This is a genomic window from Halalkalibacter oceani (genome assembly GCF_023715605.1).
GTDB classification, from domain to species: domain Bacteria; phylum Bacillota; class Bacilli; order Bacillales; family Bacillaceae_D; genus Halalkalibacter; species Halalkalibacter oceani.
In genome coordinates, this window is record NZ_JAMBOL010000018.1 from 1 (window position 1) to 55,277 (window position 55,277).

A 55,277-nucleotide genomic window follows, 5' to 3' on the forward strand; every position below is an offset into this window, starting at 1 on the left:
TATCAAGTAGATTTGTAAAATGAAGGGGGAGCAAAGGATTGCTTCCTCTTCATTTTGGACAGTGAATCCGTCAGTTTTAGGACAATTAGCGCCGTCAAGATCCAGACATTGTAGAACGTCATTAACAACCTGATTTGCAACGGCTACGGACAGGTTGAGATTGTTAATCTATTTGCTTATAGATCGAAAGAGCAAAATGGATTGATTAATAGAGATGATAAACTGGAAAAGGACAACCTGGAATATGTAAGGCAGGCTTTAAGAGGGTCTGAGCTTATAATAGTTGGTTGGGGAAGAGATGCTGACGGAAAAGCAAAATATAGAGACGCCCTTGACTCTGTAAAACGAGAACTACTGCCCTTTAAAGACCGAGTAAAATGTTTTCGAGACAAGAAAGGAAATGTTAACTGTCATTTAAGTGTAGGATACAGTGATGAGTGGAGCTAGGTGAGCTATCCATTTGGGTAAGGGAAAGGGCTGAGCGCTGGTTGGCTTAGTCTTTATAGAATTGAAAGTCCTGTAGAACTTCTTAATGGCCTTGAACAGCTCCCACTGAAATCTTTTTTTGAAGTGAAATCTCAGAGGAAAAATAATCGTAGAGCGTTTGGTTAAGAACAAAAAATGAAATCGATTAGCTGATCTAGAAAGACTAATTATTCAAATTGATAAGACTATCACTAAAGAAGAACAAAACAACGCAGATGCCGAAAATATAATTGTTATTCAGGATGGCAAAGCAGCGTTTACGTTAAATATAGAAAATGATCATTATGGAATTATTAAGATAAATTAATGTGTTTAAATTATTTGTTGACTTGAAGGAAATACCACCAACGATCAATTCGTTGGTGGTATTTCTCTTAAGCTTAGTTCCATTGCCGTTTCTAAAAAATGCAATTATCCTCTATTACTCAAACTGGGCTTGGGTTAGCATTTGGCCGTCTTGGATGATGATGATGTCAACGGCGTGATCTGGGTATTTTTCTTTGATTAGTTCCGCATATGTTTCTGCGACTTCTTCAGGTGACAGTTCCTGCTCGTCGTTGATTTCAATGTCAGCATTAATTCTGTTGGCTGATCCTTCTTCTACTTGCACCATGACATCAACAATTCCCGGCTGCGAGGCAATTTCCTCCTGAAGCTCTTCTTCCGCTCCGAGGCTGAGAGAAGGTTCTTCTTCTGAAGTAGCAGGGTCCTGTTCTTCTTCAGAGGCAGCGTCTTCAGGCTGACCTTCTTCCTCTGGCTGATCCTGAACTTCTTCCTGTGGCTCGTCCTGCGGTTGCTCTTCAACTTCACCGTTATTTGAGCATGCGCTTAAGCCTAGGCTGATCGCTAATGCGGCAATGACATATCTCTTTTTCATAATTTGTACCCCCATTTATGATATAGCACTTGCTACTCTAGCTTACATTTATTTCAATCGCAAGTAAAGCTGTTGCGGGATTGTTACATATTTATGGACACTTATTTCAATTTTTGTTTAGGGAGTAGATTGTGGGGCGAACATTATTGAAAATGTCCACTGGCTTTACCCCTTAGTGTCTATGTTATAAAAGAGTCACTATTACATAGAACTTCCATTTCACGTCAACAATTTGTCACTTATCTGGCTGGAAAGTATGATAAAATAATATCAGTAGCGTTAAATTTTACCGTTGATGACATAGAACCTGAAAGCACAGACATGGCGATGAAACGAACGTAAGGGAAGGGGAAGGTTTTGTTGAAGAAAAGTGCGACAGTCGGATTAGCGTTTTTGTTGGCCACATCAAGTATAGCACCAGTGGCTTTCGCGGATGAGGCTTCTGATGAAGTCCTGGAAGAAGAAGTAAGTGAAGATGTACAAGAAGGGGAAAAAGCAGAGGAAGGCAGTGAGGAAGAGGAAATCGAACTGGTTACCAGCCTTTCTCTTGAGCAGGCTCTTGAACGGGCGCTTGAGGACAATTCTTCTTTAATGCTCTTAAACTATCAGCTTGAAATTCTCGAAAATCAGGAAGGCAACACGAACCTTGATTATCGTGATCTTGAAAAGGATATTGAAGACTTGGAGGATGCGTTAGACAATTTAATGGAGCGTCGTCGCAATCTTGATCCTTTTGACCCGAGTTACATAGGTGAGCGCATAGGTCTTGGGCAGGAATGGAACGCGATGAACGACCAGCTTGAGATGCTTGAGGATACAATTGAGCAGCTGGAAGACGCGCTTGAACAGCTTCGTTCCGGTCAAGTGACGCTTGTGTATAACCAGGATGAAGCAAGAGAAAGCATTAAAATGGCAACGGCGATGACGTTTACCCAGCTGTTAATGACCGAAGAGCAGCTTGAGCTGCAACGAAAGTCAATTGACGTATTGGAGACAGAGATCGCCAATCTTGATCGTCAGCGTGAGCTTGGTTTGATTTCGTTCAACGAGTTTAATACAGAAGCGCGTGAGCTGAGAATCCAGAAGTCTGATCTTGAGCAGGAAGAAAAGAAATATCATCATGATCTGGCTGAGTTTGCGCTCGACTTAGGGCTTGTCTATCATCCTGACTTCTCGCTTGAGCCGATTGAGCTTTCCAGCTCTGCCTTACCAGAGCAGGAAACCGATACGAATGAGTTGATCGAAAATTCATTCCAGTATAAAGCTCAGCTTGAGGCGATTGAAATGGCAAAATATGAGCGTGAGCGCGTATATGACGATGAGGACTCATCCTCTTATCAGAAAAACGAAGCCGACTTGAATGTGAAGGTCGAAGAGGAGAATTTGGCGCAATTGAAGCTGAATGCCGAAGCGGCCATCCGTCAGCTCTACTTCGATATCGAGGACAGCTATCAGGCGATTCAGGACGCGCAGCGAGATCTGGACTATGCCCGCTATGACTACAATATGTTAGAGCGCCGCTATCAGCTCGGGCTGATGTCAAAGGCGACGTTTGAACAGGCGGCCATTCAAATTGATCAAGCCGAGCTTGCTCACGAAATGGCGAAGTATTCCTACTTCCTTGTCACCCAACAACTTAAAGCCCTTGAAGCCGGCGTTCTGCCGCAGCAAGGACAATCATAAGAAGCATAAGCGCATAGCGAAAGAAGCACCAGTGGGGATGGCCCTGTTGGTGCTTTTTTTGACGGAGAAATGATTCGGTGGAAAGGAATTATCAATTGGGGGGATGTTAGTGCATCCAAAACATTACTCCATAGCTTGTTTATTATGAACGTATTAAAAGAGGAGAATTTGATCCTATCATTAACTTACATCAATTAGGAAAGACATTAATTGCATATCGCATTTACCTTGGAATGAGTCAACAAGACTTAGCAGAGCGATTAGGGGTATCCCCTTCTCAAGTATCAAGAGATGAGCGAAATGAATACTATGGGGCCAGGTTAGAAAGGCTTTAGCAAGTAATGGAAGCCATGAAGATGGTTTCAAAAACAGAAATTCATTCAGGTGATTTGGTATTAGCATAACAATCGGGAGGTGTGCTTAGGAACAGAGAAATGTAGTTATTGATCTATCCAGAGCGTTTAAGGAAGCAGGAAGCTGTACGGCGGCAATTAGGAGGTTCATTGATTATCGTGGATCGTTTTCACTGTATGTGTTGGGCATTTGGTCAAGTGAAAAGAAGGGAATGGGTAATCCGCCTTTTGCTTTACCGGAAGGAATGGATCTTAAATTGGTTTGAAGGGAGGGTGAAAGCATGAGTAAGAGACCGTTTGAACTCTGGCTGATTTGGCAAAATGTTGAGACACGCCAGCGTTATCATGTAGGAAGGTTGCTTCATGAAGATGGCGCCTATACATTTTCCTACGAGAAGGAAGGATATAGAAGAAAGCTGAAAGAAGCGATGGACAATGGGTATCGACCTCACTTAGCATTCCCGGATACAAATAAGACGTATACTTCCAACACACTTTTTGGGCCGTTTGCGCGACGGTTACCAGACCGTCGAAGACCTGACTACCTATCAGTACTCCAGGATTTAGGTCTTTCAACGGAGTGCACGGAAATGGATGTGTTGCGGGCGACAGGCGGCATTTTAGCGACAGATTCCTATGAATTTGTTTCGCCGATTATTGTGGAACATAACAACTTTGTTTTAGACTTCTTTGTAGCAGGTTGGCGTTATTATCAGGGAGATCAGGTGATTGACCAGCTTCAAATCGATGATAGGGTAGAATTTTCTTTAGACCCTGAAAACCCTCATGATCATAAAGCAGTCGTAGTCATGTCGGTCAACGGAGAGAAGTTAGGCTTCATCCCTGCTTTTTACAGTGGATGGATGTTTGAGATCATGGAGCAGAACTGCAGCTATCAGGCAAAAGTGGAGGCTATTCATCCACAAGCGGTTGCTCATCGTAAAGTCTGCATTTCCATCACTGGGGAAGTGAATCAATTCGTTAATATCCAGAAAGTGCTGGATGATAAAGAGGAATTACGGGTAGTGATGTGCTGAAGGAATTGAACGGATGTAGGGCGAAATTAGGACGCATGTTGTTTGTCGATGAGTTGAAAGCTTATAAAATGATCCTCTTCTTGCAGAGGGTCTTTTTTTGTTACAAAGAGTGTAAATCGAGGGGAACTGATCGAGGAGGCGAATGGTTCTATTTCTGTTTCAAAAGGTACCAGTCTCGACAGCTTTGTTCCGTATTTTATGGTATAATTTTTACAAAGGTATACGAAGAGGTATTTTAATATGGAACCAATAACATGGTTAAAACCGAAAAATGATTTTATTTTTAAGCTTATTTTTGGAAGTGACAGGAAGAAGTCCAAAGCACTTTTATTATCGCTTTTAAATGATTTCTTACAAGTACCAGATGGGAAAAGTTTTGGGGCCGTGGAAATAGTAAATCCTTTTACCGACAAACAAAATGTAAATGACAAGTTATCTGTTTTTGACATAAAAGCAAAAATTAGTGGATATGGTTATGCCAACGTGGAAATACAATTAACCAATCAAAAAAATATTCACAAGCGATCCCTCTATTACGGAGCAAAATTATATGAAGAACAGTTAGGCAAGGGAGATGACTATTATCAATTAACAAAAGTGACGACCATCAATTTATTGGATTTTGAGTTTTTTACATCGGATGCCTATTATAATTGTTATCGTTTGATGGAAGAGAAAACGGGTGAACCATTTCCGGATTTAATGCAATTACATTTTATCGAAATGCCTAAATTTGTTCGACAGCAGCAAGAACGATCGATCCCAAAGAATGATCGAATGGCAAAGTGGTTACACTTTTTAACAAATGAAGATGATATGAGGTGGGCAAAAATGGCAAAACAAGACCCGATGCTTGAAATGGCAGTAGATATATTGAAGCAGGCAAGCCTGGATCCAGAAACAAGAATGCAGTACGAAGCGAGGGAAAAAGCCTTAAAAGATATTGCTTCCATTCGCGGAGACAGCAAACGTGAAGGCAAATATGAAGGCAAACTTGAGATTGCGAAAAAGATGATTAAAAAAGGGATGGCGCTTGAGTTGATTGCAGAAATGACGGAACTTCCGCTTGAAGAAGTGGAAACATTGAAAAACAAACTAACGTAATTCATTGGCCGGAATGTCTGTCAGTGAGCAAGCGTCATAACCGAAATAGGCACCTAACGAGTGGAGACGCCACTCTTTAGGTGTTTTTTATGTTAAAAAACACCCTTCTCCGGCAACAATAACTAAGATGAAACGTAATGGCGTTTGTGATCGTAGAATTCGTATAGAGGATATTCGAAAGGAGTGCTTACAATGAATCGGTATTTGACAGTGACGACTTCGCTCATGCTGGCGGGGCTTCTCGTGGCATGCGGCGGTGAGGAAGAGGGCAGCCCACAACCTATAGAAGAGGAACCAGTCGAAGATCAGGCGGAGGCGGTCGCGCCGGAGCAATTCGCGGAGCGCTATTTGGCTGGGGAGTTTGAGCGGCTGCACAGTCAGACGAGCGCTGAATTTCAGGCGCAGGTGCCGTTGCAGGAGTTTGTTCAGTTAGGCGAGACATTTATTGAAGGAGTCGAGGAATTTCAGCTCGTATCGGAAATTCCTGTGATGGGATATGAGGAGTACCAATGGATCAGTGATAATGGCGATAAAGGAATCCGCGCTTATTTCGCTGAAGATTGGACGATTGAAGGTCTTCAGGTAATGCCGCTCAGCTCGCACCCGGAGACGGATGAACAGTATACGGAAGGCACATACCGGATGCCGATTACCGGCAGCTGGCTGACGTTTTGGGGTGGAACGAATCAACTGGTGAACTACCATTATCCGGTGGAAAGCCAGCGCTATGCCTACGATCTTGTTGTCGTTGAAAATGGCTCGACTTTCGAAGGCGAAGCAACAAATAATGAAAGCTATCACGCCTTCGGCAAGGAAGTCGTCGCCCCGGCTGCGGGGACGGTCGTCTCTGTTGAAAATGGCATTGCCGACAACACGCCGGGTATCGAGACAAACGAGCAGGAGCCGCTCGGCAATCATGTGATCATAGACCATCACAATGGTGAGTACAGTGTTCTTGCCCATTTTCAGCAGGGAAGTCTTCAGGTGAGCGAGGGCGATCAGGTCGAGGCTGGTCAGCTGCTCGGATTATGTGGCAATTCCGGCAACTCAAGTGAGCCTCATATTCACTTCCACGTCGCCGACAGTGCCGAGTGGGAAGAGGCGGCCTCTATCCGGATTACGTTTGAGGACGGAGTCGAACCGGTGCGCGGTGAAGAGGCAACAGGGTTTGAATAGGTGTTCGTTGGACAGGGAATGGTGGGGGAGAGGAACCTCCTGTTTTGTTAAATGTGGGTCAAGGCATGTATAAGCATTGACGGTATTTTCAGTTAACAAGTATGATAAAATAAAAAGAAAAGGATGTACGGAAAATGGGGAAACGAGCCGATGTTGCCTATGCCAATTATGACATTATTTTTCGCAGCATGACTGAGCAGTTTCGAGAAAAAGCCTTAGATTTTTATGGTATCAACACCGCTCCCATTGTGAGAGTTGTGCCAACTGATTTGCCGATCATTACCGTCAATGATCGCCGAATGGACTTTATGTTTTTGTTAAAGGATGACACGTATTTGCATTTAGAATTTCAGACCGTATTTTCTGAGAAAGAGCTAGACCGTTTTCTGCAATATGATGTGAGTGCTTATGAGAAATACAAGAAGCCAATTCAAACAGTTGTCATTTATGGCGCGGATGTCGATCATGCAACTGAAGTAAAAAAATATGGCTCCGTGACATATGAGACGAAGGCGGTTTTCATGAAGGATTATGACGGGGACCAGATCATCTTAGATCTCTGGACAAAGATTGAAAACGGAGAGGAATTGACCGATGTCGATGAGCTGAACCTTATTTTTCTCCCATTGATGAAAAGCATTGTAGACCGCTCGGAACGGGCGATTGAAACCGTGGAATTAGCTAAGAGAATAAAGAATCAAAATCAGCAAGTAAAGCTCATGTCAACGATTATTGCGATTAGCGACAAGTTCATTGACGAGGAATACGTTGAAAAACTAATGGAGGTGGCGAGTATGGCAAGGGTGTTGCGCATGGCGGAGGAACGTGGCCGTATCTCAGAGAGCCAAAATGCAATAAAGTATTATTTGGATTCACGCTTTGGTCTGGAAGCAAAAAGTATGAAAAAAGAGGTTGAACAACTTATGGATTTAGAGTTGTTACATCATTTGCTCCAACGTCTTTACCGGGCAGAGACTCGCAAGGAAATGACTACCCTTATTCAAGAGGCATTAGAAAAGCAGGAGAGATGGTCTCAGTCGGCCGAGTAAACTTTTTGTCGGGGAAGAACCTTGTACTGTGGAAGCTTGATGTAGTAAACATGCTTCAGATTGATCAGGAAAGAATGAAAAAATGGGCCGGTGAGAGGGATGAAATGGTCAGACGTTAGAAAATTATATCCAAATCAATTTGTGAAGTTAAAAGTTTTATCGTCTCATATTAAAAACGGTCAAGAATTTATTGAAGATATAGCAGTAATCAAGCCTGTCTCTGATGAAACAGCAACAAGTGAATTGTTAAAATCAAAAGGTGATGAGTTAGTTTACCACACTGCTAATAAGAAGATCGTACTCGAAGTGCGTCAAGATGTAGGCTTGAGGAGATTGGACTATCATGAAAATCAAGCATAAATATGGGCTGCTTTTAGTGGATATTGCTTTAACATGGAATGAAAAAAATAAAGTGATAGAGAATATGGTTGTCGATACTGGGGCTGCTAGAACCCTTATTTTCAAGGTGCAGTTGAAGTATCGGTCTTCATGTTGACTTACATTGGGATTGGAGGAAAAGAGCACGCCATTAGGAAGCGAGTAGATCAAATTCAAATCAGTGATTGCACGATTAAACACGTTGAGATAGATTTTAATGATTTTGGATATGAAGATATAAATGGATTGCTTGGACTAGATTTGTTAATGGAAGCTGGCTTTACAATTGATTTGTTACATCTTGAAATGGAGAGGAAAGCCTAAAGCGATCTGACAAGAGCCGGAGAAAGAAAAAAGGGGAGAAATCATGAAACGCATTGTTATTGGTGGCTTTGTCCTTCTTGGGGGCTTATTAATTACATTAACCATTTTGTTAGCGGGTACGATTTACGCTATGGAAATAACAGCTTGGTCAGGGAAATCTAAATTATGGCATGCTATTTTTGGAGCGCCACAGTACGGAGATGAACCTGTACAATCCTTATTTTTAGGTTTTCCGTTTGTGATAGGAATTTTGTTAACCGTTGGAGGGTTAATCATTTTAGGGCAGGAATATTATAAAACATGTAAGAATTAAGGCATAGAAAACCTTAGCCAATGACTTTTTCAAGAAGCTTCTGCTTTTAGTTGATGAAAAATAAATCGCAATTCGCCGAAACAAGTTTTTCTGAAGGCGCAGCAAAGGAGGACTCCTCCATCTTTTGCTGCGCTTTTTTCGTTTTTTCATAAAGACAGGATCTTGCCAAAACAGAGGAAGCCTGCTACAGTATAAATGACTACAGAACTAATTTAGGATTTAAGTCACTTTTGAAAGGAGGGCTGCTGCACATGGATGCGAAGCGGGAGGCGATTTTGAAGGCTGCGGAAGAGACGTTTTCGACCTTTGGCTATAAAGGAACCTCGGTTGATAAAATTGCGAAGTTTGCCAAGGTAGGAAAGGGAACGATTTATAACTACTTTGAGACGAAGGAGGATATTCTGCTTGAAATTATAAATGTCATTATCCGGGAGATGAAGGAGAAAGCGGATGAGGTTATTCAGCCTGAGCTTCCGGTGTTTATCAATTTTCATAACGCAATATCGGAGATTCTTAATTATCGGGAAGTTCACGCGTTGCTGCGGACGATGGCAAAGGAGATTGACTGGACCGGCTCGCCACTCGTTGCTAACGCCTTGAAAAAAATTGAGACGGAAGCGATTCAATATTTGGCCAGCTTGCTGCAACAGGCGATCAAAGCGAATAAAATCGAGCCTTGTGAGACGGAGATGACGGCGTTTCTCATTTTCAAATTGTACATTGCTGTTGTGACGGAATGGGCGCCGCAGCACAGCTTATCGGACGATCAGTTGGCCGGTATTCTTGAGAACAGTATTATGAACGGGTTAATTACAGAGAGACAGGCGGAGGAGAACCAATGAACAAAGGAAGAATCATCACGATTGCGGTTTTTGTACTGTTGATTTCGGGAAGTATTTTCGCTCTTTCGGCGACGAAGGCGGGCAGCCAGTTTGTCAGCGGGGCGGAATCGATGCAAACGGCCTATGTCGAGGCGAAGCAGGCCAACGCCGGCTTTAAAATGGCAGGACGCGTCGTTGAACTGCTCGTGGAAGAAGGGGAAACCGTTGAACAAGGGCAGGTCATTGCCAGACTGGAAAGCTCTGAGCTGGAAAGCCAGGTTGAGCAGGCGAGAGCGGCTGTCAAAGTCCAGGAAGGAAAACTCGCCGAAGCACGCGCGGCTGTTGGCCTGGCTGAAGGAAAAATCAATGAGTCGTCCGAAGCTGTTAATGCGGCGAAGGCGAAGCAATCTCAAGCCTCTTCTGCGGTAACATTAACCGCTGAAAGCGTCGAGCAGCAAATCAAGGAGGCCGAGGCTGCCTTGAAGGCGGCGGAGGCGAAGCTGGCGGCGGTGAAAAGCGGTCCGCGTCCCGAGGAACAGGCGCAGGCCGAAAGCCGGCGTGATGTCGCGAAGGAAGCGCTTGACGCCGCAAGCAAAAATGTTGAGCGGGCGAAGGCGCTGTTAGCCGATGGATTGGCTTCAGAGGTCGACGTCGAGGAGCAGCAGCTGAAGTATGAAAAAGCAAAGTCCGATTATGACGTCGCGCAAAAGCAGGTGGAAATGAGCCAGAAAGGATCACGCCAGGAAGAAATCGACGCCGCCCAGGCTCAGGTCGAGCAGGCGAAAGCAGCTGTGAACCTGGCAAAGGCGAACAAGGCGCAAGTCAACATTAAGCAAGGTGATGTCGAGGCCGCCTCAGCCGGAGTTGCCCAGGCCGAGGCGACGGAACAAACGGCGAAGTCAGGCGTTTCCCAGGCGGAAGCGACTGTGTTATCCGCGGAGGCCGGGCTTGAGCAGGCGCAGGCTAATTTGGCCGAAGTGGAAACGTATCTTGGCTACACGGAGCTTGTCGCGCCGACTGATGGCGTCGTCGTCAGCCAGCAGGCCGAGATCGGTGAACTCGTCAGCGCCGGCTATCCGGTTTATACGATTGAATCACATGAGAATCGCTGGGCGACATTTTATTTTCCGGAAACGGACGTAGCCGGCGTCTCGGTCGGCGATACGGTCGAAGTCGGACTTGTCTCGCTCGACACATCGATCAAGGGAGAAGTCGTGCAGCTTAGCCCTACCGCAAGCTACGCGACGCAAAAGGCATCGCAAAGCATCGGCGAAACCGATATACGCACATTTGGCGTCAAGGTGATGCTTAACGAGCTTCCTCCTGATGTGGCGACGGGGATGACGGTCATTTGGCACGGGACGGGAGAAGAGCAATGAAAGAGGAAGGATTGAGCGTAGGCGCAGTCATCATGGAGGAGTGGCGCAGCATGGTGAGAGATAAGCGGCTTTTGGCGATCCTGTTCTTGACGCCGCTTCTCTATACGCTGATGTTCGGCTATTTATATTCCAATGATCGCGTCGACCAGCTGCCGACCGTCATTTTGGATCAGGATAATAGCAGCCTCAGCCGGCAAATGGTGCAGGCCTTTCAGCAGACGGAAGCTTTTGCGATCACAAGTCAGGTGTACCGGGAAACGGAGGTCGAGCGAATGCTCGCCAGCGGGCAGGCTAAAGTCGGCATTATCATTCCCGCTGATTTTGAGGTCGGCTTAAAACGCGGCGAACGTCCTGCGGTGCTGACGATGATCGACGGCAGCAATATGGTCGTCTCCAATGTCGCAACGAGAGGGGCGAATGAAGTCGTCTCGACATTTGGCCTCGGGGCGACGGTCGAACGGATGCAGCAGGAGGGTCTGCGGACGGAGGAAATTCAGTCGGCCTTTCAGCCGATTCCGTTCAGCTACCGGGTTCTATATAACCCAACGTATAATTACGGAGTCTTTCTCATTTTCGGCTTGATCGGCACCGTGATCCAGCAAGTATTGTTTTTAGGCATATCCCTGACCGTCACGCGTGAGAAGGAACAGGGCACATGGCAGCGTTTCGCCGCATGGCGGGCCTCGCCTTGGAAAACGGCGTACGCCAAGTCGGCGCCTTATTTTCTGATTGGTCTCGTCAATACGTTTTTTACGTTGGGCATCGGCGTTCTGCTGTTTGACCTGCCGTTCAGGGGCACGGTGCTTCCGTTGCTGCTGCTGGCGGCTGCCTTCATCTTCGCGTTGTTGGGCATCGGCTATGCCGCCAGTCTGTTCTCCGGCAACCAGGTTGGCGCGACGCAGGTGACGATGCTGATTGCCGTACCATCCTTTCTGCTCTCCGGCTATACATGGCCGGCCGAAGCGATGCCGGCGGCGTTGGCGTTTGTCAGCAAGCTGCTGCCGCTGACTCATTTTCTCGAGGGCGTCCGTGAAATCTTTTTAAAGGGCAACGGGCTGGAGATGGTGCTGCCCCCTGCGATCACGTTGCTCCTTATGGGGCTCGTCACATTCTTTCTCGCAATTCTCGTTTCAGGTACGGCGTTTTTCTGGAGGGAGAAGGGTGTGGCTGGTGAATTGCCGGAAGCAGGTTCGACGAAGTATGTTTCATAGAGTGGGATATAGGTGATACAGGGGTTCTCATCGAGACGCCTCCGCAGGTGGTCATTCTTCTGCGGAGGTGTCTTTTTGGCTTGTGATAAGGCAGATGATGTAGAAGAAACCGGAGCTGGAGCCCTTCTATTCGATTTAGGTAAGATGCTATAATAGGAAAAAGGGGGCTGGGGGATATGGAAACGAAGCTTCTGAGACGTGTTTCATTACATCGGCTGATGGACCTGAAAGTCGACTACGCCTTTAAGCAATTGTTCGGCACTGAAAAGAACAAAGCGATTACTGTTGTGTTTTTGAATGCTATTCTTAGACGCAGTGGCCGGGATAGCATTCAGGATGTTTCGTTTAAAAATAACGAAAACAGTGGAGAATATGAGGGAGATAAACAATCACGGCTTGATATTTTGGCTCTCACGAATAATCAGGAATGGGTTAATATTGAAATTCAATTTACAAACCAATATGACATGATTAAGCGTTCTCTTTACTATTGGGCTGGAATTTACCGTTATCCAATGAAAAAAGGAATGGGCTATCGCCAACTAACCCCTGCCATCGCCATTACTATTATGAATTTTTCATTATTTGATCAAACGGATCGTTTCCATACCTCTTATCATTTGTATGAGGATACTGAGCAGTTCAAGCTGACCGACATGATGGAATTCCATTTTCTTGAGATGCCGAAGCTCATGAGCAAATGGAAAGCGAATAAACTGGATCCGTGGAATGACGCGCTTGCTAGATGGATGTTGCTGTTAGGCATTGTTGATCATCGTCAGGGTCATGTATATGAAGATATCTATCAAGAGCTGGAGGAGATCGCCATGAAAGATGATGTACTTAAGACTGCTTTTCAAGGCTGGGATCAACTCAGTGCAACGGAGGAAGAGGTACTTGCCTATGAGGCGCGCTTGAAGCAAGTGCTGGATGAAGAAGCGGCTAAGCGTGAGGCGGAGCTAAGAGAGCAGGAGGCTTTGCAAAAAGGGTTAGAACAGGGCAAAAGAGAAGGGGAACGGGAGCGGCTCATTCGTTCGACTGTCAACTTTTTAGAAGCGAGGTTTCCTGAAGAGGATAAAGGGACCATACTTGAACGGCTAAATGCGATGACTGACATCGAAGAGCTGGATCAACGGCAAAAGGAAGTGTTCAGAGCCGAATCATGGGCTGAGGTCAAACGTATTTTGTAAGAAAAAGTCATGGAGACGTATTAAAAAAGTTTCATCCAAGGGTGATGAGGACGGAGAAGCCTCGTTACCCTTTTTTATTGGCTCAACAGGAGGAAAGAAGCAGCCCGGAAGCGAATGCTATCATTGTACGGAATCTTCCGAAAAGGGGCTGAGTCTGATGAAGAAAGCGACAGAGACGTTGTTGGTCAATTCATTTATCGATGGAGTGCTGGACCCTGAAAAAGAGATGCTAGGACCGGTTAAGGATGGAGGACATATTATCGCCAACACGGCGCCCGGCTGCTGGGGACCGATGATTACACCGTGCATTCGCGGCGGGCATGAGGTGACGAAGCCGGTCTATGTTGAAGGGGCGGAGCCAGGTGACGCGATCGTGATTAAGATTCATTCGATGCATGTGACATCGCTGGCGACAGCGTCGGGCAATGATCAGCCGGTCGATGGCCGCTTTCTCGGCGATCCTTTCGTCGCCGTGCAGTGTCCGGAGTGCGGTACGCTTTATCCTGATACGGTGATTGAAGGAATCGGACAAGAGGCGATCCGCTGCGCAGCCTGTCATGCGGATGTGACGCCGTTTGTTTTTACAAATGGCTATACGATTGGTTTCAGCGAAAACGGCGATGTCGGTGTGACGCTGGCAAAGGAAGCGGCAGAAACAATCGGGCTTGATGGGCGTGCCTATATGAAAACGCCTGATGCCTCTGTCCAGAATCCGATCGTTACCTTCGCGCCGCACGATTTAGTTGGCACGGTCGCTCGGATGAGGCCGTTTTTAGGCCAGCTCGGCACCACGCCGTCGAAGCCGCTGCCCGATTCGCATAACGCCGGTGATTTCGGCTCGTTTCTCGTCGGGGCGCCGCATGAATATGCAGTGACACAGGAGGAACTGGATGAGCACCGCACGGACGGACATATGGATATTAGCCGGGTTCGGGCTGGCGCGACATTGATTTGTCCTGTGAAAGTCGCGGGCGGCGGCGTTTACCTCGGCGATATGCACGCGATGCAGGGGGATGGTGAAATTGCCGGTCATACGGCTGATGTTTCCGGTATCGTGCATTTGCAGGTGCACATTCTGAAAGGCGTAAACCTTGAAGGGCCGATTCTTCTGCCAAATGAAGAGGATTTGCCTTATACGGCTAAGCCGTTTACGGAAGCCGAGCTGAAATCAGCACGTGCCGTCGCTGCGCAGTGGGGAATGAAGGAGCTTGAAGAGTCGCTGCCGATTTCTGTTCTCGGCACTGGCCCGACGTTGAATGCGGCAACCGACAATGGGCTAAAGCGTGCGGCTGATCTATTTGGTGTAACCGTTCCGGAAATCATGAACCGAGCGACGATTACCGGCTCGATCGAAATTGGTCGCCACCCTGGCGTTGTGACGATTACGTTCCTCGCACCGAAGCCTTATTTACAAAAGGCGAAGCTTCTACAGGTCGTCTCTGCTCATTGTAAACGAGAATAACACGTTGATAAACGAAAGGCGGCGGCAAAGTCTGGATTATCGGACTAAACCGTCGCCTTTCTTAGCTTTGAAAGCTGTTTTACTCAATTTTCCTCACAGGAATCCAGATTTCACTTTTAAATGCCGGCGAAGTCGTGTCCTTTCCTTCATTCCAAAGAATTTCAGGGCCTTTCGTCTGCTCGTAGCCGGAGGTTGGAAACCACTCCGAATAGATGCGTCCCCAAATGTTTTGCAACGTCTCTGGAAATGGGCCGACTGCTTCAAATACCGCCCATGTTGAGGCGGAAACCTCAAGCGCTGAAAGCCCGTCCGGACAAGCCGCTGTTGTCGCGACGCCGATATAATGATCGAGCTCCCCCTCTTCACGCATTCGGCCCTCTGAGAAGTTGGTCGAAGCGCTTATCATGCCTGCTGGAGTAAGATTTGAAAGCCCCTTTAACGTAGTAATTGTCTGTTCATCAAGCGAAGCCCACATGGCGGCGATCTCAGGGTTCACCCCGTGAAACACAATCGGCACGCGCTTCTTAAGACCGACGATCCGGAAAGCGTCTTTTTCTTCAATGCGGTAATTCATTGCTTCTCCTCCTTCAATTGTAAGCTGGAAGGTCATTCTCGGGAAAGACTTGAGCGGCTGGCTCAGCTTTCTCGCCTCCGATGGTGTCACGCCGTGAACGGTCTGAAAAGCCCGGCTGAACGCGTCAGGAGAGCTGTAGCCGTATGTAAGCGCGACATCAATTACTCTGAGCTGATGATGCTGCAGTTCAAACGCGGCGAGAGTCAGCCGGCGGCGCCGAATGTATTCTGATAAGGTGATCCCGGCGAGAGATGAGAACATTCTCGTGAAGTGATACGCCGAGCAGGAAGCAAACGCGGCGGCGCGCTCAACATCAATCTCCTCTGTCAGATGATCCTCAATGTATTGCATCGCGTTGTTCATCCCCTCAAGCATGTTCATGCAAATAACCTCCCTTTCAAGAAGCTGCTGAAAAAGTAAGGTTTTCATTTTTTAGCAGCTTTTTCGTAATGAGCGGAGCCGTTGCCTGGTTTTGAAAGCCTTGCTACGAGTGGTTTTCTCGAAGCAAGACGCGCAACGCGCGGAGCCATTGCTCTTCTTCGAGTTACGAAAAATAAAGTTTTCAGTGGCCTCCCTTTCAAATGAAAGTATATCAGCTCATGACGAGCAAGATCCGTCAATGACTGCCCGAATTTGTCGGATGGAAAGAAGCATCGTTGTAGTGCTGTCAGAATCTTAAAAATGATGATGACCTCTATGCTAATTTTATCCGAATGTCAGAGGAGGTACACATAAAACTGTCTACTTACATTCTGCTTATAGATTGGAATAAAATGAGCAGTAGTATGGCCTTATCGTGTTCCCCTTTTTAATAGAGGTTTTTTAAGGTGAATCTGAAAAAAATAGAGTAGGAAAAATGAGAAAATGGTTTTATAATGTAAGAAGATTTCGAAAATACCGAGAGGAGTAAAAAGTATGAAAGGGAAAGCGGGAAAGCGTGCTTTAAGTTGCCTTATTAGTTCTATCGTCTTTTTTCTTATTTTTTTTAGTGTGATGCCGCCGGCTTTTGCCGCTGGGAAAGGAGAGCGTTCTTTTGTCGTCGACAACGTTGTTGGTGATGTCTTCATTCAAAAGGCGGGAGGAGCAAAAGAAGTGCTGGTTTATCCTGGCACGATTTTTCAGGAAGGGGATATGCTTCGTACGGAAGACGGTTCCTCGGCAACAATCAGCAGCATGGATCGTGATGATTCGCTTGTCCTGACTGAAAATACCGAGCTGTATGCCGCAACGCTTTCTGAAAGAAATGGTGTAAAACAAACGAGGCTGCAAATGCTGGCAGGCTCGGTTTATGCAGAGGTGGAACCGCTTTATGAATCGGCCGATACATTTGAAATTGTCAACTCGGAGGCCGCTTTTTCGGCGCGGGGAACCCATTTTTCAATTTCGATTGATCCGGTAACGGGGCTTCCGACTACTTATGTTTATTCGGGCGTGGTTACCACGCAGTCGCTGAGACCAACGGATTATCCAGCATTAATAGCATATCCTGGTCAGCAGATAAATACCAATTCAAATGCTTTAGCGAGAAATGCTGTAGTTAGCCAGTTGGATATTAACCAGCTTCCCGATCAAATAAAAGAGGAAGCCCTCCGCATGCTGTTAGAGAATAAGGAAAGAATTGAGCAGGAAAACGAGCAGAGAAGGCAGGATATCATAAATGGCTACGCTAGTCAGGATTGGTTGGCTATGGATGAAGACGGGCCGGATCCCGAAGAAGTGGACCGACTTTCCCGAAATCTAGAGAACCTTGTCGGGAATATTATAAAACAAGCATTGGAAAGTGGAACGGTAGATAGAGAACGTATGGAGCAGCTGATAGAGGAGATAAATAATCAAGGATCTTCTTCTCCAATTGATCTCGATAATGTCCCGCCACTGGAGGATCTTAGAGGTGAAGGGGCAAGACAGGCGCTGGAAGAACGGGAGCGCCTGAATCAGCAAAAAAGAGAAGAGCAGGAACGACGCGAGCAACAAAGGGAACAGTATGAGGAGCGGAACAGAGAGCTGTTAGAAAGAATACAGGAGCAGCAACGTCAGCAGCAGGAAGCGAACGAGCGGGCGGCAGAGGAAGCGAGAAATAACGCACTCAATCGTTACCTCGAGCAGTTGCCGGAAGCAGATCGAATGCGGTTTGAAGACGCAGATCGGCTGCGCGCGGAGGAACGGGAGCGAGCTCAGCAGGAGCGGGAGCAGCGGCAACCGTCAGCGCCACCACCACCGCCATCTCGTCCGCCAAGTGGTGGTTCAGGGGGAGGCGGTGGAAGCAGTCCTTCACCAACTATTGTAGAGGTCATTCAGCCGGAGCCGGTTAAGATTGAAGCGGGTACAACCTTTACTCCTCCTACACAAGTCGAGGTGATGATGAGTAATGGAACGACTCGGAATGCACCCGTGCAGTGGAATAACGCCATTGATACATCGACGTATGGCTACTACACGCTCACCGGCACGATTGCTGGTCTAGGAAGAGAAGTGACACTAGAGGTCTTAGTCTACGTCCCGTATGGAGAACCGATTGAACTGAATCCGGCAAAGCGGGTTATTCCATTGCCTGCTGGTGCGATCCGATTTAATGAAGCCTATATACCGGATGGAGATAGTACTCTCGCGACCGTTTCACAGTTTGAATTTACGGAAGGAGAGAGGGAAATAACTGGTCTTGTTCCTGCCGGTGCTGTTCTTCAATTTGCGACATTTGAAGTAGCAGGAGAGGGCATCGAGCTGCAATTTATCGTAGAAGATGGAGCAAATGAAGACGAAGTAGGTATTTTCTATCAGCAGGAGAGTGGGGTCTGGAACTATCTTCCGACCACGATTGAGAATGGAATCGCGAGTGCGACGGTGGAAAACATTAACGGAATATATGGTGTCTTCTATGCTGATCAAGCAGAATTCCCTACTGTTTGGCCAGGGTCTGGTCTTATTCACGAGCCGAATCAAGGAATGGAGATCTATTATGAAGATGAGTCGATCTCTCAGTTTGAAGGTGAAGTTCGTTATTATTATCAAACAGAAAATGGAGCTTGGGAAGAGAAGGGGGACGACTTCACAATCGATTATCCAGACTGGAACGGAAACTTAAGAGCCATTTACCCGAACCGATTGTTTAGTGAGACGCGCCAGTTCTCTTATACATTTATTGAAGAAAGCACGCTATATATTGGAGAAGAGGAAGGCGAAGACCAAATGACGGCAAAAATCGTTTTCTCAGGACCGGTCGAGCTTGAAGATGATCAGCTAATCGTGAATGGTCTTCGATATGATGTGAAAGTTTATAATTGGGGAGATGAGGAAACCCCTCGGGATATTGTGTCACTGGATTTAATTGAGGAGAATGAGCTGTTGATTACCCTTCAAGGAATGCAAGATGTGCTGATTGTCAGCTTTAATTCTGTCGACGGGTCTGAACAAATTAAAGAAGAAGTTAATTCTAGTGCCGCTGATGATAGCTTATAGAAAGTAGGGAGAACATGATAAAGCGAATAAAACTCTTTCTGCTCCTGACAATAATCTGGCTGGGAGGCGGAGCAAGCATCGCTGCCGCTGAGCCGATTTACGGCGAAGACGGTGCGCTTCTTTCAGAAGTTGCCGTCTATCTCGGCAGCGGGCAGTATACACATGAAAATGGTCAATTGCTTGAGGCAGGAGTCAGAATGCCTCAAGGAATAGCCCTCCTTCCTGATGGATCACTGCTTGTCGCTGATACACGCAATCAGCTGATCAAGCTCGCAAAAGGTGATCAAGTGACGATCTATGCTGGAATAGAAGGGCTGCCGGTTGATGCTTATGGGCTTCCTGTCGGCGCTTTGCTTGACGGCGCGGCCGAGGAAGCGACATTCCAGCGTCCGCAAGGAATAGCGATCGCCGAGGATGGGACAGTATACATCGCCGATACGAATAATCATGCGATCCGGCGAATTTCTCTGTCTGGGGAAGTGACGACTGTGGCTGGTGATGGCGTTGCCGGCAGCAGCGACGGAGCCAGCGAGGAGGCCCGCTTTGATCATCCATCGGATGTCGCTGTTGCCGACGATGGGACGATTTATGTCGCCGACCGTGGCAACCATCTCATTAGACGGATCGTCGATGGAGAAGTAGAGACGTTGACTGCGGCTTCAGAGCGTTATGTCGAAGTGGTGGAGGGCGTGCCTCTGTTGGCCGGTGATTATGCGGATGGGACGCTGGCCGAAGCGAAATTTAATGAACCTTCTGGCCTGGCGCTGGACGACGCTGGCAATCTCTATGTAAGTGATACTGGCAATCAACTGATTCGCTACATTGATTTGGCGGCTGGCGAAGTGACGACCGTGGCCGGAGATGTCACAGCGGCACGGCAGCTTGAGCGGGGTCAGGAGCTTTTTGCGAGGGGAGGCTTTGCTGACGGTGAGGCGCATGCAGCCCGTTTCCATGCACCGCGAGGGCTGGCGGCAACAGCTGATGGCGGCGTTGTGATTGCCGACAGTCTCAATCATGCGGTCCGTTATTTGCACAACGGTACGGTGAGCACACTGGCTGGCAGCGGGGAAGGTCTGGCCGGGGACCGGGATGGCATGAATGGCCATAATTTGCTTAGGGAACCGACCGATGTCGCGGTAAATGAGAACGGTGATATGTATATTGCTGATTCTGGAAACAACCTGATCAAAAGGTGGTCGCTGTACAAGTTGCCGGAGCTTCCGCAAAATGAAGAGATCAAGGTCGTTTACGGACAGGAGCGGATTGTATTTGATACGCAGCCTGAGCTGAAAAATGGCCGGACGATGGTTCCTGTCCGCGCCGTTGTCGAAGCTTTTGGCTATACGAGCTCCTATCAGTCGCAAACCGTAACGCTGCGCAAAGGAAACACCTCGATTGACATGGAGGTGGGCAGCCGGACGATGAAGGTGAAAACGGAGGATGAGACCTATACGAAAGAGCTTGATGCAGCTCCGTATATTGAAGGGGATCGTTTTATGGTTCCGTTACGCTTCTTCTCTGAGGAGTTCGCACTTGATGTCCAATGGCATGCCCCGTTAAAAACAGTTATATTACGTGATAAATAAGAATGGTAGATAGAGCCAAAAGGCTGATTGAGGCGGCGAGTGACGTCTGCGCGGGTACTACTTTGCGCGGAACGGAACCGCCGTCTTTTTTCGCCGCCTGATTAAAAATCCTGAAGTGGTTTTAAAACGTGCTGAAGCACTCAACCATAAAGTATGCAACAACTCTTTTTGCGAAAGGTCACTTCCGAACCAGCTGGGTTATTTTCTCATATGGGTAAAATAGGCATTCGCCGTTTCAAGTATAGGCAAACATACATAGAGTACGAAAGGATTCATTAACTGCGGGGCAGGAGGAAACGTTCAGATATATCATCTGTCTTACTCTCATTCAGTGCGCTGGCACACTCTTCTGGGCTACTAGTAAGTGGGGAAAAGCCCCGCCGGAGGAAGTTTCACTTTATTTGCAGTTTTCAAGATTTGGGCGGATAGGCAAGCTACGAAAAAGGGCTACAGGCAGTAAGTTACTGTATAAGCAAAAGGGGTGAGAAAAATGGGTAGGCGAATCAAACATACGGAAAATGACGTGAATGCTTTAGCAAGGCTCATGCTGGCGGAGGCCATTGGTGAAGGCGCCGAAGGAATGGAAATGGTTGGAACGGTTGTAGCCAATCGGGTTGAGGCAGACTGTGAGCCGGACTTCGCCAATTTACGTAATATCCGACATGCTATTTATCAAACGATACCGGGAACGGAAATTCCTCACTTCGAGCCTGTTTTAAATGGAGCCTTGTATACACAGCGTCCTACTGAAGAAGACCTCCAGAGAGCTAGAAATTTGTTGCAAGGTCATAGGAACCCACGGTCCCGAATGAATTTGTGGTTCTTTAATCCGAGTCCGGGGCAAACATACCGAGAGCCTTGCACGGCTACGATGCCAAGATCCCCTATGACACAGTTCGACTTTGCACACAAGAATCATTGCTTCTATGTCGGTGTACCGGGCTACTGCCCAGAGTTTTATAGATAAATGAAAAAAGGAGATGGCTTTCTCGTGAATAATGGAAATTCTAGTTTTTATCCAATGAGCAATCAGACTGGTTTTCAACCAGCTACTATGATGGGGAGCGATGCCCCGCAAAACTTTAACGGCCTCCAGGCGGGTATACCTTCTGGACCTGCGTATTCTGTGCCGGTTGTTCCGATGGGAACTGGGCAGCAGCTACCGACAGGCAGGATTGAAGAATCGTTTATCGAAAATATCCTGCGTTTCAACAAAGGTAAGGTTGGTACTTTCTACTTTACGTACCAAGGGAACAGCGAATGGAATGCAATGGTTTACCGTGGTCGTATTGAAACAGCTGGCCGTGACCACATCATCATCAGCGACCCTGCTAGCGGTAAACGCTACTTGCTGATGATAGCAAACCTTGACTGGGTAGAATTTGAAGAACGAATTAACTATCCTCACACGGAAATTAGTCCGGAAATCCAGGCGTCCATGGAAGTATCGGAGTAATAGAATAGAACACTAAAAAACAAGCTGCCAATGATTGGTGGTATATGGACGGAAAGCATTTTTTGAAAGAGTGAAAAGAGATAAGGAAGCTAACAAGAGCCAGTAATATTGGCTCCTTCAGACTTTTTTAGGTTCATGGCAACAAGCGTCCCCTGCATCAAATTTTTTTCACTCTTTTCAGGTTTGTCAAACGCAACCCAAGCTTTTGTTTCAAATCTGTAAAGACACGTTCCATCGTTTCTTGACGCTTTGTGTAAATCTTTATTTCTATCTGTATGCCGTTAGTGTCCGGCTTCATCCGAGGCATCCTGCCAACTGTCCCTTATTAAATTCTACTAGAAAAAGCGGACGGGATGGGAGGGCCGACTCCTGCAGGAGGAGAGGGCAGGTTGAAATCCACCGGCGTGCCGGTTAGTTCAACGCCCTCCTGCGGAAAGCGTGCCCCCCATCCCGGGAGCGAGGTCGAAGAGCTAAACCCTGACTACCGAAAAAGCCTGTCGACCGTCTCGCTTTTGCGAGACTTTGTCGACAGACTGAAAGAGCCAGTATATTGGCTCTTTATCCTGTTTAAATATATGTAGGTCTTATTTATTTTTATGGATTATATAAGAAGATGGATGTAATTTGAAACAATTGAAATGAGCCTTGCTACGAAGATGTAGGAAGGCTCATATCTTTTTTTGTACAAATGGGTTATGTCATATAGCCATGCTACAATAAAGGAACCAAATCAATCGAAAGGAACCGATTTATGTATTTAAAGAGAATAACTTTATTGCGTGACGACATTTCCTCATTTGACCGTTATCCTTATTCAATTCCGGCGATTAGCAGCTTGAACGAGCTTGAGCTGACGAAAAGCGTGACGTTTTTCGTCGGGGAAAACGGGTCAGGCAAATCGACGCTGCTTGAGGCGATTGCCGATAAATGTGACTTTCATACAGCGGGAGGGGGACGAAACAATTTTTATGAGGTGCATGCGGCGGAGGCGTCGTTAAGTGAACATATCCGTCTGTCGTGGATGCCAAAGCTGACAAACGGGTTCTTTTTACGGGCGGAATCGTTTTATCAGTTTGCGACTCATATTGAGGAGGTTGATGAGAATGGCTTTAAAGATTATGGCGGTCGTTCGCTTCATCAGCAGTCGCACGGGGAGTCCTTCCTCTCGCTTTTTCTCCATCGTTTTAAAGGAAAGGCGATTTATTTGCTTGATGAACCGGAGGCGGCCCTCTCACCAGCGAGGCAGCTGACATTTTTAAGGATTATGCGTGATTTAACGGCGAATAAGCAGGCTCAGTTTATCATTGCTACCCATTCGCCGATTTTATTAGGGTATCCGGAAGCGGATATTTTCAGTTTCGATGATGGCCGCATCTCTTTAACGAGATATGAAGAAACGGAACATTATCAACTAACGAAATATTTTCTTCAGCATCGCGAGAAAATGCTGGCTGAGCTTTTTGCCGATGAGTGACTATTCTGCTGGCGATCCAGGTGGAAAGTATGCAGGAGGCACCTTGAGCCAACCGCGTTTTTTCATTGATGCTTTTAAAATAGCGGATACATTGACCGCTTCCATTTGGAATTTCAGTAGCATTATACTGACATCATTTCGGACCGATTGTGAGATTCCAGTGGCACATAAGGTGATAGAGGTAGCCAGCTTTGCGCTGACGGCACTGGCTATTTCCGAGTCGGTCATTTTTGCCCCTTCTGGGATGGCTCGTGGGTCAGAGTCCGGCTTTTGTTCAGAGGCTGGCGGAAGTGGGACGCCTTCCTGTTGCAGGAACTTTTTTAGTGTTGTCACTTGATCACTGCACTTGCTTTGAATCTTTTTAAGAAGCTCCTGCAGTTCGGTATCTTCTGTCGTATTTAAGCAAATTTGTTCAAGCACCACGGTTTCTTCTAACAAGGCTAAATACGTCCAGCAAGTCATCACCTCTCCCACATGTATAGGTGGTTTACTATCATCGTCGTATAAGCTATGTAGAACTTTTGTTAAGGCTTCGACTGCATGAATCGGCATGGAATCATCTCCCCTGTAATGGAATCGTTGCAAGCTGATTTAATTTAGAAAGTATGCGGCGGGATGAAAGAATCAAAATGGTACTGAATAGGCAGGTGAGTAATGTACTGCCAACCCCCATCCAAATAAGAACTAAAAGCTTTTTATGGTAATTCGACATAAAAGGTGGCTCCTTTTTCAAGTTGTGTTATTAGTAATGACCAAAGAAAAGACGATTATGCGAAAAACAGCAGGCTATTTATTGAAAATGATTATCAATTATCCTTTGACAAATGAAATTACACAGTTTATCATAATTAGTAATGATAATCGTTATCAGTTATTTGTAGGGAGAAAGGAGGATTAAACTCAAAGGAGTTTCTTTTTTTGTTTGTTTTTCGGTGATAATGATTATCTATATCAATGAAAAGGAGGAAATGGAGAGCTGTGAAACACGATAAAGCTAAAAGGTCTGGTCTTATTGTATTCTTTTTCGTAATCGCTTTTATTGTCACAACCGTTGCTCCTGTCTCGGGGGAAAGCTGGTATTCGACTGAGGTGGAGGAGTTAACGGAACGAGGTATTCTTAAACCGGGGCAGTTTATCGCCGATGCTGAGATTACGCGTGCTGAATTTGCATCGCTCATCATGCGTGCCTTACCACTTGAGGAGGAGCTGTCTGCTTATTCCTTTCCTGATGTTGAAGAGGAAAAACATGATGTGGAAGCCGTCCGGGCTGTCACTGCTGCCCAAATGATGAACGGGTATCCGGATGGAAGCTTTCGCCCCGAAGATAGCCTGACGCGGGCTGAAATAGCCAAGGTTCTTTCACTGGCCTATCAAATTGAGCCAAGTGGGAAGGAGCTGCCTTTTTCTGATCTGACTGATTCCCATTGGGCGGCAGACTACATAGCGGGGCTTGTGTCAGAAGGAATGGTATCAGGGGTAACACCCGATCTTTATAAGCCGGATGAGCCGCTAACATGGGCCCAGGCGGCTGTGCTCATTCATCGGGCAAATGAAAGGAAAAGTGAGACCATAATAACGCCAAAGGAAGCAGCGGCTGACATTGTTGAGGTCGAAGCATTAAGCTCAGATGGACGGTTTCTTGAACTGACCTTTAGCGAGCCGGTTCATTCGGTTGATAAATCGCAATTTTCTATTTTTCATACAGCCTCCGGGCAAAAGCATGGCGTCGAGAGCATCGAGCTAATGGAAGACGGCCGAAAAGCGCTCGTCACGCTGTTTAAAGGAGCGGGACTGCTCGCTGTGGCAGATTACACAATTCAATATACCGTGGCAGGAGAAACGAGCACGTATCATTATTATCGCAACGAGTATCTTCGCATTCCTAAAGCTAAAATAACGGAAGTCGATGTGACGGACAGAGAGATCAGCATTTCCTATGGAAATGGGCAAAAAATCACACTAGAGGTGCCTGCGGAGATAGAAATCGATTTTGTGGATGCCTTTAATCGGGAAGCTGATATTTGGCACAACAGCTTAGGGGAACTGACTCTTTACAAATTGACGAATGAGGCCAAGGATGTTAAAAAGAACAGCAAATTTATCAACCAATTTAAGCTGGATGAGTTTATCTATATCGAAGGGCTTGAAGGCACGACGGTCCGCGGCTTGCATGATGAAATCGATTTAGCCGATTATGATGTCATTGTTAAAGGTCATAAAACAATTAGCGCGGAAGAGGTGAAGCAAGGTGACCTCCTCCTATTCAACAGCAGCGACAAGGTGGTGGAAGTGTGTACAAACCTCCTTACAGGCAGAATTGACGCTGTCTTTGCAGACGGTGTCGACATTGACGATGACTTCTATGAATATGACGGTTATTACTGGGCTCAACGGGATGAACGCCTCTATGATTTTGACTTAAAAATAGCGGAAGAGCTTGAAGGACGCCGGGTCACCGTCTTCTTAAATAAGGACGATGATGTTGTGTTTGTAAAGAGGTAATGGAGAAAAGAGCAGGTGAAAAGGCATAAGCCTTTCGATTCTGCTCTTTTTGTTTTGCAGGAAGGGTGATTAGTATTATTGACCAGATTAAGGATAAATCTCTCAATCTCGCTAACCTTTAGTGAGTCTTCCATCAATGCACGATTGAATAAAAGGTTTAATAAATCTAAGATGAACATGTACTTCGAACTGAGCTTGTCTTTTACATTCATTTCATCGCCAATTATTTTTGGGAAAGTAGAGACAAAATACATAAAATAATCTGAAATTCTCAAAAAGTGAACAAAAGTAGTTTACGAGACGAGAATTTATGGTAGATGAATGAAGGGGGTCAGTGAATTCTATTGGGAATGCTGATCAGGATTGGATGCTGGATCGGAACGGAGTCACTGTCACTTTGATTATTTTCTTACTAATAAGGAGGAATTATTTTCGATGAACAAGCACTCTAAAGCGTACCGTAAGTATATGGCGACAGGAATCGCGACGGCTATGGTGGCCACGATTGCTGCGCCGGTTGTCTCTCCATTGACTGTAAGCGCAGACGCCAGTCAGTTCTCTGATGTTGATGAAAATGCTTGGTATTATGATAATGTAAATTATTTGGTTGACAAAGGAGTTCTTGGCGGCTATACAGACGGTACACTTCGTCCATTAGGAACGTTGACTCGTGCAGAAGCTGCAAAAATGATCGCCGACTCACTTGAGATTGGTACAGATGCAAACGCAACCCTTAATTTCACAGATACAAAGAACGGTGTATGGTACACAGCTCCAGTCGCAGCGTTAGTAGAACGCGGCATTCTGAACGGCTTCCCGGATGGATCTTTCCGCCCGAATGCTACTGTCACGCGTGCTGAATTCGCGGTTATGGTAAAGGCTGCGTATATGCTTGAAGCGGAAGAAGGAACAGGAAACAACACGACGTTCCCGGACGTTGTAGCTGGTTCTTGGTATGAAGGAGCAGTTGAAACGCTTGTTAATCTTGGAATTGTTGGCGGTCGGACAAACGGAACCTTTGATCCGGGCGCAACGGTGCTTCGCGCTGAATCAGCTGCGTTCATACACCGTACAGAGGTACCAAGTGAGCGTATTGGTTACGAAGAAGATGAAGAGCTAAGCCTCGGTGACGTTCAAGTGACAACAAGCAACTCAGGCGTAACAAACGTAAGCGTTGAAGTAGCTGGTGCAACTGCAGGTCTAGGTGCTACAATTGAAATTTTCGAAGATGGCGCTACAGATGAAGAAGCTGTTTATTCTGAGTCTGTTCCAGTTGAAGCAGGTGTCGCTGCGGCTGATTTCAGCCAGCTTCCACTAGGTAATTATGTCGCCCGTGTTACAGTCGGCGAAGATGAAGAGGCGCTGACAGCTGAAGCGGAATTTACTGTTGAGGCGCTTGAAATCGAAGAAATTGTTGGAACAACAACAACTGTCGATGCGGAAGCAGAAGAGCAGTTCTTAACATTCTCAGTGAACGGTGAAGCTCTGCCAATGGCTTATCTCGAAGATATGGGCTATGAGTTTGAATTCCTTGCTTCAAATGATGATGTAGTTGCTGATGCACGTACGGGAGAGCTTGATGCAGCGAGCCTGCAAGCAGGTGAATCTTTCGACTATCAAGTAAGAGTAACAGGAGAGAATGACTTCGAACTGACGTCTGACGTGACAACTGTGAGCGTTGAAAGCTTCGCAACATCGATTGTGTCAATTGACGGCGCAGACATTCTTTTCAATGATGATGTCAACAGCGAAAGTGGCGTGATCAGTACATCTGATGATAACATCAGCCTTGCTGATATTGCTGTTGAATACCGCGATGGTGAAACAACTCGCTTAGCTGCCGATCACGTGGAAGGTGGAGAGCGCGTATTTGAATTCTCTTCTTCCGATCAGACGGTTGCCTTAATTGACGAGGATGGCGTGATTACGCCAATTTCTGATGGAGACGTGACATTCACGATTACAGCTGGCGGCGTTGACTATGAAGTTGAAGCGACTGTGACCTCTGAGGAAAGAGAAGCGACAGAAGCTGAAGTTTCCAAGGATGAAATCGGTCTTGTTATCAACGGCACTGATAACTTCGCTTTAACGGTAAGAGACCAGTTTGGCGATGCGGTAAAAGGATTTGCTGAATCGATTGAAGCTGTTGAAAACAGCGATGAGGAAACGATTCTAACAGCTGCCTATGATCCTGCTGACGGTACAGACCGTGAAGGAAAAGTTGTCGTGGATGTAAGCGCAGATAGCGCCAACGAAGGGACTGGCACATTGGAAATCGTCAATGAAGCAGGAGATGTTTTGGCTTCCCTTGATGTAACTGTTGATGCAGACCTTGAGGTTGCCAGCCGCTCGATTGAGCTTGTCAATCCATCCAGAGATGTAGAAGTCGATGTGAATCCGTTCAATGCCGATAACAATACACTTGAACTTGTTCTTAACGAGTACAATGAATCAGGCTTGAAGATCGGCGGTCATAACTTCAATGCGGAAGGTCGTTATACGATTGAATCTTCAAATGAGGACGTGCTTGAAGTAGGAGGCACACCGGCCGCTGATTCAACGGATGGTCGCTTCACGGTGGAAGCTGTTGCTGAAGGTACGGCAACGGTTCAAGTGAAAGAAGGATCAATCGTTCGTTATGAGACAGAAGTGACAGTCGCTGACACAACACCTGCGCTTGCTGGAGCATCATTCGTTGATGGTCTTGACATTACATCAACAGAAGCGTTAGCTGTTGAAGACATCATTGATTCTCTTACTTTCTCAGGTGAAAGAGGAGAGGCTGAAGTGACTTACGCGGTTAGTGATAACAATGAGTTAGTCATTAGCCTAAGTGATGACAATGAGACAGTAAGTGTCGCGACAATCAGCGCGTTCTCTGTGAACGTGAGCGATGCCGGATTCTATACTGATGAAGATGGTGACATCTTCTTAGGTGATGCAGAATTAGAAAGCGGCTTTGCTGCTGGTACGGAAGGCTCCATCGTTCTTCGTCTTAACCGCAGTGGTGCGAACAATGCGTTAATTACGACTGTGGTTACTGTCGATGTTAACTAATATTGTAAATGAATGAAAGAGGCTGGGGCAAAAGGTTGTTTTTTACCTTTTGCCCCAGCCTCTAAGCAATGAGCGGAACCGCCACGATCTTTTAAAGCCCGTTGTGAGTGGGTTTCTCACAACGGGCTTGTGGCGTGTGAAGCCATTGCCAATAGGTTCAAAGCTAGTTTTTTTTGGGGGAAAAGTGGTATAGGGACGGAGGGCAGCTTTGACCGGCGTTTTCAGAAAAGCTGCTGGACGGCTTTCTTATTGTCATGGCGCGGGTTTTCATCATCGTCAGGTTAGAATAGCGGAACCAATTTTCAAAAAAGTCTGTAAAATTATATCACAAAATAAAAAATATTCAGAAAAGATCAAATTATACTGATGATGAATCTACTAACAAGAGGAGGGTTAATTTGGAACAGAAACGCGGCATGACACGAAGAGACTTTCTAAACCGGGTTGGAAAGGTTGGAGGAGCAGTAGCAGTATTTGGAGCGATGGAGTCACTTGGGCTTTTATCAACATCAGCTTCAGCAAGTTCCTTTCAGCCTCCCACTCAAGGAGATTTAGCCCTTACTGGTAGAAATGGGAAGAGGATTCTCATCTTAGGAGCGGGGATTGCTGGAATGACGGCAGCCTATGAGCTTGGGAAAGCCGGCTATGACTGCCATATCCTTGAAGCCCGTCAGCGTACCGGTGGACGAAATTGGACAGTGCGCCGGGGCACCCGGGAGCAGGAAATCAACGGTGAGATGCAAACAGCGACTTATGATCCGGGGCACTATTTTAATGCCGGACCGGCGCGGATTCCTCAGCACCATGTGACGATGGATTACTGTAAGGAGCTTGGTGTTCCGTTGGAAGTATTCTCGAATGGAAACGAGCATGCTTTCTATTATCAGGAGAATGCCGGCGCACTGTCTAATCAACGTTACAGAAAATATGAAGTGAAGGCGGACGGGCGCGGGTATGTGGCGGAGTTGCTCGCCAAAGCGGTCAATCAATCGGCGCTTGACGATCCTTTGACAAGTGAGGATGCAGAGCGGTTGCTAGAATACTTAAGGAGAGAAGGCGGACTATCATCCGATTATACTTATCAAGGCTCAAGTGCTCGCGGTTACGCAGAGCTTCCGGGAGCCGGGGATCAGCCGGGCACGTTAGGACAGCTGCACTCATTTACTGATTTACTTCAATCAGGCATGATGAACAATTTCAGTTCAGAATACAGCTTTAACCAGCAGATGATGATGTTCCAGCCAATTGGCGGGATGGATCAAATTCCGAAAGCGCTTGAGAGGAAGCTTCCGGGTAAGATCACATTCGGAGCGATCGTCCGCGAAATCCGCCAGACAAATGGCGGAGTGCGAATCGTCTACACCACCGGATCTGGTGGAACCCAGTCGATGTCAGGAGATTATTGTATCTGTACGATTCCACTTCCGGTTTTGAAAAAAATCCCGGCTGACTTCAGCGCGGAAATGAAAAATGCGATGAACCAGATCGGCTATGCGACGACCGGAAAAATCGGCCTGCAATTTAAGAGCCGCTTTTGGGAAAACGAAGATCGCATTTATGGCGGAATCACGACGACGAATATGGATATTAACCAAATCTGGTATCCGTCTTCGGACTTCCTCGCGCAAAAAGGAATTTTGGTCGGCTATTATAACTTCGGAAATAATGCGGTGGCGCTGGGCAATATGTCATTAGCCGAGCGCCAGGCACACGCGCTGGCACAAGGGACGAAGATTCATCCTCAGTACGCCGCGGAGTTTGAAACCGGATTCTCTCTAGCGTGGCATAAGATCCGGTACAATGAAGGCGGATGGGCTTCCTATTCCGAGTCGGATTTGCAGAACTATTACCCAATCTTGAACAGACCTCAAGGACGCGTTTATTTGGCAGGGGAGCACTTAAGCTATTATACCGGCTGGATGGCAGGTGCATTTGAATCGGCACGCAAAGTGGTCACTGAAATTCACGAACAAGTCATGAAAGAAGAACCGGTATCGGCTTAATTTGAAAATGACTGGAGGATGATGAGTAAAGATGAAAAAAACGTTGAAAATGACACTGGCCTCCTGTTTTATCGGGACAAGCTTTCTAATAGGTTCCTTAGTAGGGGCGAATAGTGATAAACAGGCGATTGAAGAGCTTTCCGAGGTGACTTTTTTTGGAAACCCTTCTTCTTCGATCTCAAGCTCTGTCGCGATTCCAAGCGATTACAATGTTCTTTCCTTTAGCGGCACAGTCCCAAGCGCGATTAACAGCGAAGGGGCAACCTTGTATGAGCGGTACGGCGACACGAAAACACAGGCCATGTCGATTTTAGAAAAGTTTAAAGTCGACCTGGAGGAAAAAGGACTGTCACTGGCCGATGTTACCTATTTACGAGTCTATATTACACCTGATCCGATGAAAGGAAACGAGTTTGACTATCAGGGATGGTTTGACGCTTATGCCGAGTATTTTGATACGGAGAATACACCGAAAGTAGCCCGGTCAACGGTAGGGGTGAGCAGCCTGGTGAATTCAGACTGGCTGATTGAAATAGAAGCGGATGTTGCGTTTAAATAAGGCACGGAAAAAAGAGAGGAGTGAAAGGATATGTTCCTTCAAAATATTGGAATACCAGGTTTGATTCTGCTTTTAATCATTGCCCTCGTGATTTTTGGTCCGTCAAAATTGCCGGAAATCGGCCGGGCTTTCGGGCGAACGTTAACAGAGTTTAAGAGCGCGACGAGAGAGCTCGTGTCCGGTGAACCTGAAAAGGAACCGACTGAGCTGCAAAGCGCCGAAAAAAAGCAGTAATGGTTTGAGAAAAAAGAGGCGGTGAGGATGAGATAAAACGAGCTTTGCCCTGTTGGCGATAGCTTCATCCGTCAAAAGCCAGTTGTGAGAATGCGAAAGCTGCTGAAAAAGTGAAAATCCGTCCTTTTTCAGCAGCCTCCTCATTGCTTAGGGACTGGGCAAACGATAAACAACCTTTGGCCGGTCTCTGCCTTATTTTTACATGGTGAACGGGGAAAGGGAGTGTGTGTATGGAAGAGCTCAGGCTGGAGGAGCATTTGGGAGAGCTGAGAAAACGTCTGATTATTATCCTTGTTTTTTTTGTTCTCTCTTTTGCCGGTGCCTTCGCTTTCGTTCCTAACGTGTATGATTGGATTGTCGAAACGGCTGGTCAGCAGCTGGCGATTCTCGGACCGAGTGACATTCTGTGGATTTACTTCACGCTTGCCGGCTCGTGCGCGTTGATTATCACGACGCCGCTGATTCTCTATCAGCTTTGGAAATTCGTGGAACCAGCGATTACAGCCGAAGAAAAGGGTATCGTCGGTGTTTACATTCCGGCTGTGTTTTTATTTTTTATCATCGGCATTTTATTTGGTTATTTTATTTTGTTCCCGAGCGTGTTAGCATTCTTGCAAACGCTGGCGGAGGATCATCTCGTGATGATGTACACAGCCGAAAGGTACTTCGGCTTTTTGTTCAATTTAACGATACCGATCGGGCTTCTGTTTGAAATTCCGATCCTGATCATTTTGTTGACACGACTCGGCCTGCTGAACCCGGCGCGGCTGGCGAAGACACGCAAAATCGCCTACTTCGTGCTGACATTATTGGCGACGCTCGTCACCCCGCCTGATTTGATTTCCGCCTTGATCGTGCTCGCGCCTCTCGCTCTGCTCTATGAAATGAGCATTTCGATCTCGAAGGTTGTCTATAAACGACGGCTCGCCCGTCTTGAAGCGGTTAGTGAAACGTAGGCGGAAAGGCTTTAGGGGTTATCGCGAAAGGCTAAGCATCAGCCTTTTGCGATAACCCCTGTTTTGCGCAGCAAATAAGCAGCGAGAAGCGAGCTTGTGAGCGTCACCAGCCACATCACATTCAGAAAGGCTCGCACCCCATCCGTCGAAGAGCCGATGAATAGCAGGGATAACGCCAGATTGATTGCTGCCGCGCCAAATAAATAATAGCAAAAAGCCTTTGTGCGTTTGCTCAACAAATAGACGAGCAAACTAACAAAATAGAGTCCGCTTAAATAGAGTAGGATCGGAAACAGCGGTCTGAATTTCAGTGCATAGACAAAATGATCAATCACCAAAATCTCACCCGCATCCTCTATCCGGCCGCCGGTCAAAAGCTGGGTGAAAATCGCCGTATACTCCCATTCTCCCGGGTTGATTAACAGTTCACTCCCTTCATACCACGCTGCCAATAGAGAAAAAAGAAAGACGATCAACGATACCCCAATTTGCAGTAAAATGGTAAATGAAATAGGACTCCCTCCTTAGTTTGTTTCCTTTATAGTAAATAAAAGGGAAAGATTCTTCAATCTATTAGATCAGGATGCAGACTATAATTTTCAAAAAAATGAAAAAATTACTTGCGATCTGCAAGGAGAAAGATGTATAATTTAGGAGAAAATAGTATTATTTTCATAAATCTTTAGGTCGACAGAAGATCTAATGAAGAAGGGAGAGAAGTGGAGGCTGTAGGAAAATAGTAAGCTGGCATGCTGCTGATAAGATTGCAAATCTGTCATGGCACACGTTGCTGCCTGTTCACGAGGTGTAGCAGGCATTGTTCTCACTGGAATGTTTCTTTGTTTCCACATTGTTGCTTTGTTTTGCGTCGTCGATGGACAAGGTCTGACAAGAAACAATAATAAAATGGGGGAATGGAAAATGAAATCTTATTTTGTGAGTACGTACGAAATTCATGAAGAGACCCTTGCACTCTATCCACACCGCGATGTGGAATATCAGACGAAGGTCATTGAAATGGAAGCGGTTTATTATGTGAAGGAGCCTCCTTTGCGGATCATCGAGCAGTCCTGCAAGCTGAATGGTGCCTCCTATGCCGGCAGAAGGGAGTGGGCAGCCTATGTCACGAAGCATACATACAAACTCCCGATCCTCATTCAGGAGCGGGGCAGTATGATTGCCAGTCCGACTCATTCACCGGAGCATATTGACTGCATCTGGATTTTGACGGCCCATGTCACTGATCTTTACCCGGATCGTACCGGCCCGGATGAAAAGACAACGATTCATTTTCATACCGGATTAAAGCTGACCTTACCTGTTTCCTATGCCTCTTTCCGCTCACAGCTTCTAGTTAGCCGGGCGTGCCTCGGATATTTCCAGGCAAGGTCCTTACGGCACAAGCCGAAAAACTACTAAAAGAAAGAGGGTGCCGGGCCTGGGACAAATGGTTGTGCCCAGCCTTTAAGCCCGTTTTAGTCTACATTCCGTCGGCACCGGCCTCCCGGTGGAGAGGCTTGAACCTATCGCGCAATTTCTTTAGCGCCTGTTTCCGCCAGGACGCAACAGTATTGGGGGATACGCCCTGCTCGGTCGCAATTTGACCGAGCTTTTTTTGCTGGACAAAGGTTTCCAAAACCCATAGCCGTTCCCGGGCTGAAAGAGGATGAAGATACTCCTCAAGCGGTGCGGTGACCGCTTCAAACGCTTCTTCTGCATCGTTATCGGCGAGTCGATATGTGGTGTCGTCATCATGCAGCAAATGGCGCTCGCTGAAATGCTGTTCTTTCTTCATAAACATTAGCATATGCCCACGGACAACCTTCTGCGCATAGGCAGGGAATGCTCCCTTTTCAGGATCGAACTGGCAATACGCGGTCCAGAGGGCGATCATTCCGATTTGGTAATACTCCTCGTAATCCCGGTAAAGGTTCAGCTTTTGAATACAGCTTTTCAGTAATGGCTCGTAATCTGTTACAAGTTGTTCAAATGGTTGATCATGCATCGCTCTTTCCTTTTTCAGAAGCGCTTCTGCAAGATTCCGCGGTAGTCTTAGCGTACAAAAGAACAGACAAAGGGTCATCTTCTTAAATAGGGGAAACCGCCTTCGTTTAAAGGAGGATAACGCCGTTTTGGATACGCTGTTTAATGGAATTCAACAGAGCGCCCTTGTGAAATTGAGCCAAACCACCATTTTTTTTAAGGAAAGCGATTGTCTGTAGCACGATTTTTTTTGACCAGTGAGAAAAAAGCTCTGTTAGAAAATCTGTCAAAAATATGTATTTAGTTTAGCGAAATATTTTAAAATGGGTGGTGATTATTTCAAAAAGGAGGAAAAAAATGCAGCTTAAAGGCAAACATATGCTGATGATCATCTCGTTGCTCTTTTTTCTGGCGGTGACCCCGCTGACCACATTAGCCAATGAGGGCTTTTCGGATGTGGAAGGAGCGCTGAAGGATGAAATCATCGCAGCGTACGAGTTACATTTCGTAAATGGATTTCCAGATGGTACATATCGGCCTCAAGCTAAGGTAACGACGGGTCAATTTTCGATTATTCTTTCACGAGTGTTCCAAGAGAGTGGAATGAGCGTGGAGCTTGAAGAAGGAGATGCGACTCCGATTACAAGAGAGCAGGCTGCCCATTATATGAATCTTGGTTTACAGCTTGAACCAGCAAATGAAAGCTTCCGTGATGTCCCGGATGAAAGTGAATATGCCGGAGATATTGGCGCGATTGCCGACACGGGGCTGATCACCGGCTATTCGGCGGAGCGCTTCGGCTATGGCGACACGCTGACCCGTGCTCAGGCGGCGGCTTTGGCGGTTCGACTGTATGAATATATCGCACCGGCTGAAGAGCTTGACTTCACTGCAGATAACGAATTGCCGAACGTCGCGATTCTGGCGACAGGAGGGACAATTGCCGGTTCCGCGCCTTCCAATACGGCTACGACCGGTTACCAGGCCGGCGCGATTGCGATTGAAACTTTGATTGAAGCGGTTCCTGAGATGGAGGAGATCGCCAACATTAGCGGCGAGCAAATCGTCAGTGTCGGCAGTCCGAACATTACGAATGACACTCTTCTTACATTGGGCAAACGGATCAACGAACTGCTGGCTACCGACGAAGTTGATGGAATCGTCGTCACTCATGGTACGGATACGCTTGAAGAAACAGCCTATTTCCTCAATCTCGTTGTCAAAAGTGAGAAGCCGGTTGTCGTCGTAGGAGCAATGAGACCGGCGACGGCGATTAGCGCCGATGGTCCGATGAATCTTTACAACGCTGTACTCGTAGCGGGAGATGAAGAAGCGAAAGGCCGAGGCGTCCTTGTAACCTTTAACGACCGGATCGGCGCGGCGAGGGAAGTAACGAAAACAAACACGACGGCGCTGGATACGTTCCGCTCAACCGAGCAAGGCTATTTAGGAAGAATTGTTGGCGGCAAACCGTATTTTTATAACGAAACAACACGTAAGCATACGACGGAAACCGTCTTTGATATTAGCAATCTATCAACATTGCCGCAGGTTGATATTATTTACGGCTACCAGAATGACAATCGCTATATGTATGATGCCGCTGTTGAAAATGGGGCAAAAGGAATTGTTGTCGCCGGATCAGGTAATGGTTCGATGTCAAGCATTAGCGCGGAAGGGGCCCAAGCCGCAACAGAAAAAGGTGTTCATGTCGTGCGCTCGACCCGCGTCGGCAATGGTACGGTTTCGGAAAGAAGCGCCTTAACGGCTGATTCTCTTAACCCGCAAAAGGCCCGTATTCTATTAATGCTTGCTCTGACAGAAACCGATGACCCGGCTGAGATTCAGAGGTTCTTTAACGAATATTAAGCTTAGTAGTCCGATGGTCAGCGAAAGCCATAGACCTTTGAAGGAAGGGGTCGGGCATAAAGGGAACAAAACAACCTTTTTGCCCGGCCCCTTGCAGTGATTCCTTTCTGGGCGCATTTTAGTGGAAAGAAGCTGCTTTTTTCTCTTTAACTTTAATTCAATTAGGAGGGAACTATGCGAAACGAGATGAAACAACTGTTTATGGTCATTTCATTTTTATCGGTGCTGTTCGTGAGTCCGCTCATGACATTGGCGGAAACGGATGTCTTTTCCGACATACAGGGGCAAATGGGGCAGGATATTATGGAGGCCTATGACCTTCAATTGGTCAACGGGTATCCTGATGGAACATACCGGCCAAACGAGGAAGTCACGACTGCTCAGTTTTCAACGATTTTATCGCGCGTCTTTGCAGAGCATGAAGTGGACGTGTCGCTTGGCATCGGCGATGCCACACCTCTCACACGGGAAGAAGCGGCTTATTATATGAATCTGGGACTTGGATTGGAAAAGCAGGCTGAAGGTTTCAGCGACGTGCCTAATTCCAGTCCGTATGCCGGAGATATTGGCGCGGTTCAGCAGACAGGAATCATTACCGGCTATAGCGAAAGCCATTTTGGCTATGGCGATACATTGACCCGGGCCCAGGCAGCTGTATTTGCTCTTCGTGTCTATCACTATCTCGATCCATTTGAGCTTGAGGAAACGACGATTGCCGATATTCAGGCGGCGATGGATCGTGGGAAGCTGACAGCCGAAGAGCTTGTCGGAATGTATCTTGAGCGGATTGACTTATATGATCAGCAAGGGCCGGCGATTAATTCGATTATTACGATTAACCCGGAGGCCGAAGCGATTGCGCGGGATTTGGACCAGGAACGCGCTGTAAGCGGACCGCGCAGCCCGCTGCACGGGATTCCGGTCGTCGTGAAGGATAATTTTGATACAGTAGATATGGCGACAACAGCCGGCTGTCTATGTTTAAAAGATTCCTTCCCGCTTGATGATGCCGAGCAAATTAAGCTATTGAAAGACGCTGGGGCGATCATCATTGCGAAAGCGAATCTGCATGAATTTGCATTCGGTATTACAACGGTCAGCTCACTCGGCGGGCAGACGCTTAATCCGTATAATCTCGATTATTTGCCCGGCGGATCAAGTGGGGGAACAGGGGCGGCGCTGGCGGCGAACTTTGCTGTTGCCGGACTTGGGACGGACACCGGCGGGTCAATCCGGATTCCGGCCGCCTTTAACAGCCTGGTCGGGATCCGCCCTACTATCGGGCTAACGAGCCGCGACGGCATCATTCCGTTAGCCTTGACACAGGATGTCGGCGGGCCTCTCGCGCGGACGGTCGCGGATGCGGCGCATATGCTTGATGCGACCGCGGGCTATGATGAGAAAGATGTGGTGACCGCGTGGAGCAAAGGACAAATCCCGGCTAGCTATACTGATTATCTGGATGTTGATGGCCTGCAAGGAGCGCGAATTGGCGTCGCTCGCGAGCTGTTTAGTGATGCGGCTGAAAGTGAGGAGGTTAATCGCCTTGTCGAGCAGGCTGTCCGGGACATGGAGCGTCTCGGTGCGGAAATGATTGACATTACCTTGCCGAATCTTGAGGAAATCAGTCAGTATCCAAGCTTGAGCAGCTGGGAATTCAAATTCCAATTAAATGATTATCTAGCTGAATTGGGACCGGACGCCGCCCATCAATCGTTAACCGATATTATCGAATCCGGTGACATTGAAGAATCAATGAGAGATTCCTTGATTGCAAGAAATGAGCGCGAATCATTGGATGAAGAAGAGTATAAGGATATTGTTCTTTTCCGCACAAGGCTCACGCAGGAATCGATTATGAAAGTGATGGCCGATCATGAGTTGGATGCGATTGTTTATCCGACAACGACACATCCGGCGGCAATGGTCGGTCAAAGCCAGACTTCTGGCGCAAATAACCGTCTCTCGGCCTTCAGCGGCTTTCCGGCGATTTCTCTTCCGGCCGGATATACGTCTGTTGGAACACCGGTTGGCGTTGAATTGCTGGCTGGCCGTTTTGAAGAACCGACATTACTTAAACTCGGTTACTCATACGAGCAAGGAACGCGGCATCGAAAAGCGCCTGCTCTACTTCAATAAGAAAGTTGAAAAGCATCCCAGGGCCGAGGCCTTCCGGGATGCTTTTCGTATGAATCCTTTTGAAAACGATTTCAACAAATGAGCAGGAGAAAAAAGCTTGGATGATCTGCCTGCAAGTTCGTTATGTAAATCAGTCTTCTTTTTTAGAATGTGAGCGAGTAGCCTTCTGGTGGTATTTCCATGGAAGCACTCATTGACCATGCTGGATACGCGCATACAGCCTTTGCGTTTTTTCTTCCGGCTCCAGGCCGATGTCGTTAAGAATGGTAGCTTTAAAGTGTTCATACACTTGGAGCGCCTTCGCTCGGGAACCGGCTTTCGTATACGCGATCATCAATTTTTGCACGACATGTTCAGCGTACGGACTCAGCCTTTGCAGCCAATGAAGGTATTTGATCTGCGAGGAGGATAGCCCGGCTTCTTCAAAATAGCTGGCCAGTCTGTCGAGCTGCACGATCATTCGTTCATGTAAATAGCTCGCCTTGGCGTGAGCCCATTCATACCCCTCCTGCTCGAGATAGCCCCCGGTGTAAAGCTCAAGCGTCTTCTCAATGGTGTTAATCGTTTCATGATTGACTGCATGACAGGTGTCAAGTGTATGTTCAAAAGTATCAGCATCGCATTGATAATTTGCGAGAGACAGCTGATAATACTGGCTCGAAAAAGTAATACTCTCTTCAGTTCCGATCGTAGCAAGCAATTTTCTTAAATAGGTCAGAGAGGTATGCAGCTGGATTTTTGCTTTCCGATATTCATGGTTAGTCCACAGCTGGTCAATAATTGTGTCCCGGTGTACAGGAGTGTTAAGGTGCATAAACAGATAAGCGAATAACTCTTTAACCTTCAATGTTTTCCATTTGACCGGTGTATTGTAGATTTTTACAGAGAAATGATGAAAGCAGTTGATTTGTAACGGCGCATTCTCCATTACCTTTGGAGGAACGGAGAGGCTATTAGTCTGTTCCAGCTTTTTCTTCACTCTCGCTATCGTTTTCTCTAAACGGTGCCGCAGGATCGGTTTTAGTATGTAATCGACCGTATCTTGTTCAAAAGCAGCTACGGCATAATCTGTATAGCCGGTGACAAACACAATTTGAACGGTCGGCTTCCACTTTTGTATTTCGCTGGATAACTCTAACCCGTTTATCATTGGCATTTCAATATCCAAAAAGGCGACATCGAAATCGATCATCGCTAATTCCTTCATCATTTTCTCACCGCTGGAAAATGAAGCGACAACAGTAACATCTACTTCCTCTAAATTTCGGACCAATCTTTGGCGAGAGAGTTCTTCATCCTCAACAACGATTGCTCGAATCATGACATTCCCTCCTTCTTCCTAAATAATTTTAATTTTTATATTACAAGTAACTTACTATAACTTCCATTCAATATTTGTCGATTGAAAGCGGCTTTATCAATCAGAAAGATAAAATGATCCTTTTGGCATAGTTCTAAATGTCTGCGAAGTGCAAATATTTTCTTTTTCATGAACGGGCATTTCATGGGAAACGGGCGTTGTATAAGTGTTTTGTAAGAAAAGATAAAGAGCTGAATAAGAGTGCTTGCTTATGATGACACAGTAAAAGCCGAATCATGTAAGGCTTAATTTCGGAAGGAAAAGGAGGAAGCAGCAATTGGTTAGAAAAATTGGTTTAGCTGCTTTTATTTTGCTGTTTGTCATGCAAACACTGACGCTAAATATGGGAATGGTACCTCGCGCAAGTGCTTCGCAACAATCAATTTTTACAAATGTAGTGCTGACGGATCAAAATGGCAAACGCATTGATGAAAGTACGGCAGTGGATAAAAACTCGTTAGTCCATGTACATATTGGTTGGGAACTCAATCAACATGTCACTAAAGAAACATTTTCGCTGACATTGCCTAAGGAACTAACAATCTCTCAGGAACAAAGTGGTGTCTTAAACGGAGAAGGCGGGATGAACGCCGGGACGTATCGCGCCACTACGAATGGAACCATTACAGCGACGGTCGACAGCCAGCAACAAGGAAAAGGCATATTTATGCTTAAGGCTGGCTTCAATCAGGGGATGGTCCAGGACCGTGATCACATGCAACTTAGCATTTCTGCCGGTGGAAAGGCATATACGAGCACGATTGCTTTTACTGACAAGATAAAAGCCGCAGAAGCTGAAATGCCTGGAGAACAGGAAGAGCAAGAGCTTCCTGCTTCTGAGGAAGAGACAGCAGAAGTGGAGGAGGACTTCAGTTCAGAGGACGGAGTAGAAGAAGGAAACGAACAGGGACAGGACTCCAATTCAGCAGATGAAATGGAGGAAGGGAACGAGCCGGATGCTGAAGACGGAACCAAGGAAGAACATCCAGATCCAGAAGCCGGTCATGATGATGAGGGAATGGATTCAACTGAGCCGGATGCAGACAACCCAAGCGATGTAGATCAGGAGACAGAAGCTGGGGAAGGCCAGGAAGATAGTGCGGAGGACGTTCTGGAGGAAGAAACGGATCAGGAGCCAGTTGAGGAAGAGGCTGAGGCCATCGAGGACGAAGAGGGGCTGTTAGATGAGTTTCTTGAACAAAATGATCCCACTATCATTTCAGAAGCTATTATTACGAGCGTCCTGTTGAAGGATGAAGATGGCAACGAGATTCATTACGAAGAACATCCAGGCAATCAGCCCTCGTTAGGTGACATTGTCGAGCTCCATTTTAATTGGAAATTAGAAAACGGTCACGGCTACAAAGCAGGTTCTACCTTTACTTTTTATTTGCCTGACGTTTTTGAAGTCTATAATGAGGTGGACGGAGAACTCGTCTTCGGCTCGACTAATGTGGGAGCATTTGAGCTTGGGATGGATCGAAAAGTAACGATGACGTTCAATGACAAAATTGAACAGCTTTCTAACATTATCGGTACGCTTACGTTCTGGACAGGGTTTCGGGAGGATCTTGGCGGAGACATTATTCAGGAAATCATCTTCGAGGTCGAAGATCGGGTCATTGCCGTCATTCCCATTCATTTTCAAGGGCGACCAGGCAGCACGCTGGAAAAGCGCGGAACTCCGGACAAAGGCTATAATGCAAAAGAAATTACATGGACGATTGATGTAAACAAAGGACTTGATTCGATCGAAGGAGCCGTTCTGGATGATCCGATTGAGGACGGTCAGGCCTTTCAGCCAGGCTCAATGGAAGTGTATGAGCTGAATATGCAGCTGGATGGCAGTGCGGTACAGGGCGATCAAGTAGCCGTTGGAGATGGCACGTTCCCGCTCGTCTTTGGCGACATTTCAACCGCCTATCGGGTTACCTTTAAAACGGATGTCATTGATAAGAACGCCACCTCTTATAAAAATAAAGCGATTTTAAAAGGCGACAATGTCTCTGATCGGGAAGCTTCGGCGGAAGTAGAGACCCGTCGCGGGAAGCCGTTAGAAAAGAGAGCTGCTCATTATGATGCTCCTAATCAGGTCATTACGTGGGAAATCAAATTTAACTACAATGAAAAATCAATTCCTAAAGACGCGGCGAAATTAACTGATCTGTTTTCAGCTAGTCATGAGCTTGTTGACGGCTCCTTTAACGTGTATCAAGTAGAGATTAATGAAAACGGAGAGGAAGCTGGACAGACTGATTTTGCCAATTATTCCGTTAACCCAGGCAAAAACGGGTTTGAGCTGCAATTTAATGAGGACATTTCCCATGCCTATAAAATTATTTATCAAACGAGATCAAAAGACCGTGTCTATCAAGGCGACACAGTCAAAAATAAAGTAGAATTCGGCGAACAAGAATCCTCTGAAGTGCAGCCTATCAGGCAGCAGATTCTTGAAAAGAGCAACAGAGATGCTGACTATAAAGAGAAAACAACGAATTGGACGATTGCATTTAATAAAGACTCTCACGAAATGAATAACGTTGTGCTGACAGATGAATTTACGAATAAAGGGTTAAGCTTTATTGAAGACAGCTTGGTTATTACGGGCCCTGATGGACCTCTGGAAAAAGAACAGGATTATGAGCTTGAACGGCTTCCTCTTGATGCCGGCTTTACAATTACATTTTTAAGCCCAATCAGTAAGCCGCATACGATAACATACACAACAGGCTTTGAGTATGAGACACGTCAAGATAAAACGAAAAACTTCATCAATGAAGCCCTTTTAACGTGGACGGATGTTGATGGGAAGGACAGGGAACTCAAAGCGGAGGCCGTGTTCAACCCGGATCGGTATACGCAAAACAATGGCTTTAAGTATGGCTCCTACAATGCGATTACAAAGGAAATTACTTGGAATGTCGGCTTGAATTATAACTTGAGCGAACTGGAGAATGTTGTCGTAACAGATTACATTCAAGGCAATCAGCAACTTCTTGAAGACTCGATAACAGTCTATCATATGGAGTTGACAGGCGGTGCTGACGGGGTGAGGCTCGGAGAACCATTGCAACCGAATACGGATTATTCACTTAGAATGATAGAGGGTGATGATGGGGAGCCGGGATTTGAAATCTCTTTCCCGGGCACAATCACAACACCATATTGGATCACGTACAAAACAAGTTTAGCGGAGCAGCTTATTAAAGACCGCTATCACAATAGCGCGACAGTTCAAAGTGAAAACGATGACACACTTGAGCTTCATGCTTCGCTTTCCATTAACCATGGCGGCGAATTCACAGGGAAAACAGGAACGCAACATGGTAAGGTCATCGATTGGCAAGTGAAGATCAATTATAGCCAGTCTCATATTTCCAATGCTGTATTGACCGACCGGCCAAGCTCGAATCAAATTTTAATGCGCGATTCATTTAAGCTTTATGCGACGAATGTCGATGAAGAAGGCAATCTATCAAAGGGAGAGCAATTGAATTTTGGCGAGGATTATTTGCTTGAATTTTTAGAGGATGAGAACGTGGAGTACTTTAAGCTTCACTTCAAGCGCGATCTTGATCGTGCCTATCTTCTGGAATATCAATCTTATATTAGTGCTAAGCATGAAGATAGCGTGACGAATACAGCAGTTTTATCGGGCGAGCATATTACAATAGAAGAAACAGAATCAAATGAAACGATTATTGTCAGATTTACGGATGGCTCCGGAACGGGGAGCGGTGTAACAGGAAGCCTCGAAGTGACGAAGGTCGCTGCCGAAACTGATAAACCGTTAGCGGGCGCGCGTTTTACACTCTATGACAGTTCGGGAACCATTGCCATCAGAACGTTGGAAACCGGAGCTGACGGGAAGGTGAAATTTGAGAATTTGTTGTATGACGAATATTTATTGAAGGAAGCCAAGGCCCCGGAAGGGTATGTCGTCGGCATTACGGACACATTGCTTGTGGCAATTGATGGGGACAATGCAGTCAAAGTTGAAAACCGAAAGCTGAAGCGGGCGGTTCAGCTTGAGAAGCTTGATCAAGATACACGGGAAACATTAGAGGGAGCTGTGTTTGAGTTGCAGCAAAAACAAGGAAATGAATTTGTTACGCTTGAGCAACTGACGACGGATGAAGACGGTGTGTTATTACGTCACGACCTGGAACCGGGCGAGTATCAATTCGTTGAAGCCATTCCTCCTTTCGGATATGAGCTTGATCAGACGCCAATTCCATTTACGATCACTCACAACCAAGTGGAATTGATCAAGTTGCAAATGGAAAATACGATTGTATTGGGAGCGGTTGAGCTTGTAAAAGCTGACAAGGACGAACCGACACTAGTTTTGGAAGGAGTCGAATTTGAGCTTCAAGATAGTCAAGGAACGACGCTACAGACCGGCTTAACGACGGATCAGGACGGCAGGCTGATTGTTGGCGACTTACGGCCGGGAACGTATCAATTTGTGGAAACGAAAGCAGCCGAACATTACATGCTTCCTGATAAACCGTTTGGATTTACGATTGTCAAAGGGCAAGAAGAGCGGCTGATTGTTAGCATCGAGAATCAATTGATACCGGGCGCTGTGGAACTGACTAAGGTTGATCGCCGAAATCATGGAAATGTGCTTGCCGGGGCGGAATTTGAGTTGCAGAACCGCCACGGCGTAACGTTGCAAGCGGGGTTAACGACAGACGAAAATGGAAAGCTCGTTGTCGATGAACTGCGACCGGGTTCCTATCAATTTATCGAAACGAAGGCACCGGCCGGCTATCGGCTTGACCAGACACCCCATCCATTCACAATTGAAGTAGACCAAAAGGAGAGCGTTAAACTTCTTGTTGAAAATCAGCGCCGCAGCTCTGGTGGAGGAGGCGGTGGACCAAGACCGCCTGAGGATCCGGACGAGGTGGAAGACGAAGAACCAGAAGAGCCGGGTGAGCATGATGGTGAAGAACCGGGTGATCACGACGAGGAAGAACCAAGTGGCAATGATGGTGAGGAGCCTGGTGACCATGGAGACGGTGATGATCCAGGTCATCCGGAAGAGCCGGGTGACAATGGCGGAGATGATCGACCAGAGCCGGGTCCTGGATCCGGAGATAACCCGGGGGATGGCGGGAAAGAAGATGATGAGGAACATCCGAATGGCGGCGGAGCTGGAGAGGGGAAGACGCCAAATGACCGCGAGCCAGCGTTAGAAAAAGAAACAAATTCAGGACAGCAGCTTCCGCAAACAGGGGAAGAAAAACTTCTTTATATGCTAATCCTTGGAGTCATTTCCCTCATGCTCGGGGGCGGAATTCTTCTTCATCGCCGATTCAAAACAATTGAGTAAGGGATCAAGTGATTGATATGAGGAACAGTCAAAGCAAATTAATTATCGGTATCTGGCTGCTGCTGGTTGGCTTCATCCTGATTCTGATTCCCTTTCTATCTGAATGGCAAAGTAATCGAGACGCGAGGGCTTTGGAAGAAGCCCTCTCTCTCGTTGCTGATTCGGAGCAGAGCAATATCGAAGTGAATGTGATGGGGAAGACGATGACCGAGAACGAGCTCGAACAGGTGATGAGGCTTGAAATCCCGGTCATTGATCTTAATCAGCTTGTCTTACCTGAGACAACAGAGCAAAACCTGAAGGTAGCGCTCACGCAAATAAAAAAGGAGCAAGTACCGGGGGAAGGGAATTTTACGATTGCAGGGCATAGAGGATATCGGGCTGAGCGTCATTTTAGCCGCTTACCGGAGATAGACAAAGGCGATACGATTTTATTGCATGCGAATGATAAAACATATAAGTACCAAGTATTCTCTACAGAAATAATCGAACCAACTTATCTGGAAATATTGGAAGACCATCCATTCCGGCGGGAAATTACGCTGATCACATGCACGCGCGGAGGGCAGGAGCGAATCGCGGTAAGAGGGACATTAATGAATGAGACAGCCGCACTTGCTGTAGGAGAGTAAAGCTAGGAAGTACCCTTTAAGGTACATGAAAAGTACGGAGCGAAACGGGATTTAGCCCCTTTCACTCCGTCTTTTTTTCTTATGTACGTAAACAAATCCCGGCCCCTAAATAAAGGTACTGCGTGCCATCAAGGTCGATTTTAAGGGGGATCCATTCGCTGCCATCGTTCAGGTAAGCTGTGGCATCTTTCCAGTCCGGGCTGCTCTCGACTGCTTGGAGACGTAGCGTATCCATCTTCGACCAGTCTTCTTCGATTAATTGCTCTAAGTATTGCTGCTGCTCTTCCAACTCGTCTGAGCAGGCAATGATCTGTTCCTTGACTGAGAGAGCGAGGTCGGCGAGGTCAGTAAGCTGAGGCTCCGCTACGGCGGGAATCAGCCATATCCGTTTTAGCTCATCCAAGCTGATGTCAGAGACCAGCGCAAGGTCGGCTGCCGGATCGTAGCGCAGGGCTGTCCATAGCTCAGTAAATTGCCGCTCGGTAAACAGGAGAGGTACATATGAATCTTTGCCGGGCAGAGGCAGTTCCGGTGTCCAGATAATATGGTCGCCAAGCTTTCGCGCATTGACCCTGGAAATCTTCTTCGTGCCAAAGTTCAGTTTCAATTGCAGATCACCTGAGGCGGAGGTGACCAAATCATCGGTGTATCCTTCAAAAATCAGTTGGGACCCATAAGTGAGTTTAAGACGTTCGTCTGTCAGCTCGCCCTCTGTTTGATAGTGCAGCTGCTTCAAGTGCTTCTCCTCCTTCAATAAGTGCTAATTAATGTCATTTATCGACGGTAAGCCCCAGCGGTTGGAGTAACGCTGCCAGTCACTTTCCGGAATGAAGGAACGGTGCGTAATGACATCATCTTTTATTGTAATATGGTAGACGCCCGGCTGTCCGTTAATTGAGCCCGTATTTAAAAATTCCTCGCGTCCGTCCGCCCGTTTTACGGCCGGTTTCTTTGAAAGAATCGTCTGATCAAAAGAAGAAGGGAAGTTATGATGAGTGCCTCCATCCTCTCTCATTCTTCTGATTACGCGGTCATCATAGCGGATTGGCACATTCGATCCAAGCTTTGTCACCGCTCTCGTACCACGCGAGAAAAGTTTTCCGAAGCCGCCTAACAGAATGGAGGCGCCGGCCAAGCCCTGTTCCCAGCCTTCCAGCTCACGCCCTGTAATTGGATCACTGCCGCTTCCCGCCTCCACACCGGCCTTAATATTGCCGACAATCGGGATGAAGTCGAGGACGAACGACCCCGCTTCCGCCCAGCCGGAAGGAGTATCGATTTCATACTGCGCATCGTCGGTGTTCGATACTTGCTGCACGTTGTGCGCAGAATGAGCGAGAGGCACCGTGCCAAAGGTCAGGCTGCCATAAGGCTGCAATGTTGGATTGAACCAGTTGGGAAAACCGATTGGCGGATACCGGAAAGGATCATGACCAGCCAAAGCCAGAAAGGAAGACTGTTTCTGAAACAGTTCGGTTCTAAGATTAATGTGAGAGGCCTGAAACGTCAATTGGCCCGGATGGAACGTATTGACCGTCAGCCTGCCAAATTGAAACATTCTTTCCACATCAGTCACATACTGCTTCATCAGTTGGAGATCAGCCGCCACATTCGCCAGGGCCGATGTTTGCCGATGGTCGAATGTCAGCAGCTTCTCGACCGTTTCATCCGCTTCCTGTCGTGCCCGTTCAAGATGGTGCAACGCCTCTTCGTCCTGAATCCGTGGCAGGAAGAGGATGTCGCCCACTTGCTGAATAGCCTGATTGGCCGAATCCGTTAATTGAGTGATCACTGTTTTCGCCTGTTCAATTCCGGTTTGAATATTGTGGTCAAGGTAGCTTTGCTGAATAACCCCTTCTTGCGCGGGCTCCATAGCCTCAAGGGAGTTTATCATCTGTTGGATCGTCCGCTGGTAGTCTAAGAGGAAATGCTGAAAAAAACGTAAAAACGGCAGGTGGCATTCCTGAAAGAAGTTGCGGATTGCTCCTCCACCTTCGCCTTCAAAAGAATCGATGCTAATAAAAGCTGAAAGTTCTGCCTCAAGCCTGGCCATTTGTCCGGCTTGTTCGTGTAGCTTGGTCTGCAGGGATTGGAGATCATGATGCAGCGAGCTGACGACCAATGTTTTCATCGGCTACCCTCCTCTCTCACTGGAAAGATTTACTCTTTTTTTATTATAAAATTGATTTTACCGAGATGACATAGGAAAAAGTATAGATAAATGATCGGAAAATTCTCTATTTTTAAGAAAAGGGGTAAAGAGTATGGGGAGGAAAGGCGGAGCTCTGTGCCAATGGAACAAATCGTTGCTGTGCAGCTACCAGTCAAAAAAAGCTCAGTTTTTCGATTTTTTTGAAATTGATCATAGACAAACAGGGAAAGGTTATGTACTGTAAAAATAGATTATCGATAATCTATTGATAATCTTAGTTGTATGAGATAGGAGTAATCGTATGGCTCAAGCTGAGAAAAAATTGCTTAAACAAAAAATCTACTCGGAATTACAGCAGAGGATCCTCACCGGAGAGCTTCAGCCGAGGGAGCGTTTAGTGGAACTTGAAATCGCAGGCTGGTTTTCATGCAGTCAGGCTCCGGTAAGAGAAGCACTGCAAAAGCTAGAGGAAGATGGATTCGTTGAGCTGATTCCATTTACCGGGTCATTTGTGACAGCGCTGTCAGTCGAAGAAATGAAAGAGTTGTTTGAATACAGGAAGATGATCGAGCTCAATGCCGTTAAAAAGGTGATCGACTATTTAACAAATAAAGACCTGGAGGTGCTGGCTGACACGATCCAGTTAATGAGGGAAGCAGCGGCGGAAAAGGATTTGGGGAAGCTGATATCTTATGATATGTTTTTCCACCGTTATCTCGTCGAAAAAACCGGAAAAACAATCAGCCTGAAAATTTGGAGCCGGATTGATATGCATGTGCGCCGTTTTATTGCCCATACGCACCCCCGCTATTTTCATAAGCTTGAGGATATTGCGGAAACTCATGTTGCGTTATTCGAGGCGTTGAAGAACAGGGATGTCCAACAGGCAGTAGAGACATTTACAAGCCATATGGAAGTTAACGATATGCTAACGAAGCTTGGGCTGTAAGAGCGGCTCAATAAGGAGGACGGAAAGTGAAAATTACAAAGGTTGAAACGATTCGAACACCGGAACACCCCAATTTATTATGGGTACAGCTTCATACCGATGAAGGGATCATCGGGCTTGGAGAAACGACGCCGCGTGTCATGGGGGCTGAAACGATTATCCATGATATTTTGGCGGATATTTTACTTGGTCAGGACCCTTTACATATTGAGAAGCTCTGGCATGATATGTACCAGAGCGCCCACTATCACGGTTATGCCGGCTCTGAAATGCGGGGGATCAGTGCGATTGATCTGGCGCTGTGGGACATTTTAGGCAAATATACGAATCAGCCGCTTTACCGGTTGCTTGGTGGAAAATGTCGGGAGTCCATTCGGGTGTACAATACATGTGTGAGTCATGGAGCCTACAATGATTGGGAGCTCTCGCGCGAAAAACCGGGTGAGCTGGCGGAATCGCTGCTGAAAGACGGCATTACCGCGATGAAAATTTGGCCCTATGACCAGTTTAGCGAAAAAACGAGAGGACATTCGATTTCCAACGCCGATCTGCAAAAAGGGGTAAGCGTCTTTAAACAAATACGAGAGGCGGTTGGAGATGAAATCGAGATCGCTTTGGAAGGACATGCTTGCTGGAATGTACCGAGCGCGATTCGAATTGCCCAAGCGGTGGAGCCGTACCGGCCGATGTGGCTTGAGGACTTAATTGCTGTCGACTCGATTAGCTCGCTGAAGGAATTAAAAGAAGCGACATCAACCCCGCTTTGTGTCAGTGAGCGCCTGTTCTCACGCTTTCAATTTATGCCGGTGCTTGAGCAGCGGGCGGCAACGATTATCATGCCTGATATTTGCTGGGTCGGCGGAATTTCTGAAATAAAGAAAATAGCGACGCTTGCTTCGGCGTACCAGCTGCCGATTGCCCCTCACAACTGCGGCGGACCTGTACAAACGATTGCCTACTCTCACGTTTGTACGAGCACGGAAAATGTCATGATCGTCGAAACGGTACGCGCTTTCTATCGAAGTTATTATGAGGCTCTAGTTACTGAGCAGCCGGTTATTAAAGAGGGGCATTTATATCCACTGGAAAGCCCCGGACTTGGAACGGAGCTTTCTCCTTCGTTGCTAAAACGTGATGATCTCATACGCAAAGTGAGCACGCAAAAAAGCACGACAATCGGCTGGACGTCAGGCGATCCGTGGGAAGGGGAAGTCGGGAACCATTTTTAAGCCTGCCGGAAAGAACAGAGCAAGACTCGTTTCGATGGCTTCATACGTCACAAGCCCGTTATGAGCGGGTTTCTCATAACGGGCTTTTAAACAATCGTGGCGGTTCCGCTCTTTGGACGGGCCCTGCCTCATGGAACTAATTCTTTATTTTTACTGCTCCTTTATCATTTCGTACACTTGCTGGACATCCTTGTCTCCCCGACCGGAGAGGTTGACGATAATAATATCGTCCTTGTCCAATTCCTGGGCGAGCTTGCCGGCATAGGCGACAGCATGAGCGCTCTCCAGAGCAGGGATGATTCCTTCTACTTTTGAAAGCAGCTGGAACGCTTCAAGCGCTTCGGCCCCGGTGACGGTAACATATTCCGCCCGTCCCGTTTCTTTTAAATAGCTGTGCTCCGGCCCGATGCCCGGATAATCGAGCCCGGCGGCAACAGAATAGGTCGGCTTCGGATTTCCCTCTTCGTCAAGCAAGGTTAAGCATTTAAACCCGTGGATGACCGCGGGAACTCCTTCTGTAAGAGAAGGCGCTTCAGCCGGTTCGACGCCAATTAAACGCACGTCCGGCTCATCGAGATAGTGCGCGAAGGCCCCAATCGCATTACTGCCGCCGCCGGCACAAGCAACAACCGCGGTCGGAAGGCGACCTTCCTTTTCAAGAATTTGCTTCTTCGACTCTTCGCTTATCACCGACTGAAAGAATTTCACCATCGTTGGAAACGGATGGGGCCCAACAGCAGATCCTAATAAATAGAACGTGTTCTGATAGTTTTCAACGAGGTCATTTAAGGCGGCGTCAACGGCATCCTTCAACCGTCCTTGCCCGGCATCGACGGCGACGACCTTGGCCCCGAGCAGCTCCATTCTAAATACATTTAATGCTTGTCTCTCCGTGTCGAGTTTTCCCATATAAATTGTGCAGTCCATCCCGAAAATCGCGCAGGCTGTAGCCGTTGCCACGCCATGCTGCCCAGCGCCGGTTTCGGCGATAATGCGCGTGGCACCCATTCGTTTCGCCAGCAGAATCTGTCCGATCGCATTGTTGATTTTGTGCGCGCCTGTATGGTTTAAGTCCTCGCGCTTTAAATAAATTTTGGCCCCGCCGTTTTTCTCTGTTAAATGCTTGGCAAACGTCAGCGGATTTTCGCGGCCGACGAACTCCTTTAAGTAATACTTGAATTCCTCGATAAACTCGGGATCCTCTTTATACCGTTCAAATTGCTCATCTAACAGTCCAAGCACCTTCCCTAAATCTTCAGGGACGTAGCTGCCGCCAAATTGACCAAAGCTTCCTTTTTCACTCATGACCTTCAACTCCTATCTATTTGCATGGAAAAATGTGTGAAAATTCTGTACAACCTTACTGCTATTATAAAGCGTTGAATGATACGTGTCACTACCTGGAGAGAGAAGGGAATTTCTGTCGTTTTCTGAAATCCAGCTGTTATAGCAAGCTGTTCAACGTAAACAGGAGGCAAGAGAAAAGGCTGATTAACAGGAAATTCAGCTTTTTTGTACATAAAGGGTATAGCAGTAAGAAAAAAATGGGAATTCTATAGGAAAATAAATGAAGGAGTCAGTCTGATGAATAGTGATCAAATTGAAATGTTTGAATAGGTTCGTTCCATGCAAATCGAGTTAACGAAAGCCTATAAGGAATACTGGAAGCTGCATTCCGGCTTTGATGCGTGGCAATTCTGGTTTAATCTCGCACTCCTCATTATTCCGTTAATCGTCCTCTATTTTAAGATTGATAAAAAGCGTGCTTTTTTGCTCGGGTTTTATGGTTTTAACATTCATGTCTGGATCACCTATATTGATTCGATCGGGATAAGGCACGGCTTCTGGGGCTATCCCCATCAGATTCTGGTCGAAGTATCAAGCAATCTTGGCCTGGATGCCTCACTTGTTCCAGTATCTTTCATGCTGATGTATCAATGGACATTAAAGCACAACAAAAATTACTATTTGTACGCCATCCTATTAGCCGCGGTGTTCTCTTTTATTTGCAAGCCGATCTTTATTGCCATCGGCCTGCTGCGCCTATATGAGGGAACGTTATTCTACATGTTCTTCTTGTATATCGTCGTGCTTCTCTTTTCAAAGTTCATTACGAATGTGTTTATTATGCTGCGTAAGAAGGCGGAGTAAGTTATGACCACAGCCGAATATAGTAATGCTGAACTGTGGGGCTTTAGCCAGGAAGGAGCTATCCTGGCTTTGTATACTAGTCGCAGATAATTCAGAAGCAAAAGGAGCATTAAAGGGGGAGAGCAGCTTTTATCCCGTTCGTACTGCTTGTATCATTAATTAATTTAAGAGCAGGGGAAAGGGCTGTTTGTAAAGCGATCGTCCCCGCGCCGGTTAGCGTGAAAGGAATATTTTGTTGATGTTTCGGTAATTCGATTTTGGCGTAAGCTCTATCGTTTAAATCAATTGTATTTTCATACGATTTCTGAACCCAGTCTAATTGGGGCAGCTCATCATTCGTGCAGGTTCCCGCTAACACAATTCTGGAAGGATCATGTATTAATGATAGATGGGCTAAAAATTCACCTAAACGACGGGCTCGCTCCCGAAGTAATTGTGTTAAAGCTGGCTCGACCGTACTATGGGCGATCAGCTCATGAATATTATTAAAGGTAACGGGCAAATGTAAGCCTTTTGCTCTAGAAAGTATAGCCCGATCTGTAAGCAAGCTTGTCAGACAGCCTCTTTTTCCACACTCACAAAGCGGTCCTTGAGGATCCCATGGGATGTGCTCTAAAATACCAGCTTGCCCCTGTTTTCCGCGAATCACTGTATTATTGACGACAATCGCCATCCCGATCGTTGTCCCTACATTGATAAAGAGTAAGGCATGATCTTGCGGGAGCGGCTGGGCTTTATAGGCTGTAACCGCCATTGAATGCACATTTGTATCGATAACCGTTTTAATTTGCAGCTGATTTTCGAAAATAGAGACAATTGGGACGTTCTCCCATCCAAGCACATTTTGATCAAGGATTGTTCCTTTCTCAATATCAACTTTTCCGTATAAAGTAATGCCGATACATAAAACCGTTTTGTCGCCTGTGTTAAGCTTTTTGATATGTTCCACTATAAGCTCTAGCACTGCTTCTGCGGACTCCGGCCTGTCAAGCCGAATAAAGTCGCTTATCTCTCCAAGTAAATTCATTAAGCCAATATCAATCCAGAAGTTCCCTATATGCACACAGGCAACAAAATAAGTACGGTCATTTAATGACAAAGGAATAGGTCTTCTTCCAGACGAAATAGAAATCGAGTCATTTTTTTTCTCAACGACCAGTTGAGCACCGATGCATTCATTAATAATTCTCGTTACACTTGCTCCTGTCAATCCGATATGTTCCGAAATTTGATTCCTGGCCATAGGTTCTTTTGTAGAGAGCAGGTTAAGAATATTACTGCGGTTAATGGCTCTTAAAGAGTCCGCTTCTTTCTTTTCTGAATAGAGTTTCGTCATAAGGGCCTCCCTAGCTAATCTGTCTATAAAATTTTATCATAATTAATTGCACAATGTAATTAATTATGATACATTAAGAATCAAGAAACGTCTGAAAATTATTAATTAAACATATATAATTACTTTCTGTAAGTAATTAAGAAAGGGTAAGTAGATGAAAATAGAAGAAGTGAAGGTCTATTATGTGAAGGCGTCTAACGATTCATGGGTTTGGCTGAGAATGACGACGGATGAAGGTTTTGAGGGGTGGGGTGAAATTACAGGAAGCAGTAATGACGAAGCAACAGCCCAAATAGTCGAGAAAATAGCAAAAGAAATTTATGGGCAGAACCCTCTTCATGTTCTGAGTCATCTTTCCACTTATATAAAAGCCTCCTATCCGTTTAATGGAGTAAATCGCTATTTCTCGACCGCCTGGAGCGGGATTGATCAATGCTTATGGGACATTAAAGCCCAGTCGTTTGGCCTGCCGTTAAACTGGCTGCTTGGAGGATACGGTAAAAATGAAATCGCTTTATATGCGAATTTAAACAGAGGGCTTCTCCATGATCGTTCCCCGGACGCTTTATTGGAAAATGGAAAGCAGGCGATAGAGAATGGGTTTTCTATTATTAAATGCACACCGTTCGATGAGGTAACACCGGCAGCATCAGTTCAGAGCATGGAGAAGGGGATTAAAAGACTTGAGAAGCTGGCATCCCAGGTGCCGCTGAGTAAGGTTGCCATTGATTGCCACCATCGATTTCACAGAGTTCATTTAAATCATTTGACGAAAGAGCTTGAGCAACTCGGGATGCCTTATTGGATTGAAGATCCTGTCCCAGTAGCTCAATTAGAAACACAGCAGATGATAGCACAAAGCTTTCCGGCAATCCGTTGGGCAGGCGGTGAAACTTCCTACACCATAAGTGAAATCATTTCTTTGTTGCAGTCGCGCGCTTTTGACATCGTTATGCCTGACGTCAAGCATTGCGGAGGTGTCAGTGCCTTGAAAACAATTATCCCGTTAATTGAAGCAAGTGGAGCCAAGGTGTCTTTGCATAATCCAAGTGGTCCAATTGCAACAGCTTTTTCAGCTCATTTGTTGGCGCTTGCTGCAAGTCCTGAACCGTTAGAGTTTCCTTGGGGGGCTGCGATGGAGAGAAGAGAGGCGGTGTTACCATTTGAAAATATTCAAAAAGGGAGCTATCAGCTTAATGAAAAGCCGGGAATCGGGATAAGGCCGAGTCAGGAATTCCTGGACGAATTCTCTCTGGTCTGGTCAAAAGGCTGCTGGATTCGTACAAATCAAACAATCGTGAAAGGATAGTAAGGAGCATTCCTGTAATGAAGAAATTTGAGGATTGAACAAAAAAGAGCCCTCTTGGTATTATACGAGGTGTCCAAAGCTTCGAAGCAAAAATGGACCCTTAAATTAGTAACCAAGGAGGACTCGT

46 protein-coding genes and 1 pseudogene are annotated in these 55,277 nt (G+C 46.5%); 37 read left to right on the forward strand and 10 right to left on the reverse strand.

Annotated features, from left to right (window positions below):
* The first annotated feature begins 129 nt into the window (after window positions 1–129).
* On the forward strand, window positions 130–447 hold the full coding sequence (locus M3202_RS16180; protein ID WP_285890558.1) for a DUF1643 domain-containing protein: 318 nt from the start codon (window positions 130–132) through the stop codon (window positions 445–447).
* A gap of 460 nt (window positions 448–907) precedes the next feature.
* Here M3202_RS16180 and M3202_RS16185 read toward each other — a convergent pair whose 3' ends face one another.
* Window positions 908–1,363 (reverse strand): hypothetical protein, encoded by a 456-nt coding sequence (locus M3202_RS16185; RefSeq protein WP_251224340.1) that lies wholly within the window; start codon window positions 1,361–1,363, stop codon window positions 908–910.
* Window positions 1,364–1,723: 360 nt separating this feature from the next.
* On the opposite strand from M3202_RS16185, the gene M3202_RS16190 reads away from it, so the two are divergent.
* The 15 genes from M3202_RS16190 to M3202_RS16260 all read left to right on the forward strand — a co-directional run bounded on the left by M3202_RS16190 (window position 1,724) and on the right by M3202_RS16260 (window position 14,843).
* Entirely contained in the window at window positions 1,724–3,046 is a 1,323-nt protein-coding gene (locus tag M3202_RS16190; protein WP_251224341.1) for a TolC family protein, read from the forward strand.
* A gap of 179 nt (window positions 3,047–3,225) precedes the next feature.
* Window positions 3,226–3,381 (forward strand): helix-turn-helix transcriptional regulator, encoded by a 156-nt coding sequence (locus tag M3202_RS16195; RefSeq protein WP_349775629.1) that lies wholly within the window; start codon window positions 3,226–3,228, stop codon window positions 3,379–3,381.
* Between the two features lie 299 nt (window positions 3,382–3,680).
* Entirely contained in the window at window positions 3,681–4,436 is a 756-nt protein-coding gene (locus M3202_RS16200; protein ID WP_251224343.1) for an HIRAN domain-containing protein, read from the forward strand.
* A 240-nt stretch (window positions 4,437–4,676) separates the two neighbouring features.
* Complete coding sequence (locus tag M3202_RS16205) at window positions 4,677–5,540, forward strand: Rpn family recombination-promoting nuclease/putative transposase (protein WP_251224344.1); 864 nt, start codon at window positions 4,677–4,679, stop codon at window positions 5,538–5,540.
* A 192-nt stretch (window positions 5,541–5,732) separates the two neighbouring features.
* The gene (locus M3202_RS16210; protein ID WP_251224345.1) at window positions 5,733–6,716 is read left to right on the forward strand and encodes a peptidoglycan DD-metalloendopeptidase family protein; all 984 of its coding nucleotides are present in this window, start codon (window positions 5,733–5,735) and stop codon (window positions 6,714–6,716) included.
* A 134-nt stretch (window positions 6,717–6,850) separates the two neighbouring features.
* On the forward strand, window positions 6,851–7,765 hold the full coding sequence (locus M3202_RS16215; RefSeq protein ID WP_251224346.1) for an RpnC/YadD family protein: 915 nt from the start codon (window positions 6,851–6,853) through the stop codon (window positions 7,763–7,765).
* Between the two features lie 99 nt (window positions 7,766–7,864).
* Window positions 7,865–8,125, forward strand: a complete 261-nt coding sequence (locus M3202_RS16220; protein ID WP_251224347.1) for a hypothetical protein — start codon at window positions 7,865–7,867, stop codon at window positions 8,123–8,125.
* On the forward strand, window positions 8,109–8,261 hold the full coding sequence (locus M3202_RS16225) for a hypothetical protein (protein ID WP_251224348.1): 153 nt from the start codon (window positions 8,109–8,111) through the stop codon (window positions 8,259–8,261). The genes M3202_RS16220 and M3202_RS16225 overlap by 17 nt, the downstream gene beginning before the upstream one ends.
* Window positions 8,255–8,467, forward strand: a complete 213-nt coding sequence (locus tag M3202_RS16230; protein WP_251224349.1) for a pepsin/retropepsin-like aspartic protease family protein — start codon at window positions 8,255–8,257, stop codon at window positions 8,465–8,467. Before M3202_RS16225 ends, M3202_RS16230 begins: the two co-directional genes overlap by 7 nt.
* A gap of 43 nt (window positions 8,468–8,510) precedes the next feature.
* The gene (locus tag M3202_RS16235) at window positions 8,511–8,780 is read left to right on the forward strand and encodes a hypothetical protein (protein ID WP_251224350.1); all 270 of its coding nucleotides are present in this window, start codon (window positions 8,511–8,513) and stop codon (window positions 8,778–8,780) included.
* 251 nt (window positions 8,781–9,031) lie between these two features.
* Entirely contained in the window at window positions 9,032–9,622 is a 591-nt protein-coding gene (locus M3202_RS16240; protein ID WP_251224351.1) for a TetR/AcrR family transcriptional regulator, read from the forward strand.
* Entirely contained in the window at window positions 9,619–10,980 is a 1,362-nt protein-coding gene (locus M3202_RS16245) for an HlyD family efflux transporter periplasmic adaptor subunit (RefSeq protein WP_251224352.1), read from the forward strand. The genes M3202_RS16240 and M3202_RS16245 overlap by 4 nt, the downstream gene beginning before the upstream one ends.
* Window positions 10,977–12,191, forward strand: a complete 1,215-nt coding sequence (locus tag M3202_RS16250; protein ID WP_251224353.1) for an ABC transporter permease — start codon at window positions 10,977–10,979, stop codon at window positions 12,189–12,191. Before M3202_RS16245 ends, M3202_RS16250 begins: the two co-directional genes overlap by 4 nt.
* 176 nt (window positions 12,192–12,367) lie before the next feature.
* Window positions 12,368–13,381, forward strand: coding sequence for an Rpn family recombination-promoting nuclease/putative transposase (locus M3202_RS16255; protein ID WP_251224354.1), 1,014 nt, complete (start codon window positions 12,368–12,370; stop codon window positions 13,379–13,381).
* Between the two features lie 157 nt (window positions 13,382–13,538).
* Window positions 13,539–14,843 carry an acetamidase/formamidase family protein gene (locus M3202_RS16260; RefSeq protein WP_251224355.1) on the forward strand — a complete coding sequence of 435 codons (1,305 nt, stop codon included), beginning with the start codon at window positions 13,539–13,541 and terminating at the stop codon, window positions 14,841–14,843.
* 79 nt (window positions 14,844–14,922) lie between these two features.
* Here M3202_RS16260 and M3202_RS16265 read toward each other — a convergent pair whose 3' ends face one another.
* A complete protein-coding gene (locus M3202_RS16265) occupies window positions 14,923–15,798 on the reverse strand; it encodes an AraC family transcriptional regulator (protein ID WP_251224356.1) in 876 nt (291 codons plus the stop codon).
* Window positions 15,799–16,332: 534 nt separating this feature from the next.
* Between M3202_RS16265 and M3202_RS16270 the strand changes: the two genes are divergently transcribed.
* The 5 genes from M3202_RS16270 to M3202_RS16295 all read left to right on the forward strand — a co-directional run bounded on the left by M3202_RS16270 (window position 16,333) and on the right by M3202_RS16295 (window position 23,389).
* A complete protein-coding gene (locus M3202_RS16270) occupies window positions 16,333–18,873 on the forward strand; it encodes an Ig-like domain-containing protein (RefSeq protein ID WP_251224357.1) in 2,541 nt (846 codons plus the stop codon).
* Between the two features lie 14 nt (window positions 18,874–18,887).
* The gene (locus M3202_RS16275) at window positions 18,888–20,459 is read left to right on the forward strand and encodes a stalk domain-containing protein (protein WP_251224358.1); all 1,572 of its coding nucleotides are present in this window, start codon (window positions 18,888–18,890) and stop codon (window positions 20,457–20,459) included.
* 490 nt (window positions 20,460–20,949) lie between these two features.
* The gene (locus M3202_RS16280; RefSeq protein WP_251224359.1) at window positions 20,950–21,426 is read left to right on the forward strand and encodes a cell wall hydrolase; all 477 of its coding nucleotides are present in this window, start codon (window positions 20,950–20,952) and stop codon (window positions 21,424–21,426) included.
* A gap of 24 nt (window positions 21,427–21,450) precedes the next feature.
* A complete protein-coding gene (gerQ, locus tag M3202_RS16285) occupies window positions 21,451–21,915 on the forward strand; it encodes a spore coat protein GerQ (RefSeq protein ID WP_251224360.1) in 465 nt (154 codons plus the stop codon).
* Window positions 21,916–22,666: 751 nt separating this feature from the next.
* Complete coding sequence (locus tag M3202_RS16295; RefSeq protein ID WP_251224361.1) at window positions 22,667–23,389, forward strand: AAA family ATPase; 723 nt, start codon at window positions 22,667–22,669, stop codon at window positions 23,387–23,389.
* On the opposite strand, the gene M3202_RS16300 is transcribed toward M3202_RS16295, so the two are convergent.
* On the reverse strand, window positions 23,390–23,941 hold the full coding sequence (locus tag M3202_RS16300; protein WP_251224362.1) for a DUF3231 family protein: 552 nt from the start codon (window positions 23,939–23,941) through the stop codon (window positions 23,390–23,392).
* Window positions 23,942–24,367: 426 nt separating this feature from the next.
* Between M3202_RS16300 and M3202_RS16305 the strand changes: the two genes are divergently transcribed.
* The 6 genes from M3202_RS16305 (at window position 24,368) to tatC (ending at window position 32,700) form a co-directional block, all read left to right on the forward strand.
* Entirely contained in the window at window positions 24,368–25,891 is a 1,524-nt protein-coding gene (locus M3202_RS16305) for an S-layer homology domain-containing protein (RefSeq protein WP_251224363.1), read from the forward strand.
* A 435-nt stretch (window positions 25,892–26,326) separates the two neighbouring features.
* Window positions 26,327–28,948, forward strand: coding sequence for an S-layer homology domain-containing protein (locus M3202_RS16310; RefSeq protein WP_251224364.1), 2,622 nt, complete (start codon window positions 26,327–26,329; stop codon window positions 28,946–28,948).
* A gap of 398 nt (window positions 28,949–29,346) precedes the next feature.
* Window positions 29,347–30,951 carry a flavin monoamine oxidase family protein gene (locus M3202_RS16315; RefSeq protein WP_349775628.1) on the forward strand — a complete coding sequence of 535 codons (1,605 nt, stop codon included), beginning with the start codon at window positions 29,347–29,349 and terminating at the stop codon, window positions 30,949–30,951.
* A 31-nt stretch (window positions 30,952–30,982) separates the two neighbouring features.
* On the forward strand, window positions 30,983–31,510 hold the full coding sequence (locus M3202_RS16320; protein ID WP_251224365.1) for a Rid family hydrolase: 528 nt from the start codon (window positions 30,983–30,985) through the stop codon (window positions 31,508–31,510).
* Window positions 31,511–31,540: 30 nt separating this feature from the next.
* Window positions 31,541–31,744: a twin-arginine translocase TatA/TatE family subunit gene (tatA, locus tag M3202_RS16325; RefSeq protein WP_251224366.1), complete on the forward strand. Its 204-nt coding sequence runs from the start codon at window positions 31,541–31,543 to the stop codon at window positions 31,742–31,744.
* Between the two features lie 230 nt (window positions 31,745–31,974).
* Window positions 31,975–32,700, forward strand: a complete 726-nt coding sequence (tatC, locus tag M3202_RS16330; protein ID WP_251224367.1) for a twin-arginine translocase subunit TatC — start codon at window positions 31,975–31,977, stop codon at window positions 32,698–32,700.
* 38 nt (window positions 32,701–32,738) lie between these two features.
* Here the strand turns inward: tatC and M3202_RS16335 are convergent, their stop codons facing one another.
* Window positions 32,739–33,212, reverse strand: a complete 474-nt coding sequence (locus M3202_RS16335; RefSeq protein WP_349775630.1) for a DUF4306 domain-containing protein — start codon at window positions 33,210–33,212, stop codon at window positions 32,739–32,741.
* 409 nt (window positions 33,213–33,621) lie between these two features.
* Between M3202_RS16335 and M3202_RS16340 the strand changes: the two genes are divergently transcribed.
* A complete protein-coding gene (locus M3202_RS16340) occupies window positions 33,622–34,119 on the forward strand; it encodes a competence protein ComK (RefSeq protein WP_251224369.1) in 498 nt (165 codons plus the stop codon).
* Window positions 34,120–34,180: 61 nt separating this feature from the next.
* On the opposite strand, the gene M3202_RS16345 is transcribed toward M3202_RS16340, so the two are convergent.
* On the reverse strand, window positions 34,181–34,705 hold the full coding sequence (locus M3202_RS16345; protein ID WP_251224370.1) for a sigma-70 family RNA polymerase sigma factor: 525 nt from the start codon (window positions 34,703–34,705) through the stop codon (window positions 34,181–34,183).
* Between the two features lie 362 nt (window positions 34,706–35,067).
* Here M3202_RS16345 and M3202_RS22720 point away from each other — a divergent pair.
* From M3202_RS22720 to M3202_RS16360, 3 genes and pseudogenes are all read left to right on the forward strand, one after another.
* A pseudogene (locus M3202_RS22720) lies at window positions 35,068–35,238 on the forward strand (S-layer homology domain-containing protein); the annotation flags it as partial.
* Window positions 35,239–35,349: 111 nt separating this feature from the next.
* Window positions 35,350–36,552 (forward strand): type II asparaginase, encoded by a 1,203-nt coding sequence (locus tag M3202_RS16355; RefSeq protein WP_432805980.1) that lies wholly within the window; start codon window positions 35,350–35,352, stop codon window positions 36,550–36,552.
* A 174-nt stretch (window positions 36,553–36,726) separates the two neighbouring features.
* Window positions 36,727–38,691, forward strand: coding sequence for an amidase family protein (locus M3202_RS16360; RefSeq protein ID WP_251224371.1), 1,965 nt, complete (start codon window positions 36,727–36,729; stop codon window positions 38,689–38,691).
* A gap of 190 nt (window positions 38,692–38,881) precedes the next feature.
* On the opposite strand, the gene M3202_RS16365 is transcribed toward M3202_RS16360, so the two are convergent.
* Entirely contained in the window at window positions 38,882–40,012 is a 1,131-nt protein-coding gene (locus M3202_RS16365) for a response regulator (RefSeq protein WP_251224372.1), read from the reverse strand.
* A 316-nt stretch (window positions 40,013–40,328) separates the two neighbouring features.
* Here M3202_RS16365 and M3202_RS16370 point away from each other — a divergent pair, with 316 nt between their 5' ends.
* Both M3202_RS16370 and M3202_RS16375 read left to right on the forward strand, forming a co-directional pair.
* Window positions 40,329–45,392 (forward strand): collagen binding domain-containing protein, encoded by a 5,064-nt coding sequence (locus tag M3202_RS16370; protein WP_251224373.1) that lies wholly within the window; start codon window positions 40,329–40,331, stop codon window positions 45,390–45,392.
* A 17-nt stretch (window positions 45,393–45,409) separates the two neighbouring features.
* Complete coding sequence (locus tag M3202_RS16375) at window positions 45,410–46,024, forward strand: class D sortase (RefSeq protein WP_251224374.1); 615 nt, start codon at window positions 45,410–45,412, stop codon at window positions 46,022–46,024.
* 79 nt (window positions 46,025–46,103) lie between these two features.
* On the opposite strand, the gene M3202_RS16380 is transcribed toward M3202_RS16375, so the two are convergent.
* Together M3202_RS16380 and M3202_RS16385 are read right to left on the reverse strand one after the other, a co-directional pair.
* On the reverse strand, window positions 46,104–46,760 hold the full coding sequence (locus M3202_RS16380; RefSeq protein ID WP_251224375.1) for a hypothetical protein: 657 nt from the start codon (window positions 46,758–46,760) through the stop codon (window positions 46,104–46,106).
* Between the two features lie 24 nt (window positions 46,761–46,784).
* Window positions 46,785–48,155: a T7SS effector LXG polymorphic toxin gene (locus tag M3202_RS16385; protein ID WP_251224376.1), complete on the reverse strand. Its 1,371-nt coding sequence runs from the start codon at window positions 48,153–48,155 to the stop codon at window positions 46,785–46,787.
* Window positions 48,156–48,477: 322 nt separating this feature from the next.
* Here M3202_RS16385 and M3202_RS16390 point away from each other — a divergent pair, with 322 nt between their 5' ends.
* Together M3202_RS16390 and M3202_RS16395 are read left to right on the forward strand one after the other, a co-directional pair.
* Complete coding sequence (locus M3202_RS16390; RefSeq protein ID WP_251224377.1) at window positions 48,478–49,125, forward strand: GntR family transcriptional regulator; 648 nt, start codon at window positions 48,478–48,480, stop codon at window positions 49,123–49,125.
* Window positions 49,126–49,151: 26 nt separating this feature from the next.
* The gene (locus M3202_RS16395; protein WP_251224378.1) at window positions 49,152–50,354 is read left to right on the forward strand and encodes a mandelate racemase/muconate lactonizing enzyme family protein; all 1,203 of its coding nucleotides are present in this window, start codon (window positions 49,152–49,154) and stop codon (window positions 50,352–50,354) included.
* A gap of 150 nt (window positions 50,355–50,504) precedes the next feature.
* Here M3202_RS16395 and trpB read toward each other — a convergent pair whose 3' ends face one another.
* Window positions 50,505–51,659: a tryptophan synthase subunit beta gene (gene trpB, locus M3202_RS16400; RefSeq protein ID WP_432805979.1), complete on the reverse strand. Its 1,155-nt coding sequence runs from the start codon at window positions 51,657–51,659 to the stop codon at window positions 50,505–50,507.
* A 321-nt stretch (window positions 51,660–51,980) separates the two neighbouring features.
* On the opposite strand from trpB, the gene M3202_RS16405 reads away from it, so the two are divergent.
* Window positions 51,981–52,505, forward strand: coding sequence for a CBO0543 family protein (locus tag M3202_RS16405; protein ID WP_251193688.1), 525 nt, complete (start codon window positions 51,981–51,983; stop codon window positions 52,503–52,505).
* Between the two features lie 109 nt (window positions 52,506–52,614).
* Here the strand turns inward: M3202_RS16405 and M3202_RS16410 are convergent, their stop codons facing one another.
* The gene (locus M3202_RS16410; protein ID WP_251224380.1) at window positions 52,615–53,841 is read right to left on the reverse strand and encodes an ROK family protein; all 1,227 of its coding nucleotides are present in this window, start codon (window positions 53,839–53,841) and stop codon (window positions 52,615–52,617) included.
* Window positions 53,842–53,995: 154 nt separating this feature from the next.
* Between M3202_RS16410 and M3202_RS16415 the strand changes: the two genes are divergently transcribed.
* On the forward strand, window positions 53,996–55,150 hold the full coding sequence (locus tag M3202_RS16415) for a mandelate racemase/muconate lactonizing enzyme family protein (protein ID WP_251224381.1): 1,155 nt from the start codon (window positions 53,996–53,998) through the stop codon (window positions 55,148–55,150).
* The last annotated feature ends 127 nt before the right edge of the window (window positions 55,151–55,277 follow it).

Excerpts from the sequence above, each read along its gene's own strand:
- M3202_RS16210 (WP_251224345.1), top strand. The coding sequence starts at position 5,733 with ATGAATCGGTATTTGACAGTGACGACTTCGCTCATGCTGGCGGGGCTT.
- M3202_RS16320 (WP_251224365.1), top strand. The coding sequence starts at position 30,983 with ATGAAAAAAACGTTGAAAATGACACTGGCCTCCTGTTTTATCGGGACA.
- M3202_RS16230 (WP_251224349.1), top strand. The coding sequence starts at position 8,255 with ATGTTGACTTACATTGGGATTGGAGGAAAAGAGCACGCCATTAGGAAG.
- M3202_RS16275 (WP_251224358.1), top strand. The coding sequence starts at position 18,888 with ATGATAAAGCGAATAAAACTCTTTCTGCTCCTGACAATAATCTGGCTG.
- M3202_RS16310 (WP_251224364.1), top strand. The coding sequence starts at position 26,327 with ATGAACAAGCACTCTAAAGCGTACCGTAAGTATATGGCGACAGGAATC.
- tatA (WP_251224366.1), top strand. The coding sequence starts at position 31,541 with ATGTTCCTTCAAAATATTGGAATACCAGGTTTGATTCTGCTTTTAATC.
- M3202_RS16365 (WP_251224372.1), bottom strand. The coding sequence starts at position 40,012 with ATGATTCGAGCAATCGTTGTTGAGGATGAAGAACTCTCTCGCCAAAGA.
- M3202_RS16240 (WP_251224351.1), top strand. The coding sequence starts at position 9,032 with ATGGATGCGAAGCGGGAGGCGATTTTGAAGGCTGCGGAAGAGACGTTT.
- M3202_RS16300 (WP_251224362.1), bottom strand. The coding sequence starts at position 23,941 with ATGCCGATTCATGCAGTCGAAGCCTTAACAAAAGTTCTACATAGCTTA.
- M3202_RS16215 (WP_251224346.1), top strand. The coding sequence starts at position 6,851 with ATGGGGAAACGAGCCGATGTTGCCTATGCCAATTATGACATTATTTTT.
- M3202_RS16355 (WP_432805980.1), top strand. The coding sequence starts at position 35,350 with ATGAATCTTGGTTTACAGCTTGAACCAGCAAATGAAAGCTTCCGTGAT.
- M3202_RS16220 (WP_251224347.1), top strand. The coding sequence starts at position 7,865 with ATGAAATGGTCAGACGTTAGAAAATTATATCCAAATCAATTTGTGAAG.
- M3202_RS16415 (WP_251224381.1), top strand. The coding sequence starts at position 53,996 with ATGAAAATAGAAGAAGTGAAGGTCTATTATGTGAAGGCGTCTAACGAT.
- M3202_RS16245 (WP_251224352.1), top strand. The coding sequence starts at position 9,619 with ATGAACAAAGGAAGAATCATCACGATTGCGGTTTTTGTACTGTTGATT.
- tatC (WP_251224367.1), top strand. The coding sequence starts at position 31,975 with ATGGAAGAGCTCAGGCTGGAGGAGCATTTGGGAGAGCTGAGAAAACGT.
- M3202_RS16340 (WP_251224369.1), top strand. The coding sequence starts at position 33,622 with ATGAAATCTTATTTTGTGAGTACGTACGAAATTCATGAAGAGACCCTT.
- M3202_RS16235 (WP_251224350.1), top strand. The coding sequence starts at position 8,511 with ATGAAACGCATTGTTATTGGTGGCTTTGTCCTTCTTGGGGGCTTATTA.
- M3202_RS16410 (WP_251224380.1), bottom strand. The coding sequence starts at position 53,841 with ATGACGAAACTCTATTCAGAAAAGAAAGAAGCGGACTCTTTAAGAGCC.
- M3202_RS16265 (WP_251224356.1), bottom strand. The coding sequence starts at position 15,798 with ATGAACATGCTTGAGGGGATGAACAACGCGATGCAATACATTGAGGAT.
- M3202_RS16185 (WP_251224340.1), bottom strand. The coding sequence starts at position 1,363 with ATGAAAAAGAGATATGTCATTGCCGCATTAGCGATCAGCCTAGGCTTA.
- M3202_RS16345 (WP_251224370.1), bottom strand. The coding sequence starts at position 34,705 with ATGCATGATCAACCATTTGAACAACTTGTAACAGATTACGAGCCATTA.
- M3202_RS16260 (WP_251224355.1), top strand. The coding sequence starts at position 13,539 with ATGAAGAAAGCGACAGAGACGTTGTTGGTCAATTCATTTATCGATGGA.
- M3202_RS16360 (WP_251224371.1), top strand. The coding sequence starts at position 36,727 with ATGCGAAACGAGATGAAACAACTGTTTATGGTCATTTCATTTTTATCG.
- M3202_RS16375 (WP_251224374.1), top strand. The coding sequence starts at position 45,410 with ATGAGGAACAGTCAAAGCAAATTAATTATCGGTATCTGGCTGCTGCTG.
- M3202_RS16225 (WP_251224348.1), top strand. The coding sequence starts at position 8,109 with ATGAAAATCAAGCATAAATATGGGCTGCTTTTAGTGGATATTGCTTTA.
- M3202_RS16280 (WP_251224359.1), top strand. The coding sequence starts at position 20,950 with ATGGGTAGGCGAATCAAACATACGGAAAATGACGTGAATGCTTTAGCA.
- M3202_RS16295 (WP_251224361.1), top strand. The coding sequence starts at position 22,667 with ATGTATTTAAAGAGAATAACTTTATTGCGTGACGACATTTCCTCATTT.
- M3202_RS16200 (WP_251224343.1), top strand. The coding sequence starts at position 3,681 with ATGAGTAAGAGACCGTTTGAACTCTGGCTGATTTGGCAAAATGTTGAG.
- M3202_RS16405 (WP_251193688.1), top strand. The coding sequence starts at position 51,981 with ATGCAAATCGAGTTAACGAAAGCCTATAAGGAATACTGGAAGCTGCAT.
- trpB (WP_432805979.1), bottom strand. The coding sequence starts at position 51,659 with ATGAGTGAAAAAGGAAGCTTTGGTCAATTTGGCGGCAGCTACGTCCCT.
- M3202_RS16390 (WP_251224377.1), top strand. The coding sequence starts at position 48,478 with ATGGCTCAAGCTGAGAAAAAATTGCTTAAACAAAAAATCTACTCGGAA.
- M3202_RS16270 (WP_251224357.1), top strand. The coding sequence starts at position 16,333 with ATGAAAGGGAAAGCGGGAAAGCGTGCTTTAAGTTGCCTTATTAGTTCT.
- M3202_RS16385 (WP_251224376.1), bottom strand. The coding sequence starts at position 48,155 with ATGAAAACATTGGTCGTCAGCTCGCTGCATCATGATCTCCAATCCCTG.
- M3202_RS16205 (WP_251224344.1), top strand. The coding sequence starts at position 4,677 with ATGGAACCAATAACATGGTTAAAACCGAAAAATGATTTTATTTTTAAG.
- M3202_RS16255 (WP_251224354.1), top strand. The coding sequence starts at position 12,368 with ATGGAAACGAAGCTTCTGAGACGTGTTTCATTACATCGGCTGATGGAC.
- M3202_RS16250 (WP_251224353.1), top strand. The coding sequence starts at position 10,977 with ATGAAAGAGGAAGGATTGAGCGTAGGCGCAGTCATCATGGAGGAGTGG.